Annotated in this window: 56 protein-coding genes (2 of these 56 cut by a window edge); 27 read left to right on the forward strand and 29 right to left on the reverse strand. The window is 68.0% G+C overall.

Annotation, left to right across the window (positions count from 1 at the left end):
- Together RQG82_RS09885 and RQG82_RS09890 are read right to left on the reverse strand one after the other, a co-directional pair.
- Positions 1-398: the 5' end (the start) of an amino acid ABC transporter permease gene (locus tag RQG82_RS09885; protein ID WP_311258918.1), read on the reverse strand. 400 nt of this gene lie to the left of the window's left edge; the window shows 398 of its 798 coding nt (coding positions 1-398); its start codon is at positions 396-398; its stop codon lies beyond the left edge, outside the window.
- A 34-nt stretch (positions 399-432) separates the two neighbouring features.
- Positions 433-1,248 carry a transporter substrate-binding domain-containing protein gene (locus RQG82_RS09890; RefSeq protein ID WP_311258919.1) on the reverse strand — a complete coding sequence of 272 codons (816 nt, stop codon included), beginning with the start codon at positions 1,246-1,248 and terminating at the stop codon, positions 433-435.
- 236 nt (positions 1,249-1,484) lie between these two features.
- Between RQG82_RS09890 and RQG82_RS09895 the strand changes: the two genes are divergently transcribed.
- From RQG82_RS09895 to RQG82_RS09905, 3 genes are read left to right on the forward strand one after another with little or no spacing between them, the layout of a single operon-like run.
- The gene (locus tag RQG82_RS09895; RefSeq protein WP_311258920.1) at positions 1,485-2,177 is read left to right on the forward strand and encodes a hypothetical protein; all 693 of its coding nucleotides are present in this window, start codon (positions 1,485-1,487) and stop codon (positions 2,175-2,177) included.
- Position 2,178: 1 nt separating this feature from the next.
- Positions 2,179-6,096, forward strand: a complete 3,918-nt coding sequence (locus RQG82_RS09900) for a Pls/PosA family non-ribosomal peptide synthetase (protein ID WP_311258921.1) — start codon at positions 2,179-2,181, stop codon at positions 6,094-6,096.
- Complete coding sequence (locus tag RQG82_RS09905) at positions 6,093-7,406, forward strand: M1 family metallopeptidase (RefSeq protein WP_311258922.1); 1,314 nt, start codon at positions 6,093-6,095, stop codon at positions 7,404-7,406. The genes RQG82_RS09900 and RQG82_RS09905 overlap by 4 nt, the downstream gene beginning before the upstream one ends.
- 43 nt (positions 7,407-7,449) lie before the next feature.
- Here the strand turns inward: RQG82_RS09905 and RQG82_RS09910 are convergent, their stop codons facing one another.
- From RQG82_RS09910 to RQG82_RS09940, 7 genes are all read right to left on the reverse strand, one after another.
- The gene (locus RQG82_RS09910) at positions 7,450-8,073 is read right to left on the reverse strand and encodes a hypothetical protein (RefSeq protein ID WP_311258923.1); all 624 of its coding nucleotides are present in this window, start codon (positions 8,071-8,073) and stop codon (positions 7,450-7,452) included.
- Positions 8,074-8,117: 44 nt separating this feature from the next.
- On the reverse strand, positions 8,118-8,417 hold the full coding sequence (locus RQG82_RS09915) for a Dabb family protein (RefSeq protein ID WP_311258924.1): 300 nt from the start codon (positions 8,415-8,417) through the stop codon (positions 8,118-8,120).
- Positions 8,414-8,704 (reverse strand): glutaredoxin family protein, encoded by a 291-nt coding sequence (locus tag RQG82_RS09920; RefSeq protein WP_311258925.1) that lies wholly within the window; start codon positions 8,702-8,704, stop codon positions 8,414-8,416. Before RQG82_RS09920 ends, RQG82_RS09915 begins: the two co-directional genes overlap by 4 nt.
- Complete coding sequence (locus RQG82_RS09925) at positions 8,701-9,003, reverse strand: rhodanese-like domain-containing protein (protein WP_311258926.1); 303 nt, start codon at positions 9,001-9,003, stop codon at positions 8,701-8,703. Before RQG82_RS09925 ends, RQG82_RS09920 begins: the two co-directional genes overlap by 4 nt.
- An 81-nt stretch (positions 9,004-9,084) precedes the next feature.
- Positions 9,085-9,183, reverse strand: a complete 99-nt coding sequence (locus tag RQG82_RS09930) for a 30S ribosomal protein bS22 (RefSeq protein ID WP_003792170.1) — start codon at positions 9,181-9,183, stop codon at positions 9,085-9,087.
- 136 nt (positions 9,184-9,319) lie between these two features.
- Positions 9,320-9,511, reverse strand: coding sequence for a helix-turn-helix domain-containing protein (locus RQG82_RS09935; RefSeq protein ID WP_042538977.1), 192 nt, complete (start codon positions 9,509-9,511; stop codon positions 9,320-9,322).
- A 149-nt stretch (positions 9,512-9,660) separates the two neighbouring features.
- Positions 9,661-10,593 (reverse strand): TetR family transcriptional regulator, encoded by a 933-nt coding sequence (locus RQG82_RS09940; RefSeq protein WP_311258927.1) that lies wholly within the window; start codon positions 10,591-10,593, stop codon positions 9,661-9,663.
- Positions 10,594-10,706: 113 nt separating this feature from the next.
- Between RQG82_RS09940 and RQG82_RS09945 the strand changes: the two genes are divergently transcribed.
- Positions 10,707-11,600 (forward strand): ATP-binding cassette domain-containing protein, encoded by an 894-nt coding sequence (locus RQG82_RS09945; RefSeq protein WP_311258928.1) that lies wholly within the window; start codon positions 10,707-10,709, stop codon positions 11,598-11,600.
- On the forward strand, positions 11,597-12,415 hold the full coding sequence (locus tag RQG82_RS09950) for an ABC transporter permease (protein WP_311258929.1): 819 nt from the start codon (positions 11,597-11,599) through the stop codon (positions 12,413-12,415). Before RQG82_RS09945 ends, RQG82_RS09950 begins: the two co-directional genes overlap by 4 nt.
- 194 nt (positions 12,416-12,609) lie before the next feature.
- Here RQG82_RS09950 and RQG82_RS09955 read toward each other — a convergent pair whose 3' ends face one another.
- Entirely contained in the window at positions 12,610-13,026 is a 417-nt protein-coding gene (locus RQG82_RS09955) for a metalloregulator ArsR/SmtB family transcription factor (RefSeq protein ID WP_311258930.1), read from the reverse strand.
- 103 nt (positions 13,027-13,129) lie between these two features.
- Here RQG82_RS09955 and RQG82_RS09960 point away from each other — a divergent pair, with 103 nt between their 5' ends.
- Positions 13,130-14,560, forward strand: a complete 1,431-nt coding sequence (locus RQG82_RS09960; protein WP_311258931.1) for a potassium transporter TrkG — start codon at positions 13,130-13,132, stop codon at positions 14,558-14,560.
- Positions 14,553-15,224 (forward strand): TrkA family potassium uptake protein, encoded by a 672-nt coding sequence (locus RQG82_RS09965; protein ID WP_042538973.1) that lies wholly within the window; start codon positions 14,553-14,555, stop codon positions 15,222-15,224. Before RQG82_RS09960 ends, RQG82_RS09965 begins: the two co-directional genes overlap by 8 nt.
- A gap of 18 nt (positions 15,225-15,242) precedes the next feature.
- Here the strand turns inward: RQG82_RS09965 and RQG82_RS09970 are convergent, their stop codons facing one another.
- Together RQG82_RS09970 and proC are read right to left on the reverse strand one after the other, a co-directional pair.
- Positions 15,243-15,530, reverse strand: coding sequence for a DUF1905 domain-containing protein (locus tag RQG82_RS09970; protein WP_311258932.1), 288 nt, complete (start codon positions 15,528-15,530; stop codon positions 15,243-15,245).
- A 1-nt stretch (position 15,531) separates the two neighbouring features.
- Positions 15,532-16,371: a pyrroline-5-carboxylate reductase gene (gene proC, locus RQG82_RS09975; protein WP_311258933.1), complete on the reverse strand. Its 840-nt coding sequence runs from the start codon at positions 16,369-16,371 to the stop codon at positions 15,532-15,534.
- Between the two features lie 60 nt (positions 16,372-16,431).
- On the opposite strand from proC, the gene RQG82_RS09980 reads away from it, so the two are divergent.
- On the forward strand, positions 16,432-17,403 hold the full coding sequence (locus RQG82_RS09980; RefSeq protein ID WP_311258934.1) for a cation diffusion facilitator family transporter: 972 nt from the start codon (positions 16,432-16,434) through the stop codon (positions 17,401-17,403).
- 21 nt (positions 17,404-17,424) lie between these two features.
- Here the strand turns inward: RQG82_RS09980 and tadA are convergent, their stop codons facing one another.
- Positions 17,425-17,880 (reverse strand): tRNA adenosine(34) deaminase TadA, encoded by a 456-nt coding sequence (tadA, locus tag RQG82_RS09985; RefSeq protein ID WP_311258935.1) that lies wholly within the window; start codon positions 17,878-17,880, stop codon positions 17,425-17,427.
- An 81-nt stretch (positions 17,881-17,961) separates the two neighbouring features.
- Here tadA and upp point away from each other — a divergent pair, with 81 nt between their 5' ends.
- Positions 17,962-18,594: a uracil phosphoribosyltransferase gene (gene upp / locus RQG82_RS09990; RefSeq protein ID WP_311258936.1), complete on the forward strand. Its 633-nt coding sequence runs from the start codon at positions 17,962-17,964 to the stop codon at positions 18,592-18,594.
- Positions 18,595-18,611: 17 nt separating this feature from the next.
- On the opposite strand, the gene RQG82_RS09995 is transcribed toward upp, so the two are convergent.
- Positions 18,612-19,553, reverse strand: a complete 942-nt coding sequence (locus tag RQG82_RS09995; protein ID WP_311258937.1) for a LysR family transcriptional regulator — start codon at positions 19,551-19,553, stop codon at positions 18,612-18,614.
- Between the two features lie 122 nt (positions 19,554-19,675).
- Between RQG82_RS09995 and RQG82_RS10000 the strand changes: the two genes are divergently transcribed.
- Positions 19,676-20,695 (forward strand): putative oxygenase MesX, encoded by a 1,020-nt coding sequence (locus tag RQG82_RS10000; protein ID WP_311258938.1) that lies wholly within the window; start codon positions 19,676-19,678, stop codon positions 20,693-20,695.
- 20 nt (positions 20,696-20,715) lie between these two features.
- Positions 20,716-21,744 (forward strand): methionine synthase, encoded by a 1,029-nt coding sequence (locus tag RQG82_RS10005; protein WP_311259155.1) that lies wholly within the window; start codon positions 20,716-20,718, stop codon positions 21,742-21,744.
- A 64-nt stretch (positions 21,745-21,808) separates the two neighbouring features.
- Here the strand turns inward: RQG82_RS10005 and RQG82_RS10010 are convergent, their stop codons facing one another.
- The 3 genes from RQG82_RS10010 to nadE form a co-directional block, all read right to left on the reverse strand.
- Entirely contained in the window at positions 21,809-22,576 is a 768-nt protein-coding gene (locus RQG82_RS10010; protein ID WP_311258939.1) for a hypothetical protein, read from the reverse strand.
- A gap of 33 nt (positions 22,577-22,609) precedes the next feature.
- Positions 22,610-26,080: a TM0106 family RecB-like putative nuclease gene (locus RQG82_RS10015; RefSeq protein ID WP_311258940.1), complete on the reverse strand. Its 3,471-nt coding sequence runs from the start codon at positions 26,078-26,080 to the stop codon at positions 22,610-22,612.
- Positions 26,081-26,151: 71 nt separating this feature from the next.
- Positions 26,152-26,970 (reverse strand): ammonia-dependent NAD(+) synthetase, encoded by an 819-nt coding sequence (gene nadE / locus RQG82_RS10020; RefSeq protein ID WP_311258941.1) that lies wholly within the window; start codon positions 26,968-26,970, stop codon positions 26,152-26,154.
- A gap of 112 nt (positions 26,971-27,082) precedes the next feature.
- Between nadE and RQG82_RS10025 the strand changes: the two genes are divergently transcribed.
- Complete coding sequence (locus RQG82_RS10025; protein WP_311258942.1) at positions 27,083-27,640, forward strand: nucleoside phosphorylase; 558 nt, start codon at positions 27,083-27,085, stop codon at positions 27,638-27,640.
- Between the two features lie 50 nt (positions 27,641-27,690).
- Here RQG82_RS10025 and RQG82_RS10030 read toward each other — a convergent pair whose 3' ends face one another.
- The 5 genes from RQG82_RS10030 to RQG82_RS10050 form a co-directional block, all read right to left on the reverse strand.
- A complete protein-coding gene (locus RQG82_RS10030; protein ID WP_311258943.1) occupies positions 27,691-30,687 on the reverse strand; it encodes an SMC family ATPase in 2,997 nt (998 codons plus the stop codon).
- 93 nt (positions 30,688-30,780) lie between these two features.
- Positions 30,781-31,935 carry an exonuclease SbcCD subunit D gene (locus RQG82_RS10035; protein WP_311258944.1) on the reverse strand — a complete coding sequence of 385 codons (1,155 nt, stop codon included), beginning with the start codon at positions 31,933-31,935 and terminating at the stop codon, positions 30,781-30,783.
- A gap of 109 nt (positions 31,936-32,044) precedes the next feature.
- Complete coding sequence (locus RQG82_RS10040) at positions 32,045-33,490, reverse strand: MFS transporter (protein WP_311258945.1); 1,446 nt, start codon at positions 33,488-33,490, stop codon at positions 32,045-32,047.
- A gap of 329 nt (positions 33,491-33,819) precedes the next feature.
- The gene (locus tag RQG82_RS10045; protein ID WP_311258946.1) at positions 33,820-34,287 is read right to left on the reverse strand and encodes a DIP1984 family protein; all 468 of its coding nucleotides are present in this window, start codon (positions 34,285-34,287) and stop codon (positions 33,820-33,822) included.
- Positions 34,288-34,340: 53 nt separating this feature from the next.
- A complete protein-coding gene (locus RQG82_RS10050) occupies positions 34,341-34,649 on the reverse strand; it encodes a GNAT family N-acetyltransferase (RefSeq protein ID WP_311258947.1) in 309 nt (102 codons plus the stop codon).
- 329 nt (positions 34,650-34,978) lie between these two features.
- Here RQG82_RS10050 and RQG82_RS10055 point away from each other — a divergent pair, with 329 nt between their 5' ends.
- Genes RQG82_RS10055 through RQG82_RS10065 form a run of 3 tightly spaced genes read left to right on the forward strand, consistent with a single transcriptional unit; the run spans position 34,979 to position 36,913 of the window.
- Positions 34,979-35,683 carry a winged helix-turn-helix domain-containing protein gene (locus RQG82_RS10055; protein ID WP_311258948.1) on the forward strand — a complete coding sequence of 235 codons (705 nt, stop codon included), beginning with the start codon at positions 34,979-34,981 and terminating at the stop codon, positions 35,681-35,683.
- A gap of 35 nt (positions 35,684-35,718) precedes the next feature.
- Positions 35,719-36,678: a DNA-3-methyladenine glycosylase 2 family protein gene (locus tag RQG82_RS10060; RefSeq protein ID WP_311258949.1), complete on the forward strand. Its 960-nt coding sequence runs from the start codon at positions 35,719-35,721 to the stop codon at positions 36,676-36,678.
- A 37-nt stretch (positions 36,679-36,715) separates the two neighbouring features.
- On the forward strand, positions 36,716-36,913 hold the full coding sequence (locus RQG82_RS10065; protein WP_056375672.1) for a hypothetical protein: 198 nt from the start codon (positions 36,716-36,718) through the stop codon (positions 36,911-36,913).
- A gap of 3 nt (positions 36,914-36,916) precedes the next feature.
- Here the strand turns inward: RQG82_RS10065 and RQG82_RS10070 are convergent, their stop codons facing one another.
- From RQG82_RS10070 to RQG82_RS10085, 4 genes are read right to left on the reverse strand one after another with little or no spacing between them, the layout of a single operon-like run.
- Positions 36,917-37,672: an ATP-binding cassette domain-containing protein gene (locus RQG82_RS10070; protein WP_311258950.1), complete on the reverse strand. Its 756-nt coding sequence runs from the start codon at positions 37,670-37,672 to the stop codon at positions 36,917-36,919.
- Positions 37,669-38,694 carry an iron chelate uptake ABC transporter family permease subunit gene (locus RQG82_RS10075; protein WP_311258951.1) on the reverse strand — a complete coding sequence of 342 codons (1,026 nt, stop codon included), beginning with the start codon at positions 38,692-38,694 and terminating at the stop codon, positions 37,669-37,671. The genes RQG82_RS10070 and RQG82_RS10075 overlap by 4 nt, the downstream gene beginning before the upstream one ends.
- Complete coding sequence (locus RQG82_RS10080) at positions 38,687-39,676, reverse strand: iron chelate uptake ABC transporter family permease subunit (protein ID WP_311259156.1); 990 nt, start codon at positions 39,674-39,676, stop codon at positions 38,687-38,689. The genes RQG82_RS10075 and RQG82_RS10080 overlap by 8 nt, the downstream gene beginning before the upstream one ends.
- A 52-nt stretch (positions 39,677-39,728) precedes the next feature.
- The gene (locus RQG82_RS10085) at positions 39,729-40,721 is read right to left on the reverse strand and encodes an ABC transporter substrate-binding protein (protein WP_311258952.1); all 993 of its coding nucleotides are present in this window, start codon (positions 40,719-40,721) and stop codon (positions 39,729-39,731) included.
- Positions 40,722-40,824: 103 nt separating this feature from the next.
- On the opposite strand from RQG82_RS10085, the gene RQG82_RS10090 reads away from it, so the two are divergent.
- The 5 genes from RQG82_RS10090 (at position 40,825) to RQG82_RS10110 (ending at position 44,721) form a co-directional block, all read left to right on the forward strand.
- On the forward strand, positions 40,825-41,592 hold the full coding sequence (locus RQG82_RS10090) for a siderophore-interacting protein (RefSeq protein WP_311258953.1): 768 nt from the start codon (positions 40,825-40,827) through the stop codon (positions 41,590-41,592).
- Positions 41,593-41,625: 33 nt separating this feature from the next.
- Entirely contained in the window at positions 41,626-42,030 is a 405-nt protein-coding gene (locus RQG82_RS10095; RefSeq protein WP_311258954.1) for a VOC family protein, read from the forward strand.
- A gap of 276 nt (positions 42,031-42,306) precedes the next feature.
- The gene (locus RQG82_RS10100) at positions 42,307-43,476 is read left to right on the forward strand and encodes an RtcB family protein (protein WP_311258955.1); all 1,170 of its coding nucleotides are present in this window, start codon (positions 42,307-42,309) and stop codon (positions 43,474-43,476) included.
- Positions 43,477-43,631: 155 nt separating this feature from the next.
- Positions 43,632-43,889 carry a hypothetical protein gene (locus RQG82_RS10105; protein ID WP_311258956.1) on the forward strand — a complete coding sequence of 86 codons (258 nt, stop codon included), beginning with the start codon at positions 43,632-43,634 and terminating at the stop codon, positions 43,887-43,889.
- A gap of 16 nt (positions 43,890-43,905) precedes the next feature.
- Positions 43,906-44,721: an acyl-CoA thioester hydrolase/BAAT C-terminal domain-containing protein gene (locus tag RQG82_RS10110; protein ID WP_311258957.1), complete on the forward strand. Its 816-nt coding sequence runs from the start codon at positions 43,906-43,908 to the stop codon at positions 44,719-44,721.
- A 2-nt stretch (positions 44,722-44,723) separates the two neighbouring features.
- Here RQG82_RS10110 and RQG82_RS10115 read toward each other — a convergent pair whose 3' ends face one another.
- Both RQG82_RS10115 and RQG82_RS10120 read right to left on the reverse strand, forming a co-directional pair.
- Positions 44,724-46,178 (reverse strand): MFS transporter, encoded by a 1,455-nt coding sequence (locus tag RQG82_RS10115; protein ID WP_311258958.1) that lies wholly within the window; start codon positions 46,176-46,178, stop codon positions 44,724-44,726.
- A 58-nt stretch (positions 46,179-46,236) separates the two neighbouring features.
- On the reverse strand, positions 46,237-47,580 hold the full coding sequence (locus tag RQG82_RS10120) for a M20/M25/M40 family metallo-hydrolase (RefSeq protein WP_311258959.1): 1,344 nt from the start codon (positions 47,578-47,580) through the stop codon (positions 46,237-46,239).
- A gap of 48 nt (positions 47,581-47,628) precedes the next feature.
- Here RQG82_RS10120 and RQG82_RS10125 point away from each other — a divergent pair, with 48 nt between their 5' ends.
- The 4 genes from RQG82_RS10125 (at position 47,629) to RQG82_RS10140 (ending at position 49,911) form a co-directional block, all read left to right on the forward strand.
- The gene (locus RQG82_RS10125; protein WP_311258960.1) at positions 47,629-48,639 is read left to right on the forward strand and encodes an FUSC family protein; all 1,011 of its coding nucleotides are present in this window, start codon (positions 47,629-47,631) and stop codon (positions 48,637-48,639) included.
- A gap of 38 nt (positions 48,640-48,677) precedes the next feature.
- A complete protein-coding gene (locus tag RQG82_RS10130; protein WP_311258961.1) occupies positions 48,678-49,076 on the forward strand; it encodes a DUF1801 domain-containing protein in 399 nt (132 codons plus the stop codon).
- Between the two features lie 62 nt (positions 49,077-49,138).
- Complete coding sequence (locus RQG82_RS10135; RefSeq protein ID WP_311258962.1) at positions 49,139-49,405, forward strand: thioredoxin family protein; 267 nt, start codon at positions 49,139-49,141, stop codon at positions 49,403-49,405.
- A gap of 95 nt (positions 49,406-49,500) precedes the next feature.
- A complete protein-coding gene (locus RQG82_RS10140; RefSeq protein WP_311258963.1) occupies positions 49,501-49,911 on the forward strand; it encodes a VOC family protein in 411 nt (136 codons plus the stop codon).
- Between the two features lie 92 nt (positions 49,912-50,003).
- Here the strand turns inward: RQG82_RS10140 and thrC are convergent, their stop codons facing one another.
- Entirely contained in the window at positions 50,004-51,407 is a 1,404-nt protein-coding gene (gene thrC / locus RQG82_RS10145; RefSeq protein ID WP_311258964.1) for a threonine synthase, read from the reverse strand.
- A gap of 177 nt (positions 51,408-51,584) precedes the next feature.
- Between thrC and RQG82_RS10150 the strand changes: the two genes are divergently transcribed.
- The 3 genes in view from RQG82_RS10150 to treY are tightly spaced (each overlapping or abutting the next) and all read left to right on the forward strand, a layout consistent with a single transcriptional unit that may run on beyond the window.
- Positions 51,585-51,869 (forward strand): hypothetical protein, encoded by a 285-nt coding sequence (locus RQG82_RS10150; protein WP_311258965.1) that lies wholly within the window; start codon positions 51,585-51,587, stop codon positions 51,867-51,869.
- Positions 51,866-54,076, forward strand: a complete 2,211-nt coding sequence (glgX, locus tag RQG82_RS10155; protein WP_311258966.1) for a glycogen debranching protein GlgX — start codon at positions 51,866-51,868, stop codon at positions 54,074-54,076. The genes RQG82_RS10150 and glgX overlap by 4 nt, the downstream gene beginning before the upstream one ends.
- A protein-coding gene (gene treY / locus RQG82_RS10160) for a malto-oligosyltrehalose synthase (RefSeq protein WP_311258967.1) crosses the window boundary here: on the forward strand, positions 54,073-55,374 show its 5' portion. The gene runs 1,047 nt beyond the window's last position; only the first 1,302 of its 2,349 coding nucleotides appear in the window; its start codon is at positions 54,073-54,075; its stop codon lies off the right edge, out of view. Before glgX ends, treY begins: the two co-directional genes overlap by 4 nt.

Genomic DNA, 55,374 nt, shown 5'->3' on the forward strand with positions numbered 1-55,374 from the left:
ACCACCGGTCCGCCGAGCTTCGTTCCCGGCACGCCGAGTCCGATCGGCAGGATGAACGCGATGGCGAAGATCGTGAGGATCGCGGGAAGCCCGCGGAACAGCTCGATCCACGCCGTCGCGATCCATCGGAAGGGTCCGATGCTCGACAGCTTCAGCAGCGCCAGCACGATGCCGAGCAGCAGGCCGCCGGCGAACGCGACGGCGGTGAACCACAGCGTGTTGACGAGCGCCGTCGTGATGATGCCCGGAAGCATCTTCGCCGCGACCTCGGGGTTGAAGTACAGCTGCGAGATGCGCGCCCAGTCGGTGCTGACGATCAGCCAGACGACGATCGCGATCAGCACCGCATAGACGGTGTACCGGTAGAGCTTGCTCTTCGTGGTGCGCCTCAACGCCATTGTCAAGGTCTCCCTGTCCTACGTCGCTCGCCGATTACTTCGCGGTGAAGTAGGTGTCGTAGATCGTCTGGTAGTCGCCGCTGTCGCGCAGGTCCTGCAGCGCACCGTCGATAGCCTCGCGCAGCGCATCCTTCTCGCCCTTCGCGTAGGCGAAGCCGTAGGACTCACCGGTCTCGTACTCCTCGACGATCTTGTAGGCGCTGTCGGCCTTCTCGTGCTCGAGGTTCACCGGCTGGTCCTGGAGGATCGCGTCGATCTGACCGGCCTGCATGGCGGGCCACAGCTCGCCGTCAGACGGGTACTGCACGAGCTGGGCGCCCTCGGCGTTCTCCGTCGCGTAGGCCTCGCCCGTGGTGCCCTGCTGCACACCGACGTTCTTGCCAGAGAGATCCTTGATCGACTCGATGCCCGAGTCGGTGCGCACCAGCAGCGACTGCAGCGACTCGTAGTACGGCTCGGAGAAGTCGATGTTCGCCTCGCGCTCCTCGGTGATGGTCATCGCCGAGGCGCCGATGTCGCACTGCCCGGCGGCGAGCGTGGTGCCGGACTGCAGCGCGTCGAATCCGACGTCCTGCACCGAGAGCTTGAGGTCGAGCTCCTTCGCGATCGCATCGAGCAGGTCGATGTCGAAGCCGGTGTACCCGGTGCCGTTGTCGCCGCCCTCGAACTCGAACGGAGCGTAGGGGATGTCGGAGCAGACCGTCAGCGTGCCCGCCTCGATGAGGTCGTACTCGTCGCCAGCCGCGGGCTCACCCGATCCGGCGTCTCCACTGCCCGTTGCACAGCCGGCGAGGGCGAGAGTGGCGGTCGCGGCGAGCGCGATCCCGGCGATGATGTTGCGACGGCGCATGTCAGCTCCTGAACGACGAGGGTGTGGTTACCCACGGACGGGTAGGAGAACATCTAAACATGCACCACCCGGCCGAACCGGTCGCCAGCCGCCTTCCGCGGATCACATTTGTGTTGCAAGTGTGACCGAAAGTGACACCCCGGGTGGACGCCATGGCACCGATTGTTCACCTTGCCTGAGTATCCTCTGTGCCAACACCCGAGCGGACGCGCTCGGGTCGTACAGGAGGACCGATCATGGCCAAGAAGACACCCGCCCACCGGAACGCCGAAGCAGCACTCGATGCCGCCAAGGATGCCGCAAAGGACGCGAAGAAGCTGATCAAGACCCTTCCTAAGAAAGCAGCCAAGAAGCTGAAGCCTCTCGTCGAGGATGCGAAGGACGCGGCGAGCGCCTCGAAGAAGAAGATCGCCGACAAGCCGAAGAAGGTCGCGAAGTCGGCCACGGCCGCCACCGAGCGACTTCAGGAAGCCACCGCGCGTCTGCAGGCACCGAAGAAGGCAGACACGAAGAAGGCCGACAAGAAGGACTCGAAGCAGTCGTCGGCGAAGAAGCCAGAGGCGAAGAAGTCCGCGACGAAGAGCACCTCGCCGTCGAAGAAGGCCGAGGCGACCACGTCCGAGGTTCCGACGTCGCCCGCGAAGACCGAGCCGAAGGCAGCCGCAGTCGCACCGAAGGCAGCGGCGACGAAGGTCGCCCCTGCTCCCGCGACCACGTCCACGACCGCGGCGACACCCGCCGCTCGTCCGGCGAAGAAGGCGACCACCACGAGGAAGGCGACGCCCAAGCCCGCCGCACCGGGGTCAGCCCCCGCGTCCGAGCTGAGCGATCTCACGGTCATCGAGCTCCGGGCCCGCGCCCGCGCCGAGGGCCGCACCGGGTACTCGCGACTGTCGAAGGCCGCACTGCTCGACCTCCTTGCGAACTGACGTGCAGGAGGCGCTGGACCGCGCTGCCGAGGCGCCACTCCCCCGCACGCTGATCGACATCCTCCGGGACACCACCGCGCAGCATCCGGACGCATCGGCAGTCGAAGACGCCGACGGCGCCCTGAGCTACGCCGAGCTTCTGGCGCAGGTGTGGCGCACGGCCGCTGTGCTGCGAGAGCACGGCGTGGGTCAGGGCGATCGCGTCGGCATCAGGATGACGTCCGGGCGCCGCGACCTCTACATCGCGATCCTCGGCGCGATGGCGGCCGGCGCGGCATATGTGCCGGTCGACGCGGACGACCCCCAGGAGCGGGCCGATCTCGTCTTCCGCGAGGCTCGCATCGCCGGCATGATCACCGATGCGGGCTACCTCCCCGCCGACACGGGCGATGCGAGGGAGCTGTTCGCCAGCGCGACACCGCACCCGAGCACCTCGGCCGTGCCCGTCGTCGCCCCGCCGACCGTCGAGGACGACGCGTGGATCATCTTCACCTCCGGCTCTACCGGGGTGCCCAAGGGCGTCGCCGTATCGCACAGGTCGGCCGCCGCCTTCGTCGACGCCGAAGCGCGCCTGTTCCTGCAGGACGCCCCGCTGGGCCCCGGCGACCGCGTGCTCGCGGGGCTGTCGGTCGCGTTCGACGCATCGTGTGAGGAGATGTGGCTCGCATGGGGCCACGGCGCATGCCTCGTTCCGGCGCCGAGGGCTCTGGTCCGGTCGGGCGAGGATCTGGGCCCCTGGCTGCTCGGGCACGGCATCACCGTCGTCTCGACGGTCCCCACGCTCGCAGCCCTGTGGCCCCAGGATGCGATCGAGAACGTGCGTCTGCTCATCTTCGGCGGCGAGGCCTGCCCGCCGGAGCTGGTCGCGCGACTGGCATCGGATGGGCGCGAGGTCTGGAACACGTACGGCCCGACCGAGGCCACCGTCGTCGCCTGTGCGTCTCTCATGGACGGCACCGGCCCCGTGCGCATCGGCCTGCCGCTGGACGGCTGGTCGCTGGCCGTGGTCGATGGCGAAGGTCAGCGCGTCGCGGACGGCGAGGCGGGCGAGCTCATCATCGGCGGAGTGGGCCTCGCCCGCTACCTCGACCCGGCCAAGGACGCCGAGAAGTACGCCCCGATGCCGACGCTCGGCTGGGATCGCGCCTATCGCTCCGGCGATGTCGTGCGCGTCGAGCCCGAGGGCCTCATCTTCCAAGGCCGTGCCGACGACCAGGTCAAGATCGGCGGTCGCCGCATCGAGCTCGGCGAGGTCGAGGCGGCGCTGCAGGGGCTGAGCTTCGTCTCGGCAGCGACCGTGGTCGTGCAGAAGACCGAGACCGGCATGCCGATCCTCGTCGGCTATGTGGTTCCGGACGAGGGCTTCGACAGGCAGGTGGCGCGCGGCGAGCTCGCCGACACTCTCCCGGCTCCGCTGATCCCCCTGCTCGCGATCGTCGACGATCTGCCTGTCCGCACGTCGGGCAAGGTCGACAAAGCGGCTCTCCCGTGGCCCCTCGATTCCGGTGATGCGGGCGAATCCTCGCTCTCCGGTACCGCGGCGTGGCTGGCCGAGCAGTGGTTCGCCGTGCTCGGCATCCGCCCGAGCGATGAGGACGCCGACTTCTTCCAGCTCGGCGGAGGCTCGCTCGCCGCCGCCCAGCTGGTCTCACGCCTGCGCACTCGCGCACCCGAGTTCACGATGACCGACGTCTACGACCTGCCGAGGCTGCGTCAGATGGCCGATGCCGTCGACGACGAGGCCGACGACGAGCACACCGCGGAACGGGTCTTCAGCCAGCAGGCGCCGACACCGCGGCGGATGCAGTGGGTGCAGACCATCGCCGGGTTGCCGCTGTTCGTGTTCACCGGCATCCGCTGGCTGCTCTTCCTGCTCACCGCGAGCTGGATCCTGCGTCTGTCCCCCGGATTCGACTTCCTTCCCGAGGTTCCGCTGTGGACGATCATCGTCGGCCTGGTGATCTTCGTGACCCCGCTGGGCAAGATGACCATCGCCGCCGTCGCCGCCCGTCTGCTGCTCGCCGGACTCCGACCCGGCGACTACCCGCGGGGTGGCGGCGTGCACCTGCGCCTGTGGCTCGCCGAGCAGATCGCGCAGCAGGTCGACCCGGTGGGACTCGCGGGCGCGCCCTGGGTCGTCTACTACGCCAGGGCGCTCGGCGCGCGCATCCACAAGGACGTCGATCTGCACACGGTGCCCCCGATCACGGGCATGCTCGACATCGGCGCCGGGGCCTCGATCGAGCCCGAGGTCGACCTCACCGGGTACTGGATCGACGGCGACACCGTGCGCATCGGCGGCATCCGCATCGGTGCCGACGCGACGATCGGCGCACGAAGCACCCTCGCCCCCGGCACGAAGATCGGCCGCGGCGCCGAGATCGCACCCGGTTCAGCCGTGTTCGGACGCGTGCGTTCCGGGCAGCGCTGGGCCGGATCCCCGGCAGCACGCGTCGGCGGCGTCTCGAAGCCGTTCGCAGCCGGTCGTCCGCCGAGCCGCACCCGGTGGCTGTGGGCCTACGCCGCCTCCTCGGCATCCCTGGGCCTCCTGCCTGTCGTCTCGCTCGCCACAGGGGCCTGGGTGGTGGCACTCGGCATCCGAGGAGCTGACTCCCTCACCGCCGCGGTTCCCGGCATCCTGGCGCTGCTCGTTCCTGCCGTGCTGCTCGCGGGCGTGGTCTTCGCCACCCTCGTGCTGGTTCTCGTGCGCCTGCTCGGGATCGGCCTCGGCGAGGGTGTGTACCCGGTGCGCTCTCGCGTCGCCTGGCAGGCGTGGACGACCGAACGCCTGCTGGATTCCGCTCGCACCTTCCTCTTCCCGCTGTACTCCAGCAGCTTCACCCCGTTCTGGCTGCGCGCCCTCGGCGCCGACGTCGGTCGCGATGTCGAGGCGTCGACGGTGCTGCTCATCCCGAAGCTCACGACGATCGCCGACGGCGCTTTCCTCGCCGACGACACGATGGTCGCCACCTACGAGCTGCAGGGCGGGTGGATGCGACTGGGAACCGCGCGCATCGGCAAGCGCGCGTTCCTCGGCAACTCCGGCATGGCGGCCGGCGGGCACAACGTGCCGCGAGACGGTCTCGTGGCCGTGCTCTCCGTCGCGCCGCCCAAGGCGAAGGCAGGGTCGTCGTGGTTGGGCTCGCCCGCCGCTCGACTGCGTCGTGTCGTCAACGACTCCGATCTCGAGCGCACCTACCGCCCCCGCGCCGGCCTGCGAGTGGCACGAGCACTGTGGGAGCTGGGCCGCATCATCCCGGTGTTCGTGACCTGCGCGATCGGACTGGCCGTGATGCTCACGCTCGCCGCCGTGGTCGACGCGTGGGGGCTCGCATGGGCGGTCGTGCTCTCGAGCGCCGTCATGCTCGCCGCCGGCGCGATCGCCGCCCTCATCACGACAGCCGCCAAGTGGATCATCGTCGGCCCGATCCGCGCCGGAGAGCATCCGCTCTGGTCGAGCTTCGTCTGGCGCACCGAGGTGTCCGACACGTTCACCGAGATGGTCGCCGCCCCCTGGTTCGCGAACGCGGCATCCGGCACGCCCGCCCTCGCCATCTGGCTGCGCACGCTCGGAGCCAAGATCGGTCGAGGCGTCTGGACCGACAGCTACTGGCTGCCCGAACCCGACCTCGTGACGCTCGGCGACGGCGCCACGGTGAACCGCGGATGTGTGGTTCAGACGCATCTGTTCCATGATCGAGTGATGAGCATCGACGCAGTGACCCTCGAGAACGGTGCGACCCTCGGGCCGCACAGCGTGATCCTCCCCGCGGCGACGATCGGAGCGGATGCGACGGTCGGCCCTGCGTCGCTCGTGATGCGCGGCGAGTTCGTGCCTGTCGGCAGCCGGTGGAGCGGCAACCCCATCGGCCCGTGGCGCGCCGTCAAGGTGCGCTCGTACCAGGCCTCGAACGCATGACCGTCGACCCCTACACCCCGCACAGCGGCGATCGACGCTACGGGGTGCTGCACTACGACCTCGCCATCGACTACCGCGTGACCACGAACCGCCTCGCGGGCATCGCGACGATCCGGTTGCGGATGCAGGAGTCGGCCAAGCACGTGTCGTTCGACCTCGTCGGGCTCAAGGCCACGAAGGTGCGGGTGAGCGGCGACCGAGCCGCCTCGTTCCGCCAGGACGACCGGCGACTCAAGGTGATCTTCGGCGGCGAGCGCGCGAGCGGTCAGGAACTCATCGTCACCGTCGAGTACTCGGGGGCTCCCTCGCCCCGCCGCACCCGGTGGGGACTCCTCGGCTGGGAAGAGCTCGAAGACGGCGTGCTGGTCGCGTCGCAGCCGACCGGTGCTCCGACCTGGTTCCCCTGCAACGACATCCCCTCAGACAAGGCGACATATCGCCTGGAGTTCAAGGCAGACCCCGAATACACCGTCGTGAGCGGCGGCGCCGCCACCCGGTCGACGCAGCGGGGCCGCACTCGCTGGACCTTCGACCAGCCGGTGCCGACAGCCACGTACCTGATGACGGTGCAGCTCGGTCAGTACGACGACGCCAGGGTCGAGCTCGGTGCGACGCCCGGGCGTCTGTTCCACCCCCGGGCGCTCGCTCCGCGAGTGCGCTCCGACTTCGCCTCACTGCCGCAGATGATGGAGACGTTCGTCGAGGCCTTCGGCCCGTACCCCTACGAGTCGTACAAGATCGTCGTCACCCCGGACGTCCTCGAGATCCCGCTCGAGGCGCAGGGCATGGCGATCTTCGGCGCGAACCACGTCGACGGGTCGGGCGGTAGCGAGCGGCTGGTCGCGCACGAGCTCGCGCACCAGTGGTTCGGCAACAGCGTCGGCGTCGCCCGGTGGCAGGACATCTGGCTGAACGAGGGATACGCGTGCTACTCGGAGTGGCTGTGGTCAGAGGCCGCAGGAGGGCCCACCGCTCACGCGAAGGCCCTGCTGCATCACGCCAGCCTCCGCATCCTCCCCCAGGATCTCGTGCTCTCGGATCCCGGGCCGAACGACATGTTCGACGACCGCGTGTACAAGCGCGGCGCGCTCACCCTGCATGCGCTGCGTCTGACGATCGGCGACGACCGGTTCTTCGCCCTGACGCGGGAGTGGACGTCGCGCTTCGCCGGGCTCGCGGTGACGAGCGACGACTTCCTCGGGCTGGTCGACGAGATCGCCGACGGCCAGGCGCGCGCCCTCGTGCGGACCTGGATCGACGAGCTCCCGCTGCCCGCGCTCCCTCCTGCGCGGGCCCGGCGCCGACGCTGACGGCGCGGTGACGGCGCGGTGACGGCGCGCTGACGGCAGAGGATCAGCCGACGGCGACGCTCAACACGTATCCGGGCGGTCCGACGAGCGTCGTGACCTCGAGGGGGCTCGATCGCCCCGGGAGCGCTGCCGACCACACGCACGGGTCCACGTCATCGGGGCGCTGCTGCAGGAGCACCTCCGACGGATCGATCTCGAAACCGCGACCATCCGCCTTGACGGCCGCTTCGATGCGCGTCCACGCGGCGAGATCCGGGGCACTGCCGTCGGGGAACATCGGGCCCAATCCGTAGAGAGGGCCGGCGGCCGCCTCCTCCTCGATGTCGACGCCCAGCAGGATCGACCCCGCTGTCGCCGCGACCACGACCAGGTCCTCCGCGTGGCTCACGCTGAGCGAGACACCGTCGGAGCGCGGCCGGCCGTGATGCGCGCCGCATCGGGTGCAGAGGCTGGAGAGCAGAACCTCGTCGGAGCCTCGGATCCTGCGCACGAGTGCGCGGATCAGCGCCCTCCCCGCCAAGAAGCCCTGGGCGCGGCTGCCACTCAGCTGGCGAAGGCGGTCGGCCTGTGCCGGCCCCATCGCGGCGGCGTCGGTCTCGGTGAACCCCTGCAGGTCAGAGGGGCTCGCCCAGACGACGGTCACGTCGCGCCAGGTGATCTCGCCCATGACTGCGCCTGCTCCCGTCGGATCGACAGCTGCGGACCGGCGGCTCAGACCTCGAAGTCGACGGCCACGCGCGACGCGACCACCGAGCGCACGTACGCCACGACCTCTTCGTGAGCCGGGTGCACCTGGTACTCCTCCAGAGCCTCGATCGAATCGACGTCCGCGACGAGGGTGACGTCCCAGTTCGCGTCCGGATACGCGACGTTCGCACCCGCGGAGATCGAACGGAGCTGCGGCACGACTCCGTCGAGTGCATTCAGCCTGCGAGCGACCTCGGCGGCCTGCTCGGAGCGCGTCGCCGCGTCGTCTGCGGCGAGCTTCCAGGTGACGACGTGACGGATCATCGCGCTTCCTTCTCCAGTGCGTCATTCTGCACGGCGGCTTCGAGAGCATCGCGCAGTCGGTCGGCCGACAGGCGCCAGTGCGCGTGCAGTTCCCCGTCGATGAGGACGACCGGGATCTTCTCCCACCACAGCTCGTAGAGCGCGGGGTCGTCCTTGATCGACGCCTCGACGATCTGGATCCGCTCGGCAGCTGCATCAGGGAGTTCGGCGACGACGGAGTCGATGATCTCGGACGCGACGTCGCACAGGTGGCAGTCGGGCTTGCCGATGAGGGTCAGCGTGGTCACGCCGACGGCACCTCGACCTCGCGGCCCTGAGCGATCCACTCGCCCGTTCCGCCCTCGACGTTGGTCGCGTCATACCCGCGGGATTCGAGCGCCTCGACGACGCGCGCCGAGCGCCCGCCGGCCTGGCAGATGACGTCGAACGACTCTGCAGGAAGCTCTTCGAGTCGGTTGCCGATCTCGGACATCGGGATGTTGACCGCCCCGGGGACGTGTCCGGCGGCGAACTCATCGACCTCGCGGACATCGATGAGCGGAGTGTTCGAACGCTCGGCGAGCTCGGTGACGGTGATCGACTTCATGGCATGCTCCTGCGACGAGTGGGAAACCGGGGGCATAGACACAAAGCGCCCGTCCGGAGACAGGCGCTCGTGTCTGGTCGCTTACTTCTTGTTGCGACGCTGGTGGCGAGTCTTACGAAGCAGCTTGCGGTGCTTCTTCTTCGCCATGCGCTTGCGGCGCTTCTTGATGACAGAACCCACGGAAACCTCACTAAGTCAGTGGCTGGGTGTCGTCGGTGACGGACACCCGGGTACGGGCACGGAAAAATGCCTCGGATCAGTCTAGCAAACAGTGGAGCTCTCGCTGCACGCGCTCACGTAGACCGAGCCGAGAGCGTCAGCCGACGTCGGCTATCGGTCGTTGCAGAGCATCGGCCACCGCAGATTCCGGAACTCGGAAACTGCGACCGAAGCGAATGGCTGGCAGCTCCCCAGCGTGCACCATTCGATAGACGGTCATCTTCGACACGCGCATGAGTTCGGCGACCTCAGCCACCGTAAGGAACCGGACATCTGGAACCTCGGGCATCCCACGTACCCCTTTCTCGATTTGTGCACACTCTAGGGCGAATCTGGGACGCGTGTAAACCCATGTGGCCTGTGTGATCAATGAGCATCGCCGACCGTGGCGAAAGCACGCACCGGGCGAGCTCACATCATGGCAAGCCCCGGACGCGGTCAGCGCGACTTCGTCGCTCTCGCCACCCGCTCCCGGGCCTCCCTGAGCGCCTGCCTCTCGAGCTTGTGAGCGGTGCGCAACGCCTTCTCGGCCTCGCGCACGGCCTTCTGCGCATCCCGGAGTCGGCGGTCACCCGAGAGATCAGCCGGGTCGAGTGCGATCCAGTCCGCAGCGGGCTCGGGCGCGGCTCCTCGGTCGAGCGAATCGATGTACGCCGCGACCCCGTCGAGGATGCGCTCCATGCCGAATCGGAACGGATCTGCAGCAGACACGAACACGCCATCGTCAATCGCGCGGCGCAGTGCAGGGAACTCGTCGGCGGTGATCACGCGGTCGTACAGCTCCGACTCGCGAACCGCCACCTCATCCGGAGTGAGTCCACTTCCGCGGGACTGCTCCGTGTAACCGGCCTGGACGATCCCGCACCACCGCGCGTTACCGGTCACGGCCAGCGCGACCGCGATGCGCTCCTCCGACGAGAGCGGGGTTCCCTCGAGCGCTTCGAGAGACGCGTCGAGCCACGCCGAGCTGTTCGGGGTGATCGGAGAGCCGGTGATCGGCAGCGACAGCATCCAAGGGTGGCGTTGGTAGAGGAGGACCTGCTCGACATAGAGACCGACGAGCCGCGCCCGCCAGCCTTCGAGTTCGCGCACCGACTCCGGCGGCAATCCCGTGGCCTGCTCCTGCATGAGCAGCAGAAGGTCGTCCTTCGCGCTGACGTATCGATAGAGCGACATGGGTGTGAATCCGAGCGCCGACGCGACCGCAGCCATCGATACGGCGCCGATGCCGTCGGCATCCGCTAGCTCGACCGCCGCATCGACGATGCGCTCCACGCTCATCTCACGCTTGGGCCCTCGTTGAGGGTTCGCCGCGACCCCCCAGGCGAGGGCGATCCCGCGCGGCAGCTCCGGGGGTTCGATCTCGGTCATGCTGTCATCCTACTTCTGTATATTGCGTAAACAGTGTGTTACGGTCATACACAGTTGCGTATGACACACACAGTTTTACTCATTCACAGTTCCAGCAAGGAAGGAAAGCACCGATGAATCAGGCGATCGAAGTCCGCGGGCTGAGCAAGGCCTTCGGAAAGACGCGCGTCGTCAACGACCTCGACTTCACCGTGTCGCGCGGCGAGGTCTTCGCGCTGCTCGGACCGAACGGAGCGGGCAAGACGACCACGATCAACATCCTCACGACGTTGACGGCCGCGGATGCCGGCACCGCACTCGTCGCCGGATTCGACACGAGGACCGAGGCTCGAGAGGTCCAGCGGCGGATCAGCCTGACCGGACAATCGGCTGCCGTAGACGACGCCCTGACGGCGACCGAGAACGTGATCATGTTCTCCCACCTCGCCGGCATGACCCGCATCGACTCGGCGCGCCGGGCGGCCGAGCTCATCTCGCGCTTCGACCTCACGGAGGCGGCCACGCGGTCGGTGCGCACCTTCTCGGGAGGCATGAGACGCCGTCTCGACCTCGCCCTGAGCTTCGTGGTCACCCCCGAGGTCCTCTTCCTCGACGAACCCACCACGGGCCTCGACACCCGAAGCAGGCGCGACCTCTGGGAGCTCATCCGCACCGTCGCGGCCGCTGGCACGACGGTTCTGCTCACGACGCAGTATCTCGAGGAGGCCGATCAGCTCGCCGATCGGATCGCCGTGCTGCACGAGGGTCGGATCGCCGCGCTCGGCACCCCCGGAGAACTCAAGGCGCGTATCGGCGGCGACACGGTCGAGCTGCACGACGCCCACGGCGACCTGGTGCGCGAGATCGCCACCGACGGCACCGTCGCCGACCTGCGGCGGGCGCTCGACCGCCTGGACGAAGAGGGCCTCGATGGCATCGTCTCGCTGCGGCGGCCGACACTCGACGATGTCTTCCTCGCAGTGACCACGACCGAGTCCGACGCCGAGCTCACGAAGGAGCACTCATGAACGCCACGACCGCTGTCACCCTCACGCCGCCCTCGACACTCCGGCCGCGTCCACGCCTGCGGGGCCTGACCGCCGAGACCGTCTTCGTGGGCAGGAGCCTGCGTCACTCGCTGCGCGACGGCGAGTCGCTGCTGATGGCGATCCTGCTGCCCGTGATGCTCATGCTGATGTTCACGTGGGTGTTCGGCGGAGCGATCGACCCCTCCGGCGCATACGTCGACTATGTCGTGCCCGGCATCATCCTCACGTGCGCCGGCTTCGGAGCCTCGTCCACCGCCGTGTACGTCGCCAACGACATGCGCACAGGGATAATCGATCGCTTCCGCACGATGCCGTTGCGCGCGAGCGCGGTGCTCACGGGACATGTCGTGGCGAGCCTGCTTCGCAACCTGGTCGCCACAGCGATCGTGATCGTCGTGGGCATCCTCGTCGGCTTCCGACCTGATGCCTCGTTCATCCACTGGCTGGCGCTGACCGGGCTCATCGCTCTGTACATCTTGGCGATCACCTACCTGTTCGCCGCCATCGGCCTGGCGGCGAAGTCACCGGAAGGCGCGAACGGATACGGGTTCGTGCTGCTGTTCCTCCCCTACCTGTCGAGCGCCTTCGTGCCCGTGGCGAGCATGCCGGCGTGGCTGCAGCCCGTCGCCACCTATCAGCCGATCACGCCGATCGTCGACACGATCCGTGGTCTGCTCACGGACGCTCCGCTGGAGGCGGCACCGCTGTGGGCGATCGGGGGGTGCGTCCTGATCCTGGTCGGCTCGGTCCTGTGGGGCGCGTGGCTGTTCCGACGCAGGTCCGCGCGCCGCTGAGGACCGAATCCGGACCGCGCGTGCGGGTCACAGCCGAGACATAGGACGTTTGCCGGAACCGTTCAGGCTGCGCTGAGATGCTGGATCCACGACTCACGATGGCACCGTCAGAGTCCACGCGGGCTGGGGCCCGTGGCCACGCCCCCGATGACAAACCCCCCGTTGTCAGAGGGGGCGAAGTGCGTCCGGGGGCGTCAGCCGCCGAAGCGCTTGAACGCGGTGGTGACGGCGTGCCTGGCAGATGCTGCGGCACGCCCGACGACCTCGGCCGCGTGCGCGGCTCCGTCGGGAAGCGGAAGACCGGGGTACTCGATGTCGGGCGCATCGTCGCCGTAGGCGTCCATGAGGAACGGGACGAGCCAGTCGTCGACGACCTCCAGCGGCTCGACGGCGAGGCTGTAGAAGCGGCGCTGACCGTCTTCGCGCACGCTGACCAGCTCGGCCTCGCGGAGGACCTTCAGATGCTTCGAGACGGTGGGCTGGCTGATGCCGAGATCGGCGACGATATGGCTCACGCTCGTACCGGCGTCCCCTTCGGTGGTGCGTCGCAGGAGAAGCTGGAGGATGTCGCGCCTCGTACCGTCTGCGATCACGTCGAAGATGTCCGTCATGTGATCAGGGTAGTCGTCCCCGGCACGGAGTACCATGACGAAGGCTCGGCGATCGGCGTCGTGCAGCCGCGGTGCGCGGCGAGGGGAAGCAAAGGGGGACTCGATGTCGGGCATCGCTTCGGCGTCGTCACCTCGACAGCGTCTTCAGAACGCCGCCTCCTGGGGCAAGCACATCGTCACGTCTTCGCCCTCGCGCTTCGCGATCGTCATCTTCGCGCTGCTCATCCTCGTGTTCACCGTGCTGCTGTCGCTGCCGATCGCGTCGGCATCGCGCACGGTCACGCCACTGGCGGATGCGCTGTTCACCGCCGTGTCGACCATCTGCGTCACAGGCCTCTCCACCGTCGACATGGCGAACCACTGGTCTCCGTTCGGGCACGTGCTGATCTTCATCGGCGTGAACATCGGCGGACTCGGTGTGCTCACCCTGGCCTCGCTGATGGGCCTGGTCATCTCGAAGCGCCTCGGGCTGCGGGCAAAGCTCATGGCCGCCGGCGACACGAACCCGCTGCGAGCGCACGGTGGCGTCGTGAACGAGAGCCAGACCGTCCGACTCGGCGAGGTCGGCCAGCTCCTGCGCACCGTCGCGGTGTCGTCGCTCATCATCGAGGGCGTTCTCGCGATCCTCCTCTACCCCGCACTGGTACTGGCTGAGGTCGATCCGATCGCCGCCCTGTGGGAGGCGCCGTACTTCGCCGCCATGGCGTTCACCAACACCGGGTTCGCTCCCAACGACGGCGGCGTGGCCGTCTTCGCCGACGACTATCTCGTGCTGTCGCTGCTGATGGTGGGTGTCTTCCTCGGGAGCATCGGCTTCCCCGTGATCTACACACTGGCCAAGCACGTGTGGCACGTGAAGAAGTGGTCGCTGCACACCAAGCTCACCCTCGTCACCACCGTGCTCCTGTTCGTGCTGGGCGCCGCGGTGTTCCTGATCCTCGAGTACGCGAACCCGAAGACGTTCGGCTCGATGGATGCGGCCGACACCACGTTCCAAGCCTTCTTCCTCTCGGCGATGACCCGTTCGGGCGGCTTCAACGTGATCGAGATGGACGACCTCAACGGCTCGTCCCTGCTGGCCGCGAGCATGCTGATGTTCGTCGGCGGCGGCTCGGCATCCACCGCCGGAGGAATCAAGGTCACCACTCTCGCCGTGCTCGCCATCGCCGTGTGGTCGGAGGCGAAGGGACGCCAGTCGGTCGAGGTCTTCGGCCGCCGCATCCCCAGCGACGTGCAGCGCGTGGCACTCAGCGTCGTCGCCTGGGGCGCCACGATCGTCGCACTGTCGACGATCATCATCGCCCAGATCACCAAGGCCGACATCAGTCATGTGCTGTTCGATGTGATCTCTGCGTTCGGCACCGTCGGCCTCTCGACAGGTCTCACCGCCGAGCTCCCCGATTCCGCCTCGTACGTGCTCGCGACCACCATCTTCATGGGGCGCGTTGGTACAGTGACTCTCGCCGCGGCAGTCGCCGCGACATCGCGATCGCAGTATTACTCGCTGCCCGTGGAAAGGCCGATCGTTGGTTGAAGTGCTCCGGGGCGACGCTCCCGTTCTCGTCATCGGCCTCGGCCGCTTCGGCGCCGCATGCGCCGGCGAGCTCGACCGCCTCGACCGCGAGGTCCTCGCGATCGACGGCAATCTGGAGCTCGTGCAGAAGTGGTCCGACCGCGTCACGCACACCGTGCAGGCCGACGCCAAGAACATCGACGCCCTGCGTCAGATCGGCGCGCAGGACTTCCAGGTCGCCGTCGTCGCGGTCGGCTCGTCGATCGAGGCGTCCGTGTTGATCACGGCGAACCTCGTCGACCTCAAGGTGCCGCAGATCTGGGCCAAGGCCGTCTCGCAGTCGCACGGCAAGATCCTCGCCCGCGTGGGCGCCAACCACGTCATCTACCCCGAGCGCGAAGCCGGCGAGCGCGTCGCTCACCTCGTCTCCGGCCGGATGCTCGACTTCATCCGCTTCGACGACGACTTCGTGCTGGCGAAGATGTACCCGCCGAAGTTCATCCGCGGCGTGGGCCTGAACGAATCCGGCGTGCGCAGCAAGTACAAGGTCACCGTCGTCGGGGTGAAGAGTCCAGGCAAGCCCTTCCGCTACGCCGAGGCGAACACGATCGTCACGAACCACGACCTCATCATCGTCTCGGGCACCAACAGCGACATCGAGCGCTTCGCCGCGCTCGACCGCTGAGCGGCAGCCCACTCGAGCTCAGGCGTCGATGTCGAGCGTGATCTCGACGACGTCGTCGATGCCGACGCCCTCACGGTCCTGCAGCGCCTTCTTGATCGGCACGATGTAACCGCCGTCTTTCGGCCACAGTGCCGTGGTCACGGTCGTGCGCCCGATCGTCACGGATGCGGGGATCATGCCCCACCCGTAAGTGACGACGCTCGCGACCTCGCCGATCATCTCGCTCTCGGTGGGCGGCACAGTGACGAAGTGATACGGCGCCGGCCCGCGCCAATGCCAGATCTCCCCCGAGAACCGCAGCTGCATGTCAGGCTCCGGCCGCGAGCTCTCTGGCTCGAGCGAGCGCCGCATCGGCGGCATCCGCGAACGTGCGATCCAGGTGCGCGTCCTGCAGCACGGCGACGGCGCGCTCGGTGGTGCCCTTCGGGCTCGTGACGCGGCGGCGCAGCTCAGACGGCTCCTCCCCCGACGCATCGAGCAATGCCGTCGCTCCGATGAAGGTCTGCTCCACCATCACTCGCGCATCGCTCTCGCTGAAGCCCATGCCGACGGCGGCCTTCGTGAGCTCCTCGATGAGCAGGTAGACGTAGGCCGGGCCCGAACCCGAGATGGTCGAGAGCGCGTCGATCTGTGACTCGGGAACCTCGACGACAGCCCCCACGGTTGCGAAGAGACGGTGCACGAGGGCGAGGTCGTCGGCCGATGCGGCGGCCCCCGCAGCGAGGCCGGTGACGCCCTTGCCGACGGTCGACGGGGTGTTCGGCATCGAGCGGATGACACGCGCGTCGGCGCCGAGGTTGTCGGCGAAGGTCTGCAGGGTGACCCCGGCTGCGAGACTCACCACGATCGCGTCGTCGGGCAGTGAGGGAGCGATTTCGCGCAGCAGATCGGGGACCATCGCCGGCTTCACGCCGACAAGGACGATCCGAGCCGACTGAACCGCCTGCGCGTTGCCGTCCGGTGTCTCGGAGAGCGCGATGCTCGTGACGCCGTCGAGGTCGGCGAAGGCCGCTGCCTTCTCGGGCGTGCGGTTCGTCGCGGTGATGCCTCCGTCGACGGGTATCTCCGATGCGACGACGCCTCGGAGGATCGCGCCGCCCATCGAGCCGGCACCGAGAAACGCGAGAGCAGGAAGAGTTTCAGCCATGTCGTCATCCTACGGCGGGCGCACCGGGCGTCCACGGGCGAGCGGATCTAGACTCGACGCATGAGTGCATCCGGCGGCGGCAAGGCCATTCTCGCGGCGTTCCTGGCGAATCTGGGCATCGCCCTGGCGAAGTTCGTCGCGTGGGCGCTCTCAGGATCCGCGTCGATGCTCGCCGAGGCGATCCACTCGGTCGCCGACTCCGGCAACCAGCTGCTGCTCATGGTGGGCGGACGCAAGGCGAAGCGCGGGGCCGACCGAGCGCATCCGTTCGGCTACGGCCGGGAGCGCTACGTCTACGCGTTCGTCGTGTCGATCATCCTGTTCTCCGTCGGTGGCCTGTTCGCGATCTACGAGGCGATCGACAAGCTCACCCACCCGCACGAACTCGACGAGACCTGGTGGTGGCTGCCGCTCGTCGTGCTCGTGGTCGCGATCGGCCTGGAGTCGTTCTCGCTGCGCACGGCCGTCAAGGAGAGCAACCTCGTGCGCGACGAGGGCCAGTCGTGGGTGTCGTTCGTCCGCCGCGCGAAGGCACCGGAGCTGCCCGTCGTGCTGCTCGAGGATGTCGGAGCACTGACCGGTCTCACCTTCGCACTGCTCGGCGTCGGCCTCACCGTGATCACCGGGAACCCGCTCTTCGATGCCCTCGGCACCCTGATGATCGGCATCCTGCTCGTGGTCATCGCGATCGTGCTCGGAGTCGAGACCAAGAGCCTTCTCGTAGGCGAGGGAGCGACGCAGGCCGATCACGATCGCATCGTCGACGCGATCAACGCGGGCGACGAGATCGAGAAGATCATCCACATGAAGACGCTCTACCTCGGACCCGACGAGCTGATGGTGGCGGCGAAGATCGCCCTCAACGCCGACAAGCCGCTGCGCGAGGCAGCGGTCGACATCGACGCGATCGAGGCTCGCATCCGCGAGGCCGTGCCGACGGCCAGGGTCATCTACATCGAGCCCGACGTGTACCGGCCGTCGCTCGACCCGGAGCCGTCGACCGACGTGTTCGTGCTCAAGTCCTCCGACTGACTCGCACGACGTCCGCGACCGTCAGCGGCGTTGCTCGAAGAAGTCCCGCAGCAACGCGGTCGCCGCGTCCGCTTCGATTCCGCCGATGACCTCCGCCCGGTAGGGCAGTCGTCTGTCGCGCAGCACGTCGTACATCGATCCGGCGGCCCCGGCTTTGTCGTCCCAGGCTCCGAAGACGACCCGGCCGACTCGCGCCTGCAGGATCGCTCCTGCACACATGACGCAGGGCTCGAGCGTGACGACGAGGGTATGGCCCTCGAGGTTCCAGGAGCCGACGGATGCCGCTGCGGCGCGCAGCGCCTCGACCTCGGCGTGCCCGGTCGGATCGCCGGTCGCCTCCCGGTTGTTGCGCCCCTCGGCGATGATGCGTCCCTCGGCGTCGAGCACCACGGCCCCCACGGGGATCTCCGATGCGGACGCCGCTTCGGCCGCGAGCTCGAGAGCGCGGCGCATCGCGATGAGGTCGGCGGCGGTCATGGGTCGAGCCTACGACAGGCGCAGAAACCGCCCAGCGCATCCGATGTCGTACGCGAGCGTCCGGCGCATTAGCCTGTAAGCATGCGTGTCCACGTCGCCGACCACCCTCTCGTCACTCACAAGCTCTCGGTGCTGCGCGACCATCGCACACCGTCGCCGGTCTTCCGCCAGCTGACCGAAGAACTCGTGACGCTGCTCGCGTACGAGGCGACCCGCAACGTGAAGGTCAGCCCGATCGAGATCACCACTCCGGTGACCACGACGATGGGCGTGAAGATCTCGGAGCCTCGCCCGATCGTGGTGCCGATCCTGCGCGCAGGACTCGGCATGCTCGAGGGGCTCGTCAAACTTCTGCCGACCGCCGAGGTCGGGTTCCTCGGAATGGTCCGCGATGAGGAGACCTTCGAGCCGACCACCTACGCCGAGCGTCTCCCCGACGACCTGAGCGACCGCCAGTGCTTCGCGATCGATCCGATGCTCGCAACCGGTGGCTCGCTGGCCGCCGCCATCCAGTTCCTCTTCGACCGCGGGGCCAAGGATGTCACGGCGATCTGCCTGCTGGGCACGCCGGAGGGGCTCGCCGCGATCGAGGCTCTCGTCGGAGACCGCGATGTGACGATCGTGCTCGGCGCGCTCGACGAGCGTCTCAACGAGAAGGGCTACATCGTCCCCGGACTCGGCGACGCCGGCGATCGGCTCTACGGCACCGTCTGACGCACCACCCGCTCGCCCTAGCCGAGCAGTGCCACACCGAAGCCCGCGACGACGTCGCGCACCTCGGCGAGATACCGCTGCGCCTGCTCGGTGAGCGGGATGGCGGTGCGTCCGACCCACCCGATCTCGATGTGGTCGTCGACGTCGAGGGGCACCGCGACGATCTCGGGATCGAGATCGTCGCTGATGATGCCGGTGGAGATCGTGTATCCGTCGAGTCCGATCATGAGGTTGAAGATCGTCGCTCGATCGGACACCCTGATCTCGCGAGCACTCGAGAGCGTCGAGAGGATCTCCTCGGCGAAGTAGAACGAGTTGTTCGCTCCCTGATCGAAGGTGAGCCGCGGCAGGCCGACGAGGTCGTCGAGGGTCGCCCGCTCTCGGGAGGCGAGAGCGTTGCGGCGCGAGACGAAGATGTGCGGCTCGGCGACGAAGAGCGGATGGAAAGCGAGACCCGAGTCCCGCAGCAGCTTGTCGATGACGTTCCGGTTGAAGTCGTTGCGGAAGAGGATGCCGAGTTCGCTGCGCAAGGTGCGCACATCTTCGATGATGTCCCACGTGCGGGTCTCCCGCAGTGAGAACTCGTACTCGGCCGCGCTCGTGCCCTTGACCATCCGCACGAACGCGTCGACCGCGAACGAATAGTGCTGTGTCGACACCCCGAGGAGCCGGCGCGACGGCGGCCGACCCAGGTAGCGCTGCTCGAGCAGCTCGGCCTGTTCGACGATCTGTCTGGCGTACCCCAGGAACTCCGAGCCGTCGCTGGTGAGCGTGACCCCGCGAGCCGAGCGGGTGAGAAGAGCACGGCCCACCCGGTTCTCGAGGTCTTTCATCGCCGCGGACATGGTGGGCTGGGCGACATAGAGCAGGTCGGCCGCGGCCGTGATCGATCCTTCCGCGGCGACCTCGATGAAGTACTGGAGCTGTTGCAGCGTGATTCCGCTCGATCGCCTGGGCATAGGAGAAGGCTATAGCACTGCATAAGGGACCCGAATTACCCGATGACCTCGATGCGGCTGCACGATGAGAACACAGCTTTCGCGAGGCCGAACCGGCCTCTCATCTCCCGGATTGGCCCCTCATGGCGAACGAGATCACGTTCAGCATCACGACCACACGCTTCGACGAGGACTACGCCCCGTCGGACAGTTCGCGGATCACCACGAACTTCGCCAACCTCGCCCGCGGTGAGCGTCGCCAGCAGAACCTCCGCAATGCCCTCGCGATGATCGACCGCCGGTTCAACGATCTCGCGCTCGGCGACGGCCCTGACGGCGACCGCTACTCGGTCGAGCTCGACATCGTCTCTGTGCAGCTGCGGTTCTCCGACGGCGCAGATGAGGAATTCCCCGTTCTCGAGGTGCTCGACGTCCACATCGTCGACCGACTGACCGGCGAACGCCACCAGGGCATCGTCGGGAACAACTTCTCTTCGTACCTCCGCGACTACGATTTCAGCGTCGTCCTGCCCGCGGCGAACGCGGCCACGACCGGGTTCACGACTCCCGACGACTTCGGTGTGCTGCACGGCAAGCTCTTCCAGCACTTCCTCGAGTCCGACGCGTATCAGGAGCGGTTCCCGACGCTGCCGGTCATCTGCATCAGCGTCTCGACGAGCAGGACGTACCGCCGCACCGGCAACGTCCATCCCGTGCTCGGCATCGAGTACGTTCAGGACTCCTTCTCGCTCACCGACGAGTACTTCGGGAAGATGGGCCTGCAGGTGCGGTACTTCATGCCGCGCGGCAGCGCCGCCCCGCTCGCCTTCTACTTCCGCGGCGATCTCCTGAGCGACTACTCCGATCTGCAGCTCATCGGCACGATCAGCACGATGGAGACGTTCCAGAAGATCTACCGGCCCGAGATCTACAACGCGAACACGCCCGCCGAGAGCGTCTACCGTCCGAGCCTCGCGCATGAGGACTACCGGCAGACGGAGATCACGTACGACCGTGAAGAGCGCAGCCAGCTCGCGGTCGCACAGGGACGCTACGCGGACGAGCACTTCGTCACGCCGCATCGGCGCGTGCTGGATCAGTGGGCCGCCGCCTACCCGGCTCCCTCTTACTCCGCTCCGGTCCTCCCCGCTCCGGTCCGATGACCGCCGAGGAGTCGAAGATCGTGAGACCGCTGCTGCCCACCTCGATCGTGGGAAGCCTGCCGAAGCCTGCGTGGCTCGCCAGGCCGGAGGTGCTCTGGTCGCCGTGGGAGCTGCAGGGCGATGCACTCACCGAGGGCAAGCACGATGCGCTGCGCGCCGCCGTGCACGAACAGCGTCGGCGCGGCATCGACATCATCAGCGACGGGGAGCAGACCCGACAGCACTTCGTCACCACCTTCATCGAGCATCTCGACGGTGTCGATTTCGAGAAGCGTGAGACGGTGCGCATCCGCGACCGCTATGACGCGAGCGTGCCCTCGGTGGTGGGCGCGGTGAGCCGCCGCAAGCCCGTGTTCGTGGACGACGCCGCGTTTCTGCGCCAGCAGACCGATCAGCCGATCAAATGGGCGCTGCCCGGCCCGATGACGATGATCGACACCCTGGCCGACCGCCACTATCGCAGCCGCGAGACGCTGGCGTGGGAGTTCGCGACGATCCTCAATCAGGAGGCGAAGGAGCTCGAGGCAGCGGGAGTGGACATCATCCAGTTCGACGAGCCCGCGTTCAACGTCTTCTTCGACGAGATGAAGGACTGGGGCATCGCGGCCCTCGAGCGGGCAGTCGAAGGGCTGAACGCCGAGACGGCTGTGCACATCTGCTACGGCTACGGAATCAAGGCGAACAACGACTGGAAGGCGACCCTCGGGGCGGAGTGGCGGCAATACGAGGAGTCGTTCCCGCTTCTGCAGCAGTCCAGCATCGACATCGTCTCGCTCGAGAGCCACCACTCGCACGTGCCCATGGACCTCATCGAGCTCATCCGCGGCAAGAAGGTCATGCTCGGGGCGATCGATGTGGCGAGCGAGAAGATCGAGACTGCAGAAGAAGTCGCCGACACCCTGCGCCGCGCGCTCGAGTTCGTCGACGCAGAGCTGCTCATCCCCAGCTCGAACTGCGGCATGGCACCCCTGCCCAGGCACGTCGCGCTCGACAAGCTGAGCGCACTCACGGCAGGAGCGCGAATAGTCCGGGAGGAGCTCGGCGCCTGAGCGCTGCGGCTCCCGCGGCGGGTTCTTGACCGCCCACCTGCTGCGCCGATCCCGTCAGCGCGAGTCAGACCGCCAGGCGGTAGCCGCGCTCGTCTCCGTGGAATGTGAAACCGGCCCTCTCGAGGATCGGCGCGGACGTCGCGGTGCGTCCTTTGACGAGCGCCGTCTTCGCCCCGAGTGATGCGCTCACACGCAGTCGCTCGGCGAGGACCGCCCGGTAGGCGCCTCTCCCCCGCGCGTGCTCGAGCGTGGCGGCACCCCACAGGCGGGCGAACCCCTCGACGATCGTGCACCCGCCGGTGCTGACGGCCCGACCGTCGAGACGCGCGAGCACCCGCGCGTGCGTGCCCGCGTCGAGGGTCGACGTGATCTCTGCGAGTTCGACCCGGAGCCCTTCTTCATCGAGCGGCTGCTGCTGCCACACCGGCACGTTGATGGCGTCGACCTCGCGCACCTGTTCGAGTGTGCGGACGACCTCTGCGGTGGCCTCAGGCGGGAAGTCGATCGACGCGTCGTCGATCTGACAGGCGAACACTGCGACCGTGCCGATGTGCTCGGCTCCGCGTCGGCGCAGCTCGGCTTCGAGGTCGGGACGATCCGACGGGTTGGTCCAGAAGCGCAGCTCGCGCTCCCCCCAGGCCCTGGTGCGGTCGACGGCATGGTCGAGTACGGCCGCCGCATCCGCATCCGAGTCGACCTGCGATCCACGCACCCCACCACCGAAACGCTCGGGGTACCGCACCAGCTGCAGCTCCGTCTTCTCGTGCTCGCTGTCGCGGGGGAACCACACCCACGCCGCCGAGGCGCGCAGGATGTCGTCTGTCGTGTGCATGATGATCGTTCCTCGCCCTGGGTTCGCTCTTGCTCAGCTGGCCGCACCGACGAGACGCGCGAAGGCGCTCATCCGAGCGACCCCCTCCGGAGTGCGCGGAAGGTCGTCGAGCAGTGCCGGCGAATGGACCAGATACGCCGCGACCTGCGCTCTCGAGATCGCCACGTTCAGTCGGTTCTGCAGCAGCAGGAACTCGGGACCCCGTGGGGCATCGCGCCCGCTGGATGCCGCGAGGGATGTGATCGAGACCACCGCCTCCTTGCCCTGGAAGTTGTCGACCGTGCCGACCGGGACGTCGGGGAAGCCTGCTTCGGCGAGCGCGTCGTGCACGGTCTGACGCTGTGCGTTGTAGGGTGCGACGACGATGATGTCGCGCTGCGCGAGCGGGCGGACCGTGGCCTCGGCATCGTTGTCGGTGAATGCGCGTCCGACGAGGTCTCGGACGAGCGCCACCACTTCGTGCGCCTCCTCCGGCGACTGCGTGGCGTTGCCGCGGTGGCGGAGCGGGACGATGTGCAGACCGGGATCGATGCCTTCGAGCGCACGCCGCTCGGTGCCGGGAGCCGACGCGAGCTGGCCGGCGTATGCGAGCTTCGATACCGGCGCGGCGAGCTGCGGATGCATGCGCCAAGAGCGTGCCAGGAAATAGCCGTAGTCGGGTCGGACCACCGCATCGCCCTCCATGACCCATCCGAGCGCCGAGGTGTCGACGGGCTCGGGGTGCGCCCCCTGGCTGACCTGGGGAAGCTGCTGCGGGTCGCCGAGCAGCAGCAGACGTTGGGCCCCCGCGGCGACGGCGATCGTGGAGGCGAGGGAGAACTGCCCCGCCTCATCGACCACGAGGAGGTCGAGGCCCCCGCGCTCCACCCGTGCGGTGTTGCTGAAGTCCCAGGCCGTTCCGCCCACCACGGCGCCGTGCTCGGCATGCTCGCCGAGGAACGAGGCCATGCCGTTCTTGGGAATCACGGTGTACGTCGGGTCGGTCGACGGGTCTTTCGGTGCTTTGGCGACCTGCGCCGCAGGAACGCCGTCGGCCACCACGCGCTCGAGCAGATTCTCGATGATGGCATGCGATTGCGCGACGACGCCGATTGTGAAGCCGTGCTCCTTCACCAGACGCGCGATCACCTGGGAGCCCGTGTAGGTCTTGCCCGTGCCCGGAGGGCCTTGCACGGCGAGGTAGCTGCGGTCGAGATCGAGGACCGCGCGCACGATCGCATCGATCGTGTCACCGTCACTCGCGGGCAGAGTGCTGCCAGAGAGTGTCCGCGGCGGGATCCGTCGCAGGATGTCGGTGGCCGCATCGGAAGGGAAGCCGGGTGCTGCCGCATGGACCGTGTCGGCCCATTCATCGATCGCGCCCTGCAGCGACACGACGCGTGGCGGCGCCGCCGGGGTGAGAGCGAGAGGCAGTTCGTCCCAGGTCTGTCCCTGGATCGCCGTCTCGGTGATCAGATAGCCGTCGTCGAGCACCTCGGTGACCGTGACGGTGTGCGGAACATGCACCGCGCGCGACGGAGCCTCGGTATCGAAGGGAGCCGGCACGGGATAGAGCGCGAACGGCTGCGCCCCCGCTCCGAGAGTCGTGCCGGGTGAGACCTCGCCGCGGATCTCGATGTCACGCGACATCACCCGGCGCCCCTCGCCGACGCTCCAGTCGCGCTGCAGGGTCGACGACATGCTGTCGACGCGCACGACATCGCGAGTGCCGTCCCACATCGTGACGGGCTCGCGCAGCCGCTGGAAGTGCGACACCCAGAAGCTCTTCGCCTCGCGAGGGAAGTAGTCGATGGCGGCTGCGGCGATGCGATGCACCTGCCCGTCGCCGCCCGCCGCGACGGCCTGCTCCGCGTCGGCGAGGAGCGCCACCGACCGCTGCGACGGCTCGTAGATCACTTCGTCGGCCGCGTCGGGCGGGGCGGGGTTCACCCCTTCCTTGCGGGCGATGTCGATCAGCCAGTTGCGAAGGCGCCTCGTCGACACGCAGTCGTAGCGGTTGTAGTCGGCGAGGTCGGCGAAGACCGCATCGGCCTCCTCCTGCTCGCCCGCGGCAGCGAACTCGCGGGCCGCCACGTACTGCACGATCGAGTCGTCGCCCTTCTGAACGTCGCTGGTGCGCACGTCCTCGCCCATGTAGAGCGGCTCGAGCTTCTTGATCGAGTACGACCTCGAGCCCACGCGCACGGTGCGCAGCACCAGCGGATACAGGTCGACGAACACGCCCTCGCGCAACAGGCGGTCGATCTCGCCCTCGCGCACGCCGTGGCGCGCCGCCATAGCGACCAGGTGCGAGGTCTCGTATGGCGCGTAGTGATAGATGTGCATGCCGGGGTGCGCGGCTCGGCGCACCTTCACGAAGTCGAGGAATCGCTCGAACGCCTCTCGCTCCGCCGCGAAGTCGTGGGCCCACAGCGCCGTGTACTGGTCGGCGTTGTCGACCCACCCGAAGAGGTAGTCGATCCCCCAATGGGCCTCGCCGTCAGGCGCCGGCTCGGTGTAGAGCGGATCACCCTCGAAGTCGAAGAAGATGTCGCCGTGGCTCGGCACTGGCAGGGTGTGGATCGCCGCGGCGTAGTGCACGTCATAGGTCGGCGCGCCCTCGGCATCCGCGCGGATCTGCAGCCGCGCCTGCGCCCGCAGCGTCTCGAACGTGTCGGTGTTCATGCCGTCAGGGGGCGTGGTGGCGTCGGCCAGAGCGTCGATGGTCTCGATCCCGGCCGCCCGCAGCCGCGCGCGCTGCACGGGCCGCATGCGCGCGACCATCAGCAGGTCGCGATGTGCGATCACCTGCTCCTCACACGTCGCGCATCGCCCGCAGGCCACGATCTCGAGGTCTCCGCGGTCGTCGCCCCATGCCAGCGGGGCGCCGGCGGAACCTTCGTCGACTCGACGATCGGCGATGAGCGCGCGCAGGCGCGCCCGACGCACCTGGAACAGCGGAAGGAGGTCGTCGACGGAGTGGGTGCTCAGTGTTCCGTCGCCGAGGATGAGGTCGACCTCGTCGGATCGGGGAATCCCCAGCCGGTCGAGCTGATCGACATATGCCGCGAGCTGCATGAGGGCAGTGACCCGCGCCTTGCGGGCGAGCTTGGAGTCCTGCACCCGCCAGCGTCCGTCGTCGTCGCGCTTGAGGAAGTCGGCGAACCCGACGAACTCGGGCGTGGCGAAGGCCGCCTGGAACACGATCAGGGCATCGGATCCGAGTGCGCGCACCGTCTCGTCGACGGCAGCCGCGAGCGCCGCGGCGTCGATCGACGACACCTTCTCGACCCGGTGCACCCGGTCGCTGCCGAGGTCGTCTACGTAGCGAGCGAGGACGTTCTGCTCGTGGACGTCTCCGAGCAGCGCGGCCCTGGCGAGAGTCGCGTCTTCAGGCTCTTCGACGACCGGGACGCGGCCCAGCTTCGCATCGATCGCGCGACACCAGGCGAACTCGCATTCGGCGGCCGCCTTGAGGTCGCTGGCGCTCCAGATGACGCGCTGCGCCTGAGTGTCGATCCGCACGATTCTCCCGTTCCCTCGGATGCTTCGACACTAGCCGCGGCATCCGACACGGGATCACGCCGAGAGACGTGTCAGCGCCACCATGTGTCGTCCGGGGTCACCGGAAGATGACGCTTGTGCTGCGTGGCGAGGTATCGGGATTCGATGCGCCCGGCGACGTCGGGGTCGACCTCTCGCCCTTCGAGGAAGTCGTCGATCTGCTCGTACGTGAGCCCCAGCTCGTCTTCGTCTGCACGACCGGGCTGGCCGTCGAGCAGGTCGGCCGTCGGCACCTTGAAGGCGAGACGGTCCGGCGCGCCGAGCAGCAGCAGCAGCGAGCGACCCTGTCGCTTGCTGAGACCCGAGAGGGGAAGGATGTCGGCTGCGCCGTCGCCGAACTTCGTGTAGAAGCCCGTGACCGCCTCGGCCGCGTGGTCGGTGCCGATGACGATGAGCCCGTCGTGCCCGGCGAGCGCGTACTGCGTCACCATGCGCACACGCGCCTTGATGTTGCCGCGGTTGAAGTCGCTGATGTCGCTCGTGACGGCGAACTCGATGTCCTCCTCGACGCCGTCGACGCCGTTCTGGATGTTCACCTCGACCGAGGAGTCGGGTGCGATGAACTCGAGCGCGGCCTCGGCATCCGCCGCGTCCTTCTGCACCCGGTACGGCAGGCGCACAGCGAGGAACTTCGCCTCTCCACCCTCGGCGCGAACGCGTTCGACCGCGAGCTGGGCGAGCCGCCCCGCGAGTGTCGAGTCCTGACCGCCGGAGATCCCGAGCACGAAGCCCTTCGCCCCGGTCGTGCGCAGGTAGTCGACGAGGAATGCCACGCGGCGCTCCACCTCGATCTCGGGGTCGATCTCGGCTTTCACGCCGAGCGCTTCAGAGATCTGCTGCTGCAGGGTCATGTGTTCCTCCGGTCTGCCCGACGCCAGTATCCTCCTCCAGTGTTACATCGAGATGACGCCGGTCGCACTCTCGCGACTTCGCGGCGACCGATCCACCTGGCAGGATGGCGGAGTGAAACTTCTCGTCGCAGCAATGGCCTCCGAACTCGACGCGTTCCCGGACGAGCTCGAGGGATTCGACCAGCTCGTCACCGGCGAGGGCAAGATGCAGGCCGTGTTCGCCCTCACCCGTGCGCTCGACGCCAAGGAGTACTCCGAGGTGGTGGTCGTCGGGACGGCCGGCGGCATCGACCCTGAACTCGAGGCGACCGTGCACGAGATCGGCAGCGCACTGCAGCACGACGTGTTCGACCTCGACGGTGTCGCAGGGCAGCACGTGTCGCTGCCCGCGCGCGTGTCCACCGGCCGCGAGGGCGTGCTGATCGCGACCGGTGACAGCTTCGTCGGCGATGCCGGGATCACCGCCGTCATCCGACCGTCGGGCGCTGGTCTGGTCGACATGGAGACCTATGCGTACATCTGGGTCGCCGAGCAGTTCGGGGTGCCGATCCGCGCGTTCCGCGCGATCTCCGACCGGGCTGAGGATGGCGCGCTCGTCGACTTCCGCGAGGCGATCGCGCGGTGCAGTGTGCAGCTGCGCGAAGTGATCCGCCGGGAGTACGGCGTCTGAGAACGGGCGTCTTCTGAGCCCGCTCCTCCGGCGAGGGGACGCGCTGAGTCTCAGCGCGCTTCGATCACACTCGGACCGCTCGACGTCGCACGCACCCGGAGCTGCGCGGGGATCTGCTCCTGCATCGCCTCGACGTGGCTGATGACGCCCACGGTGCGGCCGCCCTGGCGCAGTTCGTCGAGCGTGCGCATGGCGACGTCAAGAGTGTCGCCGTCGAGCGAGCCGAACCCCTCGTCGATGAACAGGGTGTCGAGACGGATGCCGCCGGCCCGTGCCGTGACCACCTCGGCGAGTCCGAGAGCGAGGGCGAGGGAGCTCAGGAAGGTCTCGCCTCCCGACAGCGACTGCGCGGGCCTGGTCTGGCCGGTGAATGCGTCGAAGACGACGATGCCGAGCCCTGACGCAGCTCCGCGGGCGGCGAGCGCATCCGAATGACGCAGCTGATAGCGCCCCGTCGACATGTCGCTGAGTCGGCGGTTCGCCGCGTCGACGATCTCTTCGAGTTCGGCGGCGAGGACGAACGTCTCGAGCGTCATCTTGCGGGCATTCGCCCCTCGCCCGGCGATCGTGTCGGCGAGTCCTCGCAGAACCTCGTAATCGGCTGCGTCGTCTGCGATGCGGGCATGCTCTGAAGCCGCAGCCTCGATGACCGCGGCGAGCTGGTCTGACACGCCTGCCGCCCGCCCCGCCTCGTCGACCGCGGCGGACCAGCGCTGCCGCGCGGTGAGGGACAGCTGCTCGGCAGGACCGAGATCGATCGTCTCTTCCGGGAGTGTGCGGAGCTCGAGGTCGAGGAGGATCGCGCGCTCCTTCTCACGCTGGACGGTGTGCTGCGTGACTCGGCTCTCGAGAGCCGCCTGCGCGGCGGCGGTGCGCAGTGACAGCTCGACAGCTGCGACACCATCGAACTCGGATGCTTCCAGCGCCGCATCCTGTTCGGCCCTCGCAGCTGTCGCCGCCTCAGCCCTGCGTGCCCGCTCTGCGGCGGCCTCGACGAGTGCCAGAGCGGCCTGGACCTCGACGCGCGTCGCTGTGACCCTCGCGGCCACGGACTCGTAGTGTCCTCTCGCTTCGGCGATCGCCTGCCGCGTATCGGCGACCCGCTGCGCCACGAGCGAGTGCGTCTCACGCGCCGCGGCCAGCGCCGTGGAATCACGTTCGCGGTCGCCGTCGAGGCGACGGATGCGCTCGAGCAGAGCTTCGCGCTGCTGCTCGAGCGCAGTCAGCTGATCGGATGCGTCTGTGCTCTGTGCATGCGCCGCTGTCGCGGCGTCCAGCTCTGCGACAGCCTCGTCGACCTCTCGACCGTCTGCGCGGGTGACGGCCGCGGCGAGGTCGGCGCGCAGGGAGGATGTCAGCTCTGCCGCGTCTCGCTCACGCTGAGCGATGACGTCACGTGCGGCTTCAGCCTCGTCGACGTCATCCGCCGAGACGGGATCAGCATGCACGGCGGGAGCCGGGTGCTCGTGCGATCCGCATACCGGGCACGCCTCACCGTCGTGCAGCGACGTCGCCAACTCCCCCGCGAATCCGTCGAGTCGACGCTGTCTGAGCTGAGCGAGCGCGGTCTGAGCAGCGGCGAGCGCGGCGCTGGCGTCAGCGAGCTGCCGTTCGGCGTCGGCATGAGCGGCGCCGAGACGGACCGCCTCGAGCGCCGCCGCATGCCGCGCTGCGGCCGCATCTCGTGCTGCGGCCAGGTCTCCGGCACGATCAGCGAGTTGCCTCACCGCGTCGCGCGCGAGTGTGAGCTGTTCGAGCTGTGCGGGAAGCGCGACACGATCGGCCTCTGCCGCGTCGATGCGCGTGGTCGCCGCCGCCACCGCATCGGAGGCCGCGGCGAGCTCGTCATCGAGTGCTGACGCGGAGCGTTCCAGCTCTGCCGCACGCTGCCACGCACCGGTCTGCGCCGTGCGCTCGGCCGCCCATTCCGCGAGATCGTCCGCGACGATGCCGTGCGCCTCCCAGGCCGCTCGTGCTCGCGTCTCGGCCTCGAGGGCCGCGTCGAGCGCCGATGCCGCCGATGTCGCGGCCGCGATCGGGCCCCGCAGCAGTTCCGCAGCTCTGGCGTTCTGCAGTTCTCTGCGCGCAGCATGGATGTGCGGCTCATCGGCCTCGAGACGTGCGAGCGCGACCCTGGCCCGATCCCGCTCGACCTGCGCCCGCTGCTCTTCGCGCGCGATCGCGAGCGCGGCATCTGCGGCGTCGGATTGCTTCTCGGCCTCGAGGCGCTCCGCCGCTCGACGTTCCGCGCGGTAGTCGGCACGAGCTTTCGCACGACGCAGACCGTCGAGGCGCTCCTCGGTCGTCACCGCGACAGGCTCCGCCTCGCCTGCGCCTCTGTCTTCTCCCTGCCCCTCGCCGTCGTGCCCGAGGTCGGCGTTGCTGACGAGCCTCTCGCCTTCATCGAGACGGGCTGACACCGTTGCGAGACGTGCGCCGAGAGACTGCTCCGCAGCCTTGCGTCGTTCATCGAACCGCGCCTGCACGTCTTCGAACCGCTCGGTGCCGAACAGCCGCCGCAGCAGCGACTGTCGCTCTTTGCTCCCCGCCAGCAGGAACTCCGAGAACCGATTCTGCGCGAGCAGGATCACCTGCAGGAACTGCTCGCGACTGAGCTGCAGGATCTCGTCGAGCTCGTAGGCGGCCTCGCGCTCTTTCGCGGCGAGACCGATCCATTCGCCGCCGACCATCGTGTCGAGCTGCACGGCCGCAGGCTGCACGGTCATGCCGCCGCCGCGCTTCTTGGGGCGCTCGTATTCGGGCGAACGCCTGACGCGGTATCGACCTGCCGGAGTGCTGAACTCCACCACGACCTCGGTCACGTCGTCGGGCTCGCAGTGGTCGCTGCGCAGCCGCTTCTCGCCGCCCTCGTAGCGCGGGACTCCGCCGTAGAGACCGAAGCAGACGGCGTCGAGGATGCTCGACTTGCCGGCACCTGTGCGACCGGCGATCAGGAAGATCCCGTCGTCGGCGAACGCATCGAAGTCGACGGTCTGCCGCTCACGGAACGGGCCGAATCCCTCGACCTCCAGGCGGTGCAGCTGCATCAGAGCGCCTTCTTCACTGTCGGCGCGTCATCGCGACGAATGGTCACCGGACTAGACCGAGTCGTCATCGGATTAGATCGAGTCGCCACCGGACTAGATGAGGGCTTCGGCGCGGACGCGGTCGTCGAGGACCTCGCGGATCAGCTCGCTCTCGCGCTCAGTCGCACCATGGCCAGCGCGGACGTGCTCGAGGAAGGCCTCGATGCGCTCGGGGTCGCTGACCGCCCCGCGCAGCCGATCGACATAAGAGCGCTCGACCGCCGCGGAGGTGTCTGACGGCTGATGCTGCACCATCGCGCAGTGCGGGTAGCGCTCGCGGAGGCGGCGCATCGGCTCGGTCTGGGCGAGCGCGTCGGTGTACACCGCGCAGACCCAGTCGTCAGCGTGCGCCGCGATGTTCTCGGGAGACAGGATCTCGTCGAGGGTGCCCGTGAGGGTGACCAGGCGGCGAGGGACGGGCAGATCGAGCCACTCGACCGAGGCGAGTCCCGTGGCATCGAGGTCGACCACCCACGAACCGCGCGGCTTGCTCTGCTCGCCGAAGCTGTAGTGCAGCGGAGCGCCCGAATAGCGCACCCGCTCGCTGATCTGCTGGCGCCCGTGGATGTGCCCGAGGGCGACGTAGTCCGGGCCGTCGAAGACCGAAAGCGGCACGACGTCGAGACCCCCCTGGCGGACCTCGCGCTCGAGGCCGATGGTCGCATCGACTCCCGCCGAGAAGCAGTGCGCGATCGCGACGGATCGCCCAGGGTGAGCCTGCATCCCCACCCTGACGAGATCCATCGCATGGGCGAGGGTCTGCGCCTGGGTGCGCAGATCGGCCCCGGTCCAGTGCTGCCTCACGATGGCCGGCTCGAGGTACGGGATGCCGTAGAAGTGCACCGGGCCGTCAGCGTCGGTCAGCGTCACCGGCGTGCCGATCGAGAGCGGATCGGTCAGCACGTGGATTCCGTCGCGGAGCAGCCGCGCCTGGAACCCGAGACGTGCGGCGGAGTCGTGGTTGCCGCTCGTGACGATCACGCGGGCGCCGGTCTCATGCAGCGCGACGAGCACGTCACCGAGAAGCGTGTACGCGGGGCCGGCCGGTGTCGCCGAATCGAAGACGTCTCCGGCGACGATGACGACGTCGACCGCGTTCTCCCGAACCTGCACGGTGAGCGCTCCGAGAACCTCGGCCAGCGCGTCCATGGTCGAGTTGCCATGGAAGGTGCGGCCGATGTGCCAGTCGGAGGTGTGCAGGATTCGCATACTCACACGCTACGAACCCCCACCGACATTCAGCCCCAGGCGTGCCGCGGCATCCGTTCATGGGCCCGGAATTCTTGGGATTCCGGGCGGAACGGATGCCGCGAGCGTCTCAGTGCGCGCCGACGGCGAGCCCCGGCTGCGACGGCATCAGCTCGTCCTTCGTGCCGCGCACCATGACGGCGGCGATCACGGCAGCGCCGACCATGAGGATCGACGCGACGATGAACACCCAGCCGTAGGCGTCCGTCAGCTGCGACGGGGAGAGCTCGGTCTGCGCATGCCCGCTCACCGACGCCGCGTACACGGCCGTGAATACGGAGAGCCCGATCGATCCGCCGATCTGCATCGACGAGTTGGCGACGGCCGACGCGATGCCCGCGTCGTGCGGTGCGACACCGGTGAGGGCCAGGTTCTGCAGTGGGATGAACACGAAGCCCATTCCGATGCCGAGAAGCACGAGCGCCGGCGCGATCTGCACGATGTAGGCGCCATCCGGAGTGATCCCGGAGAGGAGGAACAGACCGGCCGCCGCGATGAGCGGCCCGACGATCATCATCGGCCGCGGCCCGATCACCGTGAGGAGCTTGGTCGCGATGGGAGCGATGATCATCGTCGCGATCGGGAGCGGCAGAGTCGCGGCCCCCGCGGGCAGCGCGCCCATCCCGAGCACGAACTGAAGGTGGAAGGTGAGATACAGGGTGGCGCCGATCATGATCGCGCCGGCCACGCCCTGGATGAGGAACGCTCCCCCTCGCACTCGATCCGCCACCACTCGCAGAGGCAGCAGCGGCTGGGCTACGCGGCTCTCGACCCACACGAACACCGCGAGCAGCACGACACCCAGAGCGAGGAACGTGATGGTCAGCGGGTCGCCCCAGCCGTTCTCGGCGAGGCTGAAACCGTAGACGAGAGATCCGAGGCCGAGAGTCACGGTGAGCGCGCCCCAGACGTCGTACCGGTTGTCGCCCTCGGCTTTGCTCTCGGTGAGGAAGAGCGCTCCGCCGACGAGGCCGACCGCGACGAAGAACAGATTGACCAGCAGGCACCAGCGCCAGTCGGCGAACTCGGTGAGGAATCCACCCAGCAGCAGGCCGACCGCCGCACCGGTTCCCGCGACCGTCCCGAAGACGGCGAAGGCCGTGTTGCGCTCCCGCCCCGAGGGGAAGGTCACGGTGAGCAGCGCGAGAGCCGCCGGAGCGAGAAGTGCGGCGAAGACGCCCTGCAGGCCGCGGGCGAGGATGAGCTCCCACCCCGACTGCGCGAGGCCGCCGTAGAGGGATGCGGCGCCGAAGCCCACCATTCCGATCATGAAGACGCGCTTGCGCCCGACGTAGTCGGCGATGCGACCACCGAGCAGGAGCAGTGCGCCGAAGGCCAGGGCGTAGGCCGTGACGACCCACTGACGCTGGCCGTCGCTCAGGCCCAAGGACGCCTGGGCCTGGGGCAGGGCGATGCTCACGATCGTGCCGTCGAGAACGACGATCAGCTGCGTGAGAGAGATGACGACGAGCGCCCACCACCGGGTCTGGGGGCGGGCGCGCAGGGACGATGACATGGAAGAACCTCCGGTGTCGGGAACGATGCCGGAGGTTTCGAGCCTCGGACCAGCGCGCTTCGTGAGCGCCTGACCACCTCAGCCGACGGGGCTGAGCAGAACATCAATCATACCCGAGATGAGGCCATGGGATCACGAGCGGAAGGTCCCCTGACCCACCCTCGTCACGATGATCGACACGTGGTGATGCGAGATGCGCGATGCGCGTTCACATGTGCGGCGTGCGGGGCTGCGCGATGCGAATCCGGGCTGCCCTCCGCCCAACATGAGCCGGAATTGCCCCTCCGGCTGGGGGTGTGCCCGCCTCGTCGTGACTACCGACTTCCGCTCTAGTCCTCCAGGTCGTGGAGCCAGTTCGCCTGCTGGATCCGATTGTCGAGTTCCCTCAGCTGCTGTGCGACGGCATCCGCGCGGGCGCGCAGCTCGGCGACGGGAAGTGCGGAGATCTGACGCAGCTCCGACCGCATCTGACGCAGGAACTGGTCGTTCGCTCCGGATGCCGCGGCGGCGGCATCCGCAAGCAGCGAGTGTTGCAGCCGGAGCACGTCACGGGTGGCGAGGGCGTCGGTCATGGTGCCGTCAGTCCCCAGATCCAGACGCGAGTTCGTCGCGTTGATCCGCCTGATCAGGTCGCGGAGCAGAAGCAGATCGGCATCCGCCTGGACGATCAGGGCGGCAGCATCCTCCGCGGGCTCCTCGCCCTCCTGGTACCTGGCGTTCGCCGTGATGCGCGCGCGCAGCTGCTCTATGCGACGCTGCAGGTCTGCGCGGGCCGTGAGTGCCTCTGCGAGTTTCATGACTTCATCCTGTCAGGGCACCACCGTGTAACACAGCGTCACACGACCATGCGTCAGCGCGAGCGCAGCAGAGCCGCGTGCTCCGGGTGTGCCTGGAACCAGTCGGAGACGTACCAGCACACCGCATCCACCTTGCGATCTCCGCGTTCCTCGATGTCGGCGACAGCGCCCTCGACGACGACTCCCGCATAGCCGTGGCCGCGGAAAGTGGGGATCGTGAAGGCTCTCGTCAGGGCGATCGTGTGTCCGTCGTCGCGGTAGTCGAGCACGCTCACGAGCTGCCCGTCTCTCGTCAACGTGTAGCGCGATGCGTCCTTCTCGTCGGTGAGGAGGAAGCCTGCGGCGAGGGTCGAAATGGTCATCTCTCCACGTTACGCCCGCCCCCACCGCGGTCGGCCGTTTTGACACGCCCGGACTTCTTCCGACATAATCCCCCCATGACTACCAACGCAAGCCCTTTGTCCGCCCAGGAGGCGAACAGGACTGCCGGGATGATGATGCCCGGTCGCGTTGGCATGTGTTGCCGAATGTGTCGCTGAACGAACAGCCACTCCGTCTGACCTGACTTCTCGCGATCTGCGAGGTATTGGTCATCGAGCATCCACCCTTTGCTCGCTCTTCCGGCTCGCCCGGTCATTCATGCAACGCATCAGAGCCCCTTCCCGGCTCACGTCCTGAGGACTTCATCATCATGTCGAACACCGCACTTCTCGAGCGTCCCGCCGCCACCGCCGCCATCCGTACCGCCGCTCCGGCGCCCGCGGCAGCCCCGCTCGATGCCGATCTTCCCGCCGTCCGCTCGCCCCGCGGCTTCGCCCTCTACGTCGGTCTCGACGAGATCAAGGCCGCCGAAGCCGGGGTCAGCCTCCCGCTCCTCGTCGACGCGCTGCGCCGCACTCTCGCCGAGCTCGCTCCCGGCGCGGAGACGCACGCCACCGTCGCGCTCGCCCCGCACGGCTCGGGGGGCCGCGACCTCGACGTCGTCCGCCTCGCGCTGCACGAGCCCGGTGCCATCGCGCGCACCAAGGCCGCGGCAGAAGAAGAGACCACCGACGAAGAGGGTGGCGTCGTCGTCGACATCTCGCGCAAGCGGGTGCTGATCGACGGAGAGTCCGCAGCCTTCACCTACAAGGAGTTCGAGCTGCTGCAGTACCTCGTGCTCCGCGAAGGACGCACGATCGAGCGCAGCGAGCTCGTGGGCGCACTGTGGCAGGCACAGGACGACGAGACCCCTGGCGAGCGCACCATCGACGTGCACGTGCGTCGTCTGCGTGCGAAGCTCGGCCGCTACGAGGACATCGTCCGCACGGTGCGTGGCATCGGCTACCGCTTCGACCGTCACGCCGACGTCGTCATCCGCTACGGCCACGGCACCCCCTCGCCCGACCGCTTCTGACCCGAGTGTCAGCCCCGCCACGTATCGTGGGGCGCATGACCCTGACCGCGGATGCCGGAGCCGCCGACGCGGCTTCGCCCAGCGCACCGCGCGAGACCGTGTATCGGCCCGCCGCACCCGTCGATCTCCGCTCGACGGTCGGCATGCTGCGACGGGGCCCCGGCGATCCGACCATGGTCTTCGACGGTCCGGTGGTCTGGCGCACTCTTCGCACTCCGCTGGGCGCTGCGACACTGGCGCTGCGCGCGCAGAACGGAGAGATCAGGGCCACCGCGTGGGGCCGCGGTGCCGAGCACGCGCTCAACACCGTGCCCGACCTGTGCGGCGCCGAAGACGACCCGTCGGGTTTCGATCCCTCGCACCATCCGCTGATCTCCGAGGTCGCCCGCCGTGCGCCCGGCATCCGCCTGGCTCGCACCGGCGTGGTCTTCGATGCTCTCGCCTGCGCCATCATCGAGCAGAAGGTGACCGGTCTGGAGGCCTTCCGCGCCTGGAGGCTGCTCGTGACGAAGTTCGGCGAGCGCGCTCCCGGTCCGACCCCGCGGCCGATGTACGCCGCCCCGACCGCCGATCAGTGGCGTCGCATCCCCTCGTGGGACTGGCATCGGGTCGCGGTGCAGCCGCCGCAGTCGAAGACCGTCGTGCGAGTCGCCGAGCGGGCAGACAGCATCTCCCGCGCGCTTCTGGCCGCACCCGCCGGCGACGAACGTGACCGGGTGCTGACGAGCTTCCCCGGCGTGGGTGTGTGGACCTCGGCCGAGACGAGAATCCGGGCACTCGGCGATCCGGACGCAGTGAGCGTCGGCGACTATCACCTCGCACATCAGGTGGGGTATGCCCTCACCGGCCACCGGACCGATGACGACGGGATGCTCGAGCTGCTCGCCCCCTGGGCCGGCCACCGCCAGCGCGTGATCCGCCTCATCTTCGCGAGCAGAGTCAGCGAGCCCCGACGAGGGCCACGACTCTCTCCCGAAGACCACCGCACTCGCTGACCTGCCGGGGCAGGCGAATCGCCTTTAGGCTGAGCCCATGTCGCGCAACGCACTCCGCTTCTCCGTCACCGCCGGTCTTCTCATCCTCGGTGTCGTGATCGGCCTGATCTTCCAGAACGTCTGGCTCGGCATCCTGCTCGCCGCGATCGTCTGGCTCGGCTGGTTCATCGGCTACGAATCGCGCCGGGGCCGCAACGCCGGCGTCAACGACGAGGACCACGGCGTCGAGCTCTGAGCGTCAGTAGTAGACGGCGAGGGGACCGGAAGGCCCCTCGACCACCTGCACGGACGTGTCGAACACGCGGGTGAGCACCTCACCGGTCATGATCTCGGAGGGCGAGCCGAACTCCACCACCTCACCGTCTTTCATGGCGCAGATGTGGTCGGCGTAGTGACCCGCGAAGTTGATGTCGTGCAGCACGATGACGATCGTCCGCCCGAGCTCCTCAGCCGCCCGGCGCAGATGCTTCATCATCTGCACGGCATGCTTCATGTCGAGGTTGTTGAGCGGCTCGTCGAGCAGCACGAACTCGGTGTCCTGCGCCAGCACCATCGCGACGTAGGCCCGCTGCCGTTGGCCTCCGGAGAGCTCGTCGAGATAACGCCCTTCCAGCTCGCCGAGGTCGAGGAAGTCGATCGCCCTGCTGATGATCTCCTCGTCGTCGCGGGTCAGCCTGCCTTGCGAGTGCGGGAAGCGCCCGAACCCGACGAGCTGGCGCACGGTGAGCCGGGTGACGAAGTGGTTCTCCTGCCGCAGCACCGAGACGATCTTCGCGAGGTCCTTCGACTTCGTGGTCGCGACGTCGTACCCGGCGATCTCGATCGCCCCGGCGTCCATGCCGCCGAGCCGACCGATCATCGTCAGCAGCGTCGACTTGCCCGCGCCGTTGGGACCGATCAGCGCCGTGATCCCCCCGGCGGGGATCCGGAGGTCCACGGGGCCGATCGCGACCTCGTCGCTGTAGTCGCGGCGAACGCCCTCGAGTGTGATCACAGCCTGCCCTTTCTGAGGATGACGATGAGGAAGACGGTTCCGCCGACGAGCTCGATGAGGATCGAGACCATGCCCTGCGCGTAGAAGACGTTCTTCATGACGAAATAGGCCCCGGCGAGGATCGTGAAGGCCGTGAGCACGGCCACCGGGAAGATGAGTCGATGATCGTACGTGTCGGCGAACTGGTAGGCGAGGGTCGCGACGAGGAAGCCGAGGAACGTCATCGGCCCGACCAGCGCGGTCGACGTCGCCATCAGGACGGCGACGAGGAAGAGCACGATGTAGAGCTCGCGCTTGTGGTCGAGTCCGAGCGAACGCGACACGTCAGGGCCGAGCGCGAGCAGGTTCAGCCTTCTGGACCTCATCCAGAGCAGCGCCGAGGCCGCGATGCACAGCGGGATCGCGACAGGCAGGTACGACGCGTCGGCGTTGGACACATTGCCGAACAACCGTGCCGCGAGCACGTCGAACTCGCTGGGCGTGAGAAGCCGCTGCATGAAGGTCGAGATCGCGCCGAGGCCGCCGCCGATGATGATCCCGATGAGCAGCATGATCTGCAGGTTGCCGTAGCGTCCTGACAGCAGCCATCCGTACAACGCCATCGCCAGGCCCACCATGATCACGACCTGCAGGCCGAACTGCCAGACGCCCTGGATCGCCACGAGACCGGCGACGCCGAACAGGTAGACAGTGGTCGTCTGCACGACGCGATAGAGCGACTCGAACCCCATGATCGACGGGGTGATGATGCGGTTGTTGGTGACCGTCTGAAAGCTCACGGTCGCGATCGCCTGCGCCACCGCGACCACGGCCATCACGGTCACGTTCGTCACCCGCAGCTTCGCGATGCGCCAGAATCCGGGTGATCCGATCGGCATCGGGTTCTCCCAGGCCAGCAGCGCGAAGGCGAAGGCCACAGAGAGCATTACGAGGATGCCGAGCACGATGATGTACCGCTGCCGGGCGCGCGGCGTCGTGAAGGATCCGGAGGTGCGGGTGCCGGCCGCGATCGCGCTAGCCACGACGACGCTGCCTCAGCAGGAGCAGGATGAAGACGATCGCTCCGACGACGCCGAGGATCAGCGACACGGGCACCTCGAACGGCATGATGATCGTCCGTCCGATGATGTCGCACACGGTGACGATCGCGATGCCGAGCAGACAGACCCACGGCAGGTTGCTGCGCAGATCGTCGCCGCGGACCATCGAGACGATGTTGGGCACGATCAGCCCGAGGAAGGGGAGGTTTCCGACGACGACCGTGACGACCCCCGTGGTGACGGCGATGAGCACGGTGCCGAGCAGGATCACCCGGTTGTAGTCGACCCCGACGTTCGTCGCGATCTCCTCCCCCAGGCCGGCGATCGTGAGACGGTCGGCGACGATGAAGACGACGACTCCGACGATCGCCACGATCCAGAGCATCTCGTACTGTCCTCGGAGCACCGAGGTGAAGCTGCCCGCGAACCAGACCCCGATGGCCTGCAGCGAGTCGGTCGCGAGCGCGAAGTAGGTCGACACCGACCCGACGACGGCGCCCAGCATGATGCCGACGATCGGGACGATGAGAGACGACTTCAGCGAGACGCGGCGCAGGAAGGCGAAGAACACCATCGTGCCGATGAAGGCCGCGACGATGGCGCCTGCCATCCTCAGGGGGATCGAGGGGTTCGGCACGAGCACCATGACCGTGAGCAGACCGAGCCCCGCCCACTCGGTGGTGCCGGTGGTCGTCGGCTCGACGAAGCGGTTCTGGGTGAGGAGCTGCATCACCAACCCCGCCATCGCCATCGCGGCGCCCGCGAGCACGAGGGCTATCGTGCGCGGGACGCGGGTGATCTGGAACATCTCGGCACCGTCAGCGGCTCCCGCGATGTCGTAGACCCCGGTGAACAGGGACACGACCAGAAGTGCGAGGACGACGAGGATGCCGACGAGGAGCTTGACGTCGAAGAGCCGTCCGGCGGACCGGGGCGGCTCGGTGGGGAACGCGGTGCGGGACATCATGAGACGCCGGCCGGCGGCATCCGCCCTCGAGCGGATGCCGCCGAGCGACCTACTTCTGTGCGGCCTCGAGGGCGTCGGCGAGGTCGTTCAGGAACGTCGTGTACGTCTGGATGCCCTCGTTGAGGTACGTGTCGGTGGGCATGAAGACGATCTGCTCGTCAGCGACGGCCGTGACTGCAGCGAGGGCCTCGGAGCTCTCGAGGATCTCGGAGGCCTGCACGTAGTCGGGGGTCTCCGCGGCGAACACGGCGTCGCGGTCGAGCACGAGAAGCCAGTCGGGGTTCGAGGCGGCGATCGCCTCGACCGAGATGTCGTCGCCCTGGTGGTCATCCGAGGCATCGGCGACCTCGAGTGCCGGGGTCAACCCGAGGATGTCGTAGATCGGTCCGAGCGAGCGACCCACGGTCGGTGCCAGGTATCCGATCTCGCCGCCCGAGGTGTTCACGGCCATGACGGTGTCGGCGTCGTCGTAGGCGGCCTTCGCCCGCTCGACCGCCGCGTCGAAGTCGTCGACCAGCGCCTGCGCCTCGTCCTGCTTGCCGAAGATCTCGCCGAGCACGGTGATCTGTCGCTTGAGCTCGTCGTCGAAGGGCTCGCCCTCGCGAGGCTCGAGATCGATGATCGTGGCGTCCGGCACGAGCTCGGCGATGGCCTCGTTGTGCTGGGTGAATCGTTGTCCGCTGATGATGAGGTCGGGTTCGACGGCGACGATCGCCTCGAGGTCGGGCTCGCTGTGCAGGCCGATGTCGACGATCGAGTCGTCGTCGAGGTACGACACCGTGTCCGGCATGAGCGCCACCGCGCCGGCCGAGAGCTCGACTCCCCAGTCGGAGAGCGTCTGGAACGTGCGGTTGTCCAATGCGACGACGGATGCGGGAGGCGTGGCGATCTCGTGCGACCCGGTGTTGTCCTCGATCGTGACCGAGTCGGCGGCGGGCGTGGTCTCGGCCGGCTCGGCTTCGGCGCCTGAGGCGCAGCCTGCGAGGGCGAGGAGACCGACGAGACCGACGCTCGTGGCGCTGAGGATTCTGGGCATGGACATGGAGAGACTCCCGTTCTGCGGTGATGAGTGCGCGCGATCGGCGCAGGAAAGACGGGACTTAGGATGCCCTAACTCCGTCTCCAAGATAGGTTAGCCTTACTTTATGAGCGATACGAAATCCCGCTTCTCCCTTGAGCGCCGAGGCCTCGATCTGCGCTTCCGCACGGTCACACTGAGCGCGCGAGAATGGCTGGCGCCCGACTTCGTACGTGTGCGCCTCACGGGCAGCGACCTCGAGGGATTCGACTCTCCGGGCTCCGACGATCACATGCGCCTGTTCTTCCCTGCTGGCCCCGTGGAGTCGGTCGAGGAGATGCGGTCGGCACCGAGTCGTGAGTACACGCCCCTGGCCTGGGGTGCGGACTGGCTGGATGTCGAGTTCGCCGTGCATGGCGACTCGGGTATCGCCGCCCCCTGGGCGGCGACTGCTCCGCTGGGGTCATCGATCGGCGTCGGCGGGCCGCGCGGGTCGGCTGTGCTGAAGGGCAGCCCCGGCTCCTGGCTGCTCGTCGGAGACGAGACCGCCATCCCGGCAATCCGGCGCTTCGCGGCGCTCATCCCCGGGGGCGTCGCCGCGCGAATCGTGGTGGAGACGGTCTCGGCGGGGAGCGAGATCGAGATCACCGCCCCGGTCGACGTCGAGTGGTTGCATCGTGGCGACGCGCCATCCGGTTCGGCGCTCATCGCATTGCTCGAAGGGCTGACGGCCGAGGACTCGATCGGCGAGGATCCGTTCGTCTTCATCGCGGCCGAGCAGTCGATCGTGAAGCCGGGACGCGCACTGCTGGACCGATGGGGCATCGACTCCGCGAATGCGGTGGTCAAGGGCTACTGGAAGCGCGGTGAAGCCGAATACCACGCTCCGCACTAGTGCGACGCGCGCCTCCACTGGAAGACTGAACGCATGGCACTTCTGGATCATCTGGGCATCACCGTCGACGACCTCGAGCGGGGCAGGGCTCAGTTCCATCCCGTGCTCATCGCCCTCGGCTACGAGAGCGGCGGCGAAGACGACCATTCCATCTCGTGGAACAACGGCGACGAGACGGAGATCATCATCTACGCATGGGATGAGGACTCCGGCCCTCACCGGCACGGTCGCGTCGGCTGGCAGCACATCGCGTTCGCCGTGCCCTCGCGCGATGCGGTCGATCGCCTGCACGCAGTGGCGCTCGATGCCGGATGGACGGCCGTTCGAGACCCGAAGGAGTATCCGCGGTACACCGACCGCTACTACGCCTCATTCGTGGAGGATGCCGACGGCATCCGCATCGAGTTCATGCACAACCCTCCCCGCGATTCCGCTTGACTCCCGGGCGTGTCGCGCCCTAATGTGGCAAAGCTGTGCCGATCGCGCACAGCTTTCACGCCGAGGAGACGACGGATGACCGCCATGCGGAACTTCCCCTTCGCCGCGGTCGGGCAGCTTCAGCAGAAGCTCGACGACCGCTACGAGTCGTACCCTCCGGCGCGCGCCGTGTGACAGCATCCGCTGTTCTCATGCCCCGCACCGTCAGGTTCGGGGCATTTCTGTTTCTCACGAGACTCCCGACCTGTGGCTGAACATCACACAAGGAAAGGAATCATGGAGAGGCTCTCCACACGGCTGCTCTCGTGGGCGTCGATGATCGATGAGAAGACGCTCGATCAGGCGTACACCACCGCGCGCATGCCGTTCATCCACCCGCACCTGGCTCTGATGCCGGATGCGCACCTCGGCAAGGGAGCGACGGTCGGGTCGGTCATCCCGACGCTCGGCGCGATCATCCCCGCCGCCGTGGGGGTCGACATCGGCTGCGGCATGATCGCCGTGCGCACCCAGTTCACGAAGAGGGATCTCGACGGGCGCGATCTCGCCGAACTCCGCGAGCAGATCGAACGCGCGATCCCCCTCTCGGCCGGCCGCTACAACAACAAGATCGTCACGACCGCCGAGCCGCGCATCGCCGAGCTCGAGGCCCTGGCCGAGAAGAGCGAACTCGACCCCGAGACGTATGCCGAGAACTGGCGGCTCCAGCTCGGGACCCTCGGTTCGGGCAACCACTTCATCGAGGTGTCGGTGGACGAGCTCGACCGCGTGTGGCTCTTCCTGCACTCCGGTTCGCGAGGCGTCGGCAACCGGATCGCGGGTTACCACATCTCCGTCGCACAGCGGCTCGCGAAGCAGTGGTGGATCGAGCTGCCCGACCCCGATCTGGCCTATCTCGTCGAGGGCACGCCGGAGTTCACCCGGTACATCCGCGAGCTGCGGTGGGCCCAGCACTTCGCGCTGCTCAACCGCGAGGAGATGATGGACCGGGTCGCCAGGCAGGTGTCGGAGTTCCTCGGAACGCCCGTCGACGAGCAGGAGCGCATCAACTGCCACCACAACTTCACCGAATCGGAGAAGCACTACGGCAAGAGGGTGTGGGTGTCGAGGAAGGGCGCGATCCAGGCGGATGCCGGTCGCCCCGGACTCATTCCCGGTTCGATGGGAACCGCGTCGTACGTCGTCGAGGGTCTCGGCGACCCGCAGTCGCTGAACTCGTCACCGCACGGCGCCGGCCGCGAGTACTCGCGGTCGGCGGCACGGCGCACCTTCTCTCACGAACAGCTGCGCGAGGCGATGACCGGCATCGAGTTCCGCGACACGAGCGCCTTCATCGATGAGATCCCGCAGGCGTACAAGCCGATCGACCGGGTGATGGCGGATGCCGCGAGCCTGGTCTCGATCCGGCACACGCTGCGGCAGCTGGTCAACGTCAAGGGCGACTGAGAAGAGAGGTGGGCGGTGACGAGGAGTCACCGCCCACCTCTCCTGCACACCCTGCCTGCGACTCGAGCTGCTCCCACCGCTCGGGATGACGGTATACAGCGCCCTCGATTCCGATCATCGGAGTGGAACGATGCGAGGATGACACGGTGCACCTCATGAACGACGCTCAGATCTGGACGATGATCGGGTGCTTCACCGCGCTCATGCTGGGCATGCTGACCGTCGTCTCCACGCTGTTCATCCGCGTCGTCCGCACCGAGATCGGCGGCCTCCGTGACGAGATGAACGCCCAGATCGGCGGTCTTCGCGGAGAGATGAATGCCCGCTTCGACACCGTGAACACGCGCATCGACGGACTCGACCGCGACATGCAGGCCGTCGTCAAGCGCTCGTTCGGGCTCGACCGCGACTGACTGCGGCCACCGACACATGCCTTCGCCCATCGTCTCGGATGACACGTACGACGCGCTCCCCGAGCGCCCCTGCGGCACAGCCGTGCTGCTGCTCGCCGGTTCGAGTGGGCGCCTCGAGTCCGCTCGCGCCGATCTCCTCAGCCATCGAGGCGCCCGAGTGCGAGCGATCCGCTGGTTCGGGGGCATCGGCCAGCGACCGGCGCCGCACGAGGTTCCGATCGAACTGCTCATCGACCAGATCGAGCTGCTGCGACGAGACCACGATCGCGTGGCGATCTTCGGAACGTCCTTCGGCGCCGAGGCTGCCCTCGTCACCGCTGCCACCGTCGAGGTCGACGCAACCATCGCCGTCTCCCCCTCGTCCGTCATCTGGTCCGGGCTGGCGGAGGGTCGCTGGTCGTCCCACTGGAGTCTCGGCGGTTCTCCGATGCCGGCGGTCGAGTTCGACTCTGCATGGACCCCGACCACCGATCCGCCGGAGTACCTCTCGCTGTACTCGTCGAGCCTGTCCCTCGATCCGGCGCTCACAGAGGCGGCGACGATTCCTGTCGAGCGGATCTCCGGCGACCTGCTGCTGATCGCCGGGGGCGACGACCGCGTCTGGCCGAGCGCCGCGTTCGCGACCGCGATCTCACAGCGCCGGCGCGCCCATGGCAGACGTACGACGATCGTGCAGCATCCGGATGCGGGGCACCGCCTGCTCCTCCCCGGCGAGGTCGCCGCCGTGGGCGGCGTGCAGATGGCGCGGGGCGGCACCCCGCGCGCCGATGCAGCGCTCGGCGCACAGGCCTGGCCCGAGATCTCCCGGATCCTCGGCCTCGACCGAGACTGAGGTCAGACGACCGGTGTGGCGACGGCTTCGGCATCCGCCCGGTCGGTGAAAGCCTCTTTCGGAACGAAGACGAGGATCGCGGCGGCGATGAGCGCCGTCACACCGCAGACCACCCACACCGTGATGTAGCCGGCGAATGACCCTGCGGTGCCTTCGACCGCTCCACTCACGCCGTTGAGCAGCGCGATGCCGAAGATGCACGACGCGATCGCTCCACCCACCGTCTTGACCGAGTTCGTGAGTCCGGTCGCGACACCCGTCTGCGTCGCGGGAGCCGCCGATGCGGCCGCCGCGGGGAGCGCCGCCACGAGAGCGCCGGAGCCGAGACCGACGATGATCATGTTCGTCACCACCTGCACATACGAGTCATGGAACGGCAGGAACAGCAGGAACCCGATGCCGACGAGCAGAGACGCACCCATGAGAGTGATCCGCGGGGTCACCAGACGAGCGATGAGCGGGAAAAGCAGCGCACCCGCGATCATCGCGATCAGGTACAGCCCGATGATCAGCGACGTCGCGAAGCCCGTGGTTCCGAGGCCATAGCCGTAGACGCCCGGATCGGTGCGGGCGAACGTCGACAGCGGAGCCTGGGCCCCCAGCACGCTCACCCCGAACAGGCCGGCGGTGAGGAACACGGGCCCGAGGGCCGGTGAGCGGAACATGCGCACGTCGATGAGAGGGTCGTCGCAGCGCAGCTCCCAGAGCACGAACGGGATGACCAGCAGGAGGCCGAGCACGACCACCGCCCATGACCAGGGGTTGACGAGTCCGCCCTCGAGACGGAGCAGGCTCAGGCCGCCGGTGAAGCAGATCAGGGCGAGCGAGATCAGCACGACGCCGACCGTGTCGAACACGCCGCCCGTCGGATCGGGCGACTCCTTCACTCCGAACAGGATCACGAAGAAGCAGACGACGACGAGCAGTGCGGGGATGAGGAGAACGACCGTGAGCGGCAGGACATCGATCAGTGCACCGCCGACGAGAGCACCGATGATCGCGCCGCCTTCGAGCGCGGCGACCAGCAGCCCTGCCGCCTTCGCCGTGATCGACGAGCGTCCCTCCATCCGGCGGGAGCGTGACCAGATCAGCGCGATCTCGAGTGGCAGCCAGACGACGTAGAAGCCCATCAGCGTCCAGCCGATCAGGAACACGGGAAACGAGTCGGTGAACGGCAGGACGAGCGCCGCCGCGGCGGTCAGTGCCGTCGAGATCAGCAGCATCCGCTTGTGCCCGACCATGTCGCCGAGCTTCGCGAACGCCGGCACGACGAGAGCCGAGAGCATGAGCTGCGTTCCCTCGAGCCAGTTCACGTCGGCGTCGTGGATGCCCAGATGCCGAGCGATGTCGGTGAGCATGGGCGTGTAATAGCCCTGGAGGACGCCGCTGGTGAACTCGACGAAGGCGAGGAAGCCGACGACCGTGGCGAGGGTTCCCAGAGTTCGGGTGCGCGTCATCGCGGCTCCTCGGTGAAAGGGCTGAGTCGGGCGCCGAGACGCCCGCGAAGGGGTGAGATCACCCTAGTCGCTCGATGAGAGCACGATGGAACCGCTCCCCTCGCTCGAGCGCCACGATCTCGACGTTCTCATCGACGCCATGGATCGACGCCCGCTGCGCGTTCGACATGTCGAGCGGCGCGAAGCGGTAGACGGCGGGCGCGAAGCGGTGGAAGTGTCGGGAGTCCGTCGCCGCCATCATCACGTACGGCACGGCGGGCACTCCGGGGTGCGAGACCGCGAGCGCGTCCGCGAGCAGCGCGAACTGGGCGTTGTCGGTCGCGGATTCGGGCGACGGCTCGCTCGCCTCCTCGACGGTGACCGTGACGAGCGGATCCCTGATGCGCCGGCGCACGCGCAGCACTGTCTGCTGTGTCGTCTCGCCCAGAGCGATGCGCAGATTCACGGTCGCCGACGCTTGGGAGGGCAGGACGTTCGCCGCCGTGCCACCCGACTGCATCGTCGGAGCCACGGTCGTGCGCACGAGGGCCGCAGGCTCGCCGCCGAGCGCGGCGAACAGCTGGCCGGTCAGAAGCGGGGCGGATCCGAGCAGGCGCAGCAGATGTCGCGCGGGACCGGGCGTCTGAGCGCCGAGCTGCGACAGCATCCGCCCGATCGCCTTCGATGGTCGTGGTCGGAACGTCCGCGGCCCGAGTCGATCGACGGCCCTCGCCACCCGCCGGACGGCGGTGAGAGAAGGTGGCGCCGACGCGTGGCCGCCCTCGCCGCGCGCCGAGAGGGTGAGGGTCATGACGCCCTTCTCGCCCACGCCGATCATGGCCGCTCGTCCTGGCACGAACGGCAGCGGAGCGTCGACGACCGCGCCGCCCTCGTCGACCACGAGCCACGGGGTGATGCCGCGCTCGCGGAGCACCCTCGCGATCTCCTCGGCCGCTCGACCGAAGGTCTCCTCGTTGCCGCCGAACGAGAGATAGACGTCTCGCCCGGGGACGAAGCCCTCGGCGAGCAGATTCTCGACCGCCTCGAGCACGACGATCAGTGGGCCCTTGTCGTCGAGAGCGCCGCGCCCGTAGACCACCCCGTCGGCGATGACGCCCTCGAACGGGGGATGCGTCCACGCGTCGCTCTCATCCACCGGGACCACGTCGTAGTGCGCCATCAGCACGACCGGCCCATCGGCCCCGGCATCTCTGCCCGACCAGTGGAAGAGCAGCCCGAGATCGGTGTGCCGTTCGAGCGTAAGGCGCTCGTGGACGAGCGGATAGAGGTCGGCGATCAACGCGACGAAGGCTTCGAACGGCTCGGATCCGCGTTGTTCCAGCTCAGCCGACACGGTCGGCAGCTGGATCATCTGCGAGAGCCGTTCGGCGATTCCCGGTCGAGGTTCTGTCACGTCGGCCATCGTAGCGCCGGGGCGCATTCCGCCTCCCACCCGCGAGACAATGGAGGGATGAGCCTGTTCGCCCTGGCACCCAAGCGCGGTCCGCGCTGGCACCTCGCCACCCAGGCGGCGCTGGGCATCGCGGTGCCGATCGCCGTCATGACCATGACCGGCCAGCCCTCGCTCGGCTACATAGCGGCATCAGGCGCGTTCACTGTCCTCTTCGCCGGCACGGCCCCGGTGATCGATCGGGCGAGGATCCTGCCCTTCGTCGCCGCGGGTCTGATCGCCAGCGCCGCGCTCGGAGTCGCTGTGTCTGCGAACGCCTGGCTCGTGAGCATCGGTGTCGTCGTGGTCGCGGTCGCCAGCGCGGCTCTGGCGTTCGGCTTCCGACTCGGTCCACCTGGGCCCCTCTTCTTCGTGCTGGTCTTCGGCCTCTCGGCTCACGTGGTCGTCAGCTCGCCGATCGCGCCGATGGTCTACGTCGCCGCGCTCGCGGCCGGGTGCGTCTTCTCCTATCTGATCGCGATGGCGCCGTTGCTGCTCCCTCGCGCACGGTCGATCTCAGCCCGGCCGCTGCGCGAACTCCTGCCAGGGCCCGCTTTCACGGCCGATTCGCGCATGCTGGTGGTCCGGGTCGCACTCGTCGCTGTCGTCGGCGTTCTGCTGGGGCTGGTGATCGACCCGACGCGCACGTACTGGATCGTCGGATCGGCCGTCGCGGTGATCGGCGTGGCGGCAGCCCGCCGCGCCGCGGTGCAGCGAGGACTGCACCGCATGCTCGGAACCGTCGTCGGCGCGGGGGTCTACGCGCTGCTCGCCCTGCTGCAGCCGTCGGGTCTCTGGCTGGCGCTGCTTCTCGGCGCCCTGCAGTTCACGATCGAGCTCGTCGTGGTGCGCCACTACGCCCTCGCGCTCGTCTTCATCACGCCGCTCGTGCTGCTGCTGACGGGTGCGGCGACCGGCGAGATCGGGTCGATGGACGTCGCGTGGGAGCGCATCGTCGATACGCTCGTCGGGGCTGCGCTCGGCGCGCTCTCCGGCCTGCTGCATCCTCGCGCCACGACGCCTCCCGCCTGACTCTCGACGGCGGTCGCTGCACGGGCCATACTCGCACCATGACCCGCGCGCCAGAGATCGACGACTACCACCAGAGACTCACCCCCGAAGATCGTGAGATCTGCGACCTGCTCGCCGACGAGATCGACCGAGGGCTCCCCGAGGCGACAGCCAAGGTCTGGCACGCGCACCCCGTCTGGTTTCTCGACGGCAATCCGATCGTGGGATACGACCGACTGAAGGATGCCGTGCGGCTGATGTTCTGGAGCGGCCAGTCGTTCGCCGAGCCCGGGCTCGTCGCCTCCGGATCGTTCGAGGCGGCCGAGGCGAGGTTCGTCGACGTCTCGGAGATCGACACCGACCGTCTCGCCGTCTGGCTGTCGGAGTCGAGGGTCGTGCAGTGGGACTACGAGCACATCCGCACGAACCGAGGCCTCGTCAAGCGCACCGAGTTCTGACCTCGCTCCGGGAACACGACGGGCCGCTGTCGGGTTGCACATCGAGAGCCGAGAGGAGCGCGATGGAACTCACGCTGGTCACCTCCGCGTTCTGCGGAGCCTGCTCTCGAACCCGTGCGGTCGTGGCGGATGCGGTGCGCTACCTTCCCGACGCGACCGTCACCGAGATCGACGTCGCATCGGAGCCGGATGCGGCGGAGGCGCTCGACATCCGCTTCACACCCACGGTCATCATCCGCGATGCCTCGGGGACGGAGGTCTTCCGGGCAGAAGGCGTGCCGACGGTTCCTCAGGTGCTGACGGCCGCGGTGAAGGCCCTCCCCGACTGAGCGCCGACGTCGCCCTTGCGGATGTCCGACCCCCGGCGCAGAATGAGCCGCAGCGGGGCCGACGACGACCCTGCCTGACATCGCTGGGGGCAGTCATGGCCACACTCAATCCGTATCTCTCGTTCCGCACCGAAGCGCGGCAGGCGATGGAGTTCTATCAGGGCATCCTCGGCGGTGATCTCGAGGTCAACGTGTTCGGCGAGTTCCCCGACATGGTGCAGAACCCCGATCAGTACGACCTCGTTATGCACGCGCAGCTCACGACGCCCGACGGCCTGGTGCTCATGGCGTCAGACACCCCAGACGGCATCCCGTTCGAGCCGCCGCAGGGGTTCTCGGTCTCGCTCAGCGGCAACTCGCAGGAGAAGACGCAGCAGGTCTGGGATGCCCTGTCCGACGGTGCGGCGATCACGATGCCGCTCGACACTCCGCCGTGGGGCGGCAGCTTCGGGATGCTCGTCGATCGCTTCGGAGTGCCGTGGATGCTGCACGGCGACCCCGAGTGAGTCACCAGCGCCCGACGCGCTAACTTCGAAGACCCCCTCCTGCGGTGTCAGCAGGAGAGGTTCTCAGGGATGCCTGGTTCGGCCGGGCCGGCTCAGCGCAGGGCCTTGGCCTCGATGAACGCGCGGAGCTCGTGCTCGTCGTCTGCCATCTCGGTCTTGTGCTGCGGCGCGTCGAGCATGGCGCGCAGCTCCGACGGGTATTCGAGCTCGACGCCGATCGCCTCGCGGATCGTCTCGGCGAACTTCTGCGGCTTCGCGGTCTCGAGCACGAGCATCGGCACACCTGATTCGAGATTCTCGCGGGCGACCTTGACGCCGTCGGCGGTGTGAGGGTCGATGATGTCGCCCGTCGCCTCATAGACCGACTTGATGGTCTCGAGCCTGTCGGCGTGCGTCGAGGTGCCGCTGACGATTCCGAACTCCTCGACGAAACGAGCGAGATCGGCGGTGAAATCGAAGAAGCCCTGGGTGTCGAGATCCTGCCAGGCCTTCACCACGCGGGTCGCATCGCGCCCGACGAGCTCGAAGATGAAGCGCTCGAGGTTCGAGGCCTTCGAGATGTCCATCGACGGGCTCGAGGTGGCGAGCGTCTGCGCCGCGCTCCGGGGCCGGTAGACACCGGTGCGGAAGAACTCGTCGAGCACGTTGTTCTCGTTGGCCGCGAGCACGAGCCGACGGATCGGCAGCCCCATCTCCTTCGCGAAGAAGCCCGAAAGGATGTTGCCGAAGTTGCCGGACGGCACGGTGAACGACACCTCGGTCCATCCGCCGGCGTCCGTCGCGCGCAGCCATGCCCAGAAGTAGTAGACGACCTGCGCGGTGATGCGGGCGAGGTTGATCGAGTTGACCGCGCCGAGGTGCTGGGAGCGCTTGAAGTCGAGATCGCCCGCGAGCGACTTGACGAGGTTCTGGCAATCGTCGAACACGCCGTCGACCACGATGTTGTGGATGTTCTCGTCGGCGAGCGAGAACATCTGCGCACGCTGGAACGCGCTCATGCGCCCCTTCGGGGACAGCATGAAGACCGAGATGCGGTCCTTGCCGCGAAGAGCGTGCTCAGCCGCCGATCCCGTGTCTCCGGAGGTCGCGCCGAGGATGTTCAGCACCGAGCCCTTGCGCTCCAGCGCGTACTCGACGACCTGGCCGAGGAACTGCATGGCCATGTCCTTGAACGCCAGCGTCGGCCCCTCGGAGAGACCCACCAGCGTGAGGCCGTCATCGATCGAACGCAGCGGCACGACCTCTTCGGGGAACTGGTCGTATGCCGCGGCGGTCATGCGCGCGAGATCGACGCGGGGGATGTCGGTCGCGAACAGCGCGAGCACCTCGGTCGCGAGCTGCGGATAGGTCAGTGCCCGCCAGCGCTCGAGAGTCTCACCGTCGACCGTCGGCATGGTCTCGGGCACGGCGAGCCCGCCGTCTGTCGCGAGCCCTTCGAGCAGCGTCTCGCAGTACGGCAGCGGCTGCATGCCGCCTCGGGTGGAGATGTACTGCACGGGTGCTCCTCGGTTCGGAAACGGCGCGGGGCTTCCATTCTCGCAGGTGGCCGCGGGGTGATTGCACTGCCCGACCTGCTTCTCACGACATAGCGCGTTCATCCCCCGGAGGCAATGGTGTTCCGCTTCGGGATCGAATCTCTTAGCGTGGAGCCCATCAACAGAACAGGAGCCCTCATGACTGCGAAGACCCATACCGCGCATGACCACAAGCCCGCGGACGGCCAGGCTCCCATGACAGCCTCCACGCCGGCCGAGCCCCTCTACGAACGTGTCGACCTCGATCGATACGTCGTGCTCCACGAAGGTCCGGTCGGATACGTCGAGCACGTGCATCCGGTCTTCGTCTGCTACGTGGGCCACCCCTATCACCACGCTGACGAGATCGCTCAGGTGCACGACTTCCACGACGCTGTGAGGACTGTCCTGCACCGCGCCGTCTCGAAGCGGCGCGCTCAGTGAACCGCGAGATCTGGCCCGGTTCCCCCTACCCGCTCGGCGCGACCTTCGACGGTCAGGGCACGAACTTCGCTCTGTTCAGCGAAGGCGCCGAGAAGGTCGAGCTGTGCCTGTTCGATGACGACGGCAACGAAGAGCGGGTCCCGCTCGAAGAGGTCGACGCCTACGTGTGGCACGGCTACCTGCCCTCCGTGCAGCCGGGGCAGCTGTACGGATACCGCGTGCACGGCCCATACGACCCCGCCCAGGGAAAGCGATTCAACCCGAACAAGCTCCTTCTCGACCCCTACGCGAAGTCGGTCGCGGGTCGGATCGAGTGGGGGCAGCCCCTGTTCGGCTACGACTTCGGCGACCCCGATTCCCGCAACGACGAGGACTCCGGCGCGACGATGGTGAAGGGCGTGGTCGTGAACCCGTTCTTCGAATGGGCGGGCGATCGCCTTCCGAAGATCCCCTACGCGCAGACCGTGATCTACGAAGCGCACGTCAAGGGTCTCACCCAGCTGCACCCCGATGTCCCCGAAGAGCTGCGCGGCACGTATGCGGCGATCGGTCACCCGTCTGTCATCGCGCATCTCGTGCACCTCGGAGTCACCGCGATCGAGCTGATGCCGGTGCATCAGTTCATCTACGACTCGACCCTCCAAGAGAAGGGCCTCACGAACTACTGGGGCTACAACACCCTCGCCTTCTTCGCGCCGCACAACGACTACGCCTCCAGCGGGCAGCAGGGCCAGCAGGTTCAGGAGTTCAAGGCCATGGTGCGCGCGCTCCACGCTGCGGGCATCGAGGTCATCCTCGACGTGGTCTACAACCACACGGCAGAGGGCAACCACATGGGGCCGATGCTCTCGATGCGGGGCATCGACAACGAGGCCTACTACCGCCTCGAAGAGGACCGCCGCTACTACACCGACTACACCGGCACGGGCAACAGCCTCAATGCCGGCAACCCGCATGCACTGCAGCTGATCATGGACTCGCTGCGGTACTGGGTGACCGAGATGCACGTCGACGGCTTCCGGTTCGACCTCGCCTCGACCCTCGCGCGCGAGTTCTACGACGTCGACCGACTCGCGGCCTTCTTCGAGCTCGTGCAGCAGGACCCGATCGTCTCGCAGGTGAAGCTCATCGCCGAGCCGTGGGATGTCGGTCCTGGCGGATACCAGGTAGGCAACTTCCCTCCGCAGTGGACGGAGTGGAACGGCAAGTACCGCGACACGGTGCGCGACTTCTGGCGCGGTGAGCCTCAGGCGCTCGGCGAGTTCGCCTCGCGCCTCACCGGCTCGGCCGACCTCTATGAGCACTCCGGTCGCCGCCCCGTGGCGTCGATCAACTTCGTGACCGCTCACGACGGCTTCACGCTTCGCGACCTCGTCTCGTACAACGAGAAGCACAACGAGGCCAACGGCGAGAACAATGCCGACGGCGAATCCCACAACCGTTCCGACAACAACGGCGCGGAGGGCCCCACCGACGACGAGGGCATCAACCGCATCCGCGCCCGGCAGCAGCGCAACTTCCTCGCGACTCTGCTGCTGTCGCAGGGTGTGCCGATGATCGCGCACGGCGACGAGCTCGGCCGCACCCAGGACGGCAACAACAACGGCTACGCACAGGACAACGAGCTCACCTGGGTGGACTGGGAGTCGGCTGACCTGCCGCTGGTGGAGTTCACCGCAGCGGTGGCCCGGCTTCGCCGCGACCACCCGACGTTCCGGCGCAGCCGCTTCTTCGACGGCCGTCCTGTGCGGTCGGAAGACGGCGAGCGCGTGCCCGACGTCGTCTGGCTGCGGCCGGACGGTCGTCGGATGGAACCGGAGGACTGGGATTCCGGCTTCGGTCTCGCGATCGGAGTCTTCCTCAACGGTCAGGGGATCCGCGAGAAGGACCGACGTGGTCGCCCTGTCACCGATCAGAACTTCCTCGTCTATTTCAACAGCGGGACGGATGCCGTCGAGGTCGCGCTCCCCGACGAGCGGCACGGCCACGCGTGGGAAGTCATGATCGACACGGCCGGCGAGCGCGCAGACGGCGCATCGCTGGATCCGGGTGCGGCAGTCTCACTCGAGGCCCACTCACTCATGGTGCTGCGTGACGTCGACCGGACGGTGGTGTCGACCGACAATTCGGTCGAAGCGTCGCTGCGCATCCAGACCGAGCAGGCCGAGGCTCCGGCGCCGGCCCCCACCCCGGAGCTGCCTCGATGACGCATCGCCCGCTCTCGACCTATCGCCTGCAGATCCGCTCAGGCTTCACACTCGACGATGCGGCATCGGTCACGACGTATCTGGCCGACCTCGGGGCGTCGTGGGCCTACCTGTCGCCGCTCCTGGCCGCCGTGCCGGGCTCGGACCACGGCTACGACGTCGTCGACCACTCGCGGGTGGATGACGAGCGCGGCGGCCCCGAGGGGCTGAAGCGATTCGCCGCAGGCGCCCGCGCCGCCGGACTCGGCATCCTCGTCGACATCGTGCCGAACCACGTCGGCGTGGCCATCCCCCGCGCCAACATCTGGTGGTGGGATCTGCTGAGGCTCGGACGCGCGTCACGGCATGCGGTGGCGTTCGACATCGACAAACGGCTGTCGGAGGGGCGCGTGCGTCTGCCGATCCTGGGCTCGTCGCTCTCAGAGGTGCTCGAGTCGGGTGACATCGTCATCGACACCGTTCCCGCCGATGACGCCCCCGACGGAACACTGTCGTACTTCGACCACGTGCTGCCGTTGGCGCCGGGCTCTGCTGCGCTCGCGGATGACCTGCCGGCGCTGCTCGACGCCCAGCACTACGAGCTGCGGTTCTGGGAAGACCAGAACACCGACCTGGACTACCGCCGCTTCTTCGCCGTGTCGGAGCTCGCCGGCATCCGCGTCGAGATTCCCGACGTGTTCGACGAGTCGCACGTCGAGATCGCGCGGTGGATCACGGACGGGCTGGCCGACGGCCTGCGGGTCGACCACCCCGACGGGCTGACCGACCCGGGGGGCTACCTCGAACGACTCGCAGACATCACCGGCGGCGCGTACACGGTCGTCGAGAAGATCCTCGAACCCGGAGAGCAGCTGCCCTCGTGGTGGCGCACCGACGGCACGACCGGATACGACGCGATGGGCGAGATCGACCGCGTCCTGATCGACGGCGACGGAGTCGCCGCCCTCGACCGACTCGACGCGCGGCTGCGCTCGGCGACCGGTCTGCCGGCGGCGGAGCCGTGGCACGATCTGATCCACACGACCAAGCGGATGATCGCGGACGAACTCCTGCAGTCCGAGGTGCGCCGCCTGGTGCGGGCGCTGCCGTTCGGAGTGGTCGGCGCAGAAGACGCGCTGGCCGAGATCGTGGCGAGCTTTCCCGTCTACCGGGCGTACCTGCCGGCGGGGCGCGAGCACCTGCAGCACGCGATCGACGACGCCTCGCGCCGACGCCCCGACCTCGCGGCATCGATCGCCGAGCTGGCGCCGCTGCTGCTCGACACGAGTCTCGAGGTGTCGGAGCGTTTTCCGCAGGTG

Source organism: Microbacterium sp. WCS2018Hpa-9 (assembly GCF_031843745.1).
Lineage (GTDB): Bacteria > Actinomycetota > Actinomycetes > Actinomycetales > Microbacteriaceae > Microbacterium.

What these genes read in the sequence shown, in the direction of transcription:
- RQG82_RS10105 (WP_311258956.1), top strand. Translation starts at nt 43,632, where the DNA reads ATGAACGACGCTCAGATCTGGACGATGATCGGGTGCTTCACCGCGCTC.
- RQG82_RS10080 (WP_311259156.1), bottom strand. Translation starts at nt 39,676, where the DNA reads ATGTCCCGCACCGCGTTCCCCACCGAGCCGCCCCGGTCCGCCGGACGG.
- RQG82_RS10030 (WP_311258943.1), bottom strand. Translation starts at nt 30,687, where the DNA reads ATGCAGCTGCACCGCCTGGAGGTCGAGGGATTCGGCCCGTTCCGTGAG.
- RQG82_RS10040 (WP_311258945.1), bottom strand. Translation starts at nt 33,490, where the DNA reads ATGTCATCGTCCCTGCGCGCCCGCCCCCAGACCCGGTGGTGGGCGCTC.
- RQG82_RS10045 (WP_311258946.1), bottom strand. Translation starts at nt 34,287, where the DNA reads ATGAAACTCGCAGAGGCACTCACGGCCCGCGCAGACCTGCAGCGTCGC.
- RQG82_RS09970 (WP_311258932.1), bottom strand. Translation starts at nt 15,530, where the DNA reads ATGCAGCTGCGGTTCTCGGGGGAGATCTGGCATTGGCGCGGGCCGGCG.
- RQG82_RS09890 (WP_311258919.1), bottom strand. Translation starts at nt 1,248, where the DNA reads ATGCGCCGTCGCAACATCATCGCCGGGATCGCGCTCGCCGCGACCGCC.
- RQG82_RS09995 (WP_311258937.1), bottom strand. Translation starts at nt 19,553, where the DNA reads ATGCCCAGGCGATCGAGCGGAATCACGCTGCAACAGCTCCAGTACTTC.
- RQG82_RS09950 (WP_311258929.1), top strand. Translation starts at nt 11,597, where the DNA reads ATGAACGCCACGACCGCTGTCACCCTCACGCCGCCCTCGACACTCCGG.
- tadA (WP_311258935.1), bottom strand. Translation starts at nt 17,880, where the DNA reads ATGACCGCCGCCGACCTCATCGCGATGCGCCGCGCTCTCGAGCTCGCG.
- RQG82_RS10120 (WP_311258959.1), bottom strand. Translation starts at nt 47,580, where the DNA reads ATGGCCGACGTGACAGAACCTCGACCGGGAATCGCCGAACGGCTCTCG.
- RQG82_RS10095 (WP_311258954.1), top strand. Translation starts at nt 41,626, where the DNA reads ATGGCACTTCTGGATCATCTGGGCATCACCGTCGACGACCTCGAGCGG.
- RQG82_RS10110 (WP_311258957.1), top strand. Translation starts at nt 43,906, where the DNA reads ATGCCTTCGCCCATCGTCTCGGATGACACGTACGACGCGCTCCCCGAG.
- RQG82_RS10060 (WP_311258949.1), top strand. Translation starts at nt 35,719, where the DNA reads ATGACCCTGACCGCGGATGCCGGAGCCGCCGACGCGGCTTCGCCCAGC.
- RQG82_RS09915 (WP_311258924.1), bottom strand. Translation starts at nt 8,417, where the DNA reads ATGATCCGTCACGTCGTCACCTGGAAGCTCGCCGCAGACGACGCGGCG.
- RQG82_RS10130 (WP_311258961.1), top strand. Translation starts at nt 48,678, where the DNA reads ATGACCCGCGCGCCAGAGATCGACGACTACCACCAGAGACTCACCCCC.
- RQG82_RS10065 (WP_056375672.1), top strand. Translation starts at nt 36,716, where the DNA reads ATGTCGCGCAACGCACTCCGCTTCTCCGTCACCGCCGGTCTTCTCATC.
- RQG82_RS10140 (WP_311258963.1), top strand. Translation starts at nt 49,501, where the DNA reads ATGGCCACACTCAATCCGTATCTCTCGTTCCGCACCGAAGCGCGGCAG.
- RQG82_RS10085 (WP_311258952.1), bottom strand. Translation starts at nt 40,721, where the DNA reads ATGTCCATGCCCAGAATCCTCAGCGCCACGAGCGTCGGTCTCGTCGGT.
- RQG82_RS09945 (WP_311258928.1), top strand. Translation starts at nt 10,707, where the DNA reads ATGAATCAGGCGATCGAAGTCCGCGGGCTGAGCAAGGCCTTCGGAAAG.
- RQG82_RS10090 (WP_311258953.1), top strand. Translation starts at nt 40,825, where the DNA reads ATGAGCGATACGAAATCCCGCTTCTCCCTTGAGCGCCGAGGCCTCGAT.
- RQG82_RS10010 (WP_311258939.1), bottom strand. Translation starts at nt 22,576, where the DNA reads ATGCACACGACAGACGACATCCTGCGCGCCTCGGCGGCGTGGGTGTGG.
- RQG82_RS10135 (WP_311258962.1), top strand. Translation starts at nt 49,139, where the DNA reads ATGGAACTCACGCTGGTCACCTCCGCGTTCTGCGGAGCCTGCTCTCGA.
- RQG82_RS09940 (WP_311258927.1), bottom strand. Translation starts at nt 10,593, where the DNA reads ATGACCGAGATCGAACCCCCGGAGCTGCCGCGCGGGATCGCCCTCGCC.
- RQG82_RS09980 (WP_311258934.1), top strand. Translation starts at nt 16,432, where the DNA reads ATGAGTGCATCCGGCGGCGGCAAGGCCATTCTCGCGGCGTTCCTGGCG.
- RQG82_RS10050 (WP_311258947.1), bottom strand. Translation starts at nt 34,649, where the DNA reads ATGACCATTTCGACCCTCGCCGCAGGCTTCCTCCTCACCGACGAGAAG.
- RQG82_RS10115 (WP_311258958.1), bottom strand. Translation starts at nt 46,178, where the DNA reads ATGACGCGCACCCGAACTCTGGGAACCCTCGCCACGGTCGTCGGCTTC.
- RQG82_RS09895 (WP_311258920.1), top strand. Translation starts at nt 1,485, where the DNA reads ATGGCCAAGAAGACACCCGCCCACCGGAACGCCGAAGCAGCACTCGAT.
- RQG82_RS10000 (WP_311258938.1), top strand. Translation starts at nt 19,676, where the DNA reads ATGGCGAACGAGATCACGTTCAGCATCACGACCACACGCTTCGACGAG.
- RQG82_RS09925 (WP_311258926.1), bottom strand. Translation starts at nt 9,003, where the DNA reads ATGAAGTCGATCACCGTCACCGAGCTCGCCGAGCGTTCGAACACTCCG.
- RQG82_RS10150 (WP_311258965.1), top strand. Translation starts at nt 51,585, where the DNA reads ATGACTGCGAAGACCCATACCGCGCATGACCACAAGCCCGCGGACGGC.
- nadE (WP_311258941.1), bottom strand. Translation starts at nt 26,970, where the DNA reads ATGACCCTGCAGCAGCAGATCTCTGAAGCGCTCGGCGTGAAAGCCGAG.
- RQG82_RS09960 (WP_311258931.1), top strand. Translation starts at nt 13,130, where the DNA reads ATGTCGGGCATCGCTTCGGCGTCGTCACCTCGACAGCGTCTTCAGAAC.
- RQG82_RS09955 (WP_311258930.1), bottom strand. Translation starts at nt 13,026, where the DNA reads ATGACGGACATCTTCGACGTGATCGCAGACGGTACGAGGCGCGACATC.
- RQG82_RS10100 (WP_311258955.1), top strand. Translation starts at nt 42,307, where the DNA reads ATGGAGAGGCTCTCCACACGGCTGCTCTCGTGGGCGTCGATGATCGAT.
- RQG82_RS09910 (WP_311258923.1), bottom strand. Translation starts at nt 8,073, where the DNA reads ATGGGCGAGATCACCTGGCGCGACGTGACCGTCGTCTGGGCGAGCCCC.
- RQG82_RS09935 (WP_042538977.1), bottom strand. Translation starts at nt 9,511, where the DNA reads ATGCCCGAGGTTCCAGATGTCCGGTTCCTTACGGTGGCTGAGGTCGCC.
- RQG82_RS09905 (WP_311258922.1), top strand. Translation starts at nt 6,093, where the DNA reads ATGACCGTCGACCCCTACACCCCGCACAGCGGCGATCGACGCTACGGG.
- RQG82_RS10035 (WP_311258944.1), bottom strand. Translation starts at nt 31,935, where the DNA reads ATGCGAATCCTGCACACCTCCGACTGGCACATCGGCCGCACCTTCCAT.
- proC (WP_311258933.1), bottom strand. Translation starts at nt 16,371, where the DNA reads ATGGCTGAAACTCTTCCTGCTCTCGCGTTTCTCGGTGCCGGCTCGATG.
- upp (WP_311258936.1), top strand. Translation starts at nt 17,962, where the DNA reads ATGCGTGTCCACGTCGCCGACCACCCTCTCGTCACTCACAAGCTCTCG.
- RQG82_RS10055 (WP_311258948.1), top strand. Translation starts at nt 34,979, where the DNA reads ATGTCGAACACCGCACTTCTCGAGCGTCCCGCCGCCACCGCCGCCATC.
- RQG82_RS10125 (WP_311258960.1), top strand. Translation starts at nt 47,629, where the DNA reads ATGAGCCTGTTCGCCCTGGCACCCAAGCGCGGTCCGCGCTGGCACCTC.